Here is a 57,671-nt window from a genome sequence, read left to right as displayed (position 1 = left end):
TCCCCGCGATACCAAAGGTTTGCAGATCGGACGCCGTCACCATCCGATCGGTAGCCCCTTCATGAATGGCCCGATTCGCGGCAAGGACGTGTTCATCCCGCTAGACTACCTGATCGGCGGGCTCGACATGGCTGGCCAGGGCTGGCGCATGCTGGTCGAATGTCTGTCGGTCGGGCGTTGCATCACGCTGCCTTCTGGCGCTGCGGGCATCGGCCGGTACGCGGTGGGCTGGAGTGGCGGATTCACCCGAATTCGGCGCCAGTTCAATATCGCCGTGGCGGATATGGAAGGCGTGCAGGAACCGCTGGCACGCATCGCCGCCAAGTCATACATATCCCAGGCGGCGGTAATGCAGACCGCCAATACCATCGATCATGGCGTCAAGCCGGCGGTGCCCTCGGCGATCCTCAAGAGCCAGCTGACCGAGTTCCAGCGCGATATCCTGGCCGACGCCATGGATGTCCACGGTGGCCGCACTGTCACCCTCGGGCCGCGCAACTATCTCGGTATCGGCTACAGCGCAAACCCGGTGTCGATCACCGTCGAAGGCGCCAACATCATGACCCGCAACCTGATGATCTTCGGTCAGGGCGCGATCCGCTGTCACCCTTACGTTCTCAAGGAGCTGGCGGCCAAGGATGCCGATGATTTCGACGCTTTCGATCGGCTGTTCTTCCGCCATATCGGGCTGATCTTCGGCAATGGTGCCCGCGCCTTCACACAGGCGCTCGGGCTGGGCAGGCAAAGCGTGCCGTTCGACGCCATCGCCGCGCCCTACGCGCAGGACGCCGCACGGCTCTCGTCCGCCTTCAGCCTTTGCGCCGATGCCGCCATGGCCAGCCTGGGCTCCAAACTCAAGCAGCGCGAGATGATCTCGGCGCGTCTCGGCGACGTGCTGTCGAATCTCTACCTGCTGTCGATGGTGCTCAAGCAGTGGCACGAGACGGATCGGGTCGACAACGAAGCCGCCCTGTTCCACTACAGCTGCCGGCTGCTGTTGAATCGCGCCGAACAGGCCATGACCGATCTGTTCGACAACCTGCCCAACCGGGTTCTGGGCAACACGTTGTCGTTCGTGACCCAGCCGCTGGGGCGCCGCTGGCACAAGCCGCAGGACACGCTGACCCGCGAAATCGCCAAGGCGATCTCGACCGACAGCGCGCTGCGTCACAAGCTGACCCGCAACACCTGGGATACCTGGGAAGAGGGCCAGAAAGAGAATGCGCTGGCGCGATACAACGCCCTGCTGGCCAACGCCGAGCGCGCCGAGGCGATCTATCGCACGCTCAACAAGGCGCGAAGCCAGAAAACGCTGCCGGAAACCGCGCTGCATCCCGAGCAGTGGATCGATGCCGGGCTGACGGCCGGTGTGATCAGCGCAGAGGATGCGGCCTTCATGCAGGCGCATGAAGCCGAGGTGCTGGACATGCTGACGGTCGATGACTTCGCCTTCGATGCGTTCGTCACCCGCCGTGAAGTGACGGAATCCGCCACCACCGAGGATGAGACCACCGCCTGACGCAGCCTGAAGGATGGCTCACGCTCCACACCGAAGCCCCCCTCTCGACGACGGGGGCTTCGGTCGTTCAGATCACTGCCCCAGCACCTGGAGCTGCACCTCGGCGGCACCGTCGTGAACCATGCCGAGCTGTTCCGCCGCCTTCCGCGAGAGATCGATGATCCGCCCGTCGACGAACGGGCCACGATCATTGATGCGCACCACCGCACTCTCTCCGGTATCCAGCGCGGTCACCTTGACCTTGGTGCCGAACGGCAGCGTCTTGTGAGCCGCCGTCATCGCCCGGCTATCGTAGGGCTCGCCACTGGCTGTCGGTCGTCCTTCGAAATAGGCCGCATAATAGGTCGCTTCGCCCAGACGCTTCTTCTGCGCCGACGTCTGCGCCTGCGCGCCCTCGGACGTCAGGGCCTTGTCGATGTCGGCGTTGGCGCCTGACGCCTTGCGCCTGGCAGCGGAATCTTTCTTGCCCGACTTGGCCCCTGACTGGGCCGCGGCCTGCTGCTGCTGGGGCGAAGTCGACTCCCAACCCTGCGGGTGATAGGGCGAAGCACAGCCCGTCAACAGGATCGAGATAACGGCGGTCGCGAACAGGTTCTTTCGAAATCGGCCTGACTGGCAAGGCACTGGCCTTGACGGCACGAGCCTGTCGTCGAGGGAGTCTGATGTCATCTTGGCTGACCTAACATTCATTGATAGCCAGGCATCGGTGACCCGGCATCAGGGACCTGAATGGATGCGCCTGAAGGGATCAAACCCGGGGTTCAGACGCCGATATCGAGATTCGACAATGATAACCGATGATCGGCTCACGATAGCGGCCAAATAAGTAAAATCAGTGGAATGGCCGTTGCCATCACGACGAGCGACAGCGGCAGCCCCAGTTTCCAGTAATCGCGAAAATGATAGCCGCCCGGTCCCATCACCAGAGTGTTCGACTGATGGCCGATCGGCGTCAGAAAGGCACACGACGCACTCACGGCCACGGCCATCAGAAACGGATCGAGGGAGACATCCAGACCGCTGGCGAGACTGGCGGCGATCGGCGCCATCAGCAGCGCCGCGGCGGCATTGTTGATCACGTTGGAGAGCAGCAGCGTGATCACGAACAGGGCCACGAGCGTGATGACCGGTGGCCAGCCGCTGCCCAGTGTCATCATCCCATCGGCGACCATCTGCGCCCCGCCGCTGGTTTCCAGCGCGGTGCCTATCGGTAACATTGCCGCCAGCAGCACGATCACCGGCCCTTCGATGGCGTCGTAACCTTCGCGCAGAGGCAGCACACCCAGCGCCAGCGTGACCAGGGCCGCCAGCGACAGCGCGATCGCCGCCGGCAACAGATCGAACATCATCACGCCGATGGCTACGGCGAAAATCGCCACCGACAGCAGCAGTTGACGCGGCTGCCCCAGCGACAGCTTGCGGCTGGCCAGCGGCAGGCAGCCCAATGTTGCCAGGCTATCGCTGAGCCCGTTCTCATCGCCCTGGAGCAACAACACGTCGCCAGGCTGGAAGCGTACCTCGCGCAGGCGCTGCTTGAGCCGGGCGCCATCGCGGGAAACCGCGACCAGGTGCAGTCCATGCTGGTTGAGCAGGCGTAGCTGGGTCACGGTTCGCCGAATCATCATCGAGTCGGTGCGTACCACGGCTTCCACCAGTTGGAGGTCTTCCGTGTCCAGCTTGGGCGCCTTGGCAGACGAGGCCTTGGCGTCATTCTCGCGCGCGCCGGGGTTGTCCACCGCATCCTTGGACGCTTCACCGCCCCTGGCCTCGTCATCCTCCCTGGCCGGGGCGCCGAGGGTCAGCCCGCCCTTGTCCTCGAGCTGCTTGAGCTCCTCGGGACCGGCCTCGAGCAGCAAGATATCCCCCGCCTGCAAAGGCCCGAAGAAGCGGTGCCCGGAGTGCTGCCGTTCACCTCTGACGATTCCCAGAATGGGCACCGGTTCGTCGCAGACCTCGCGAAGCTCGCGAAGCGTCCAGCCCACCGCCTTGGACGACTCGACGACCGTCAGCTCGCTGAGATAGGCGGAGGTCTCGAACAGCTCGTCGGCGGAGGCCCGACCCTGTCGCTGCGGTGTCAGGCGCCAGCCCACCAGCACCATGAATACCAGTCCGGCAAAGGCGACGCCCGCACCGACGGGGGCGAAGTCGAACATCCGAAACGCACCCTCGCCCTGGCTGGCCCGAAAGGCGCTGATGATGATATTTGGCGGTGTGCCGATCAGCGTGATCAAACCGCCCAGCAGCGAGCCGAACGCCAGCGGCATCAGCAGAAGCGACGGTGACGTGCCGTGCTCGCGCGCGACGCGAACCGCCACCGGCAGCAGCAGCGCCAGGGCGCCGACGTTATTCATGATCGCCGACAGCAGGATCACCGTCGTGGTCAGCACCAGCAGCTGCCAGAGGGGTTGGCTACCCGCCTTGAGCGTCTTTTCGGCAATCCAGTCGACGACTCCCGCGTGCTCGAAACCGCGACTGAGCACGAGCACCGCCGCCACCGTGATCACCGCCGGATGGCCGAACCCGGAAAATGCCTCGTCCGCCGGCACCACCCCCACCAGCACACCGCTCAGCAGAGCAGCCATGGCGACCAGGTCGTAGCGAAATCGTCCCCAGATGAAAGCCGCCAGGGTCAATGCCAATATGAGGTAGACCCAATATGCATCCTGCATCGACACGCTCCTTGTGCGAATGACGACTGACCTTCGAACGACGCCTGGCGGCCTCGAAAAAGCCGGCGCCGCAATATCGCGGCACCGGCTTTCGTATCATACGGTAAAGATCCGATCGGGTTACGGAATGAGAATCGTCGATCCCGTGGTCCGACGCGATGCCAGGGCTTCCTGCGCCTTGCCGGCCTCCTCCAGCTTGAAGCGCTGGGCGATGTCGACCTTGACCTTGCCGCTTTCGAGCATATCGAACAGATCGAGGCACATCTCCTCGAAGCGCCCGCGCGTGTCGGCGTAACCGTTGAGGCTGGGACGCGTCAGATAGAGCGAGCCCTTCTGGTTGAGAATGCCCACATTGACGCCTTCGACGGCGCCGGAGGCGTTGCCGAAACTGACCATCAGCCCCCGCGGCGCCAGGCAGTCCAGCGAAGTGAGCCAAGTGTCCTTGCCGACGGAATCATAGACCACCGGAACCATCGCACCGTCGGTCAACTCGCGCACGCGTTCGACCACGTTCTCCTCGCGATAGTTGATCGTCGCCCAGGCACCGTTCTTTTTCGCCAGCTCGGCCTTTTCGGCGGAACCCACGGTACCGATCACCTTGACCCCCAGCGCATTGGCCCACTGGCAGGCGATCGAGCCGACGCCGCCGGCGGCGGCGTGGAACAGAATGGTTTCACCACCTTCCAGCGGGAACGTCTGACGCAGCAGGTACTGCGTGGTCAGGCCCTTGAGCATGGCCGCAGCCGCCGTCTCGAAGGGGATATCCTCCGGCAGCTCGACGACCTTGTCCGCCGGCAACACGTGGAATTCGGCGTAGGAACCGAGCGGGCCCTGGGCATAAGCGACACGGTCTCCCACTTCGAGATGGGTCACGCCCTCGCCGACGGCATCGATCACCCCGGCCCCCTCGGTACCCAGTCCGGACGGCATCGACGGTGCCGGATAGAGCCCGCTGCGAAAATAGACATCGATGAAGTTGAGCCCGATGGCGTGGTTCTTGACCCTGACTTCCCCGGCCTTGGGCGTGGCGGGATCGAAGTCGACGGTCTCGAGAACCTCCGGGCCGCCGGTGCGGGCGAACTGAATGCGCTTGGCCATGACGTTTTCCTTATTGGGCTAATGACGCTCGGTCTGCCATCCAAGCGCCATTCTCGAGGTGGGTCAAGTGGACAGCGGTCGCGGTGCCGAGCGGTGAGTACGCAGCCACCCTGGCAGGCGTCCGCGGGAGCGTGCGGTCGCCGGCGTCAGCAGATATTCGAGTAGCGTTCCAGCGCGGCGACGAAACGCGTCTTGTAATCCTCGAACGTCTCCGGCTCCTGCTTGAAGGTGCGCACGATGCCGTCGGCGTTGAAACGCACCATGCTGGGCAATACGCCCTTCACCGGCGCCGGATGCAGCGGCCCCAGACCGATACGCAGTCCATCCTCGCCTTCGACCCAGCGCTCGATGCCGCAACGCCGGAAGAATGCCTCGCCGTCGTCGTCGCTGGCCGTCACTCGCAGGGGCGCCTTCTCCGCCAGCGTTTTGATGAGATGGCGGCTATGGCGGGTATTGCCCTTCCCTTCCGGCGTCGACAGCATGCCCACTTCCATGGTCGCGCCGTCCACGTCGGACGAGATCAGCGCAAGACATAGCACCGTACCGTCGTCCTCGGTCAGCGCGAAAAGTCGTGCCGCCTCTTGCTCGAACAGCACGCTCTGTGTGCCGGCGAAAGTCACCAGCGGCGCCAGGCCGGCTTCCTGTCCGTAGACGCTGGCGCACAGCTTGGCGAGACACGCTTCACGGGTCTCGGGATTCTTGACGTGGACGACCTTCATCATGCTTCTCCTGACTGGTTGCCATTTGGCGCACTGCCGGCGGCTTCGGGCCGGTGTCATAAGCCGCGCTGCCGGCGGCTTCGGGCCGGTGTCATAAGCCGCGCTGCCGGCGGCTTCGGCCCGGTGCAATAAGCCGCGCAGCCTAGCATAATCTCCCCCGGTGGGCCCGCCGCGGCCCAGGCGAGATTCGAGTCAGCGGTTCATGCGGGGTTTCGCGGCTTGATCAGCGGGCACGCCTGACAGTACTCCCGTGGACAGGTCGCCTTGAAATAGAGACAACAAGTCCGCCGAAAACGGACCGAATCGTTGTCTTCCGGTCGGGTGCGCGCGTGGAAGAATCGCGCCAGGGGATTGAAATCTAGTCCGAAAAGCGAGGGGTCAGCCGCTAGCAAAAAACGATAGTCCTCATCGCGACGCTGGATGGCATGGGTACAGGCAAGTCCGGTCAGCCGGCGTTCGTAGAGCGAATAGACCCTGACCGCCAGATTTTCCCACAGGATGCGTTCCGGCACGCCCCCCACTTCGCGAAGCCTCTGCCACAGCGGGACGATCGTCTGCGCGAACAGCACATGCAGGGTCTCCCTGCGGGCGCTGTGGCGTCGCGAGGCCGCCAACGCCTCGCTCTCCAGCGTCCACAGCGGCAACGAAGAGGTCCATACGCCGTCGTCGTAGGCGTATTCGATGACGCAATTGGAGGCGGAAAGATCGAGTCTGCGATCGCATATCGACAGCGCGTATAGCGGTGCGCCGGTAAGCAGAAAGCCCAGGCGTTTCGACAGCAACGATGCCGTCGTGCGCCGCTCGGGGGACCCTATCACCGGCCCCAGATGATCGAGCAGTTCGCGACAGCGCCTGGGATCGAGGAAATCGGCGACGTTCAGCGAGCGCGAGTCCGCCCTTTCGGCCGACTTCAAGCGCAGCGTGCCTGCCAGGTAGTGCCAGTGCGAAGGATCGAAACCATGGGTGCGGGACGCTTCGCTCATGCATCCTCCCGCCTGGCAAACGGAATACACAGCGGCGTATGGAAATAGGGATCGTCGATGACCTGACAGTCGAGGTGGAAGATCTCCTTGACCCGCTCACGGGTGATCACCTCATGGGGTGTACCCTGCGCGAGTATACGGCCCTCGCGCATCGCCACGATATGATCGGCGTAGCGACACGCCAGATTGAGATCGTGAAGCACCATGACGATGGTCTTTCCCGACTCTCGGTTGAGACTGGCCAACAACTCCAGCACTTCCATCTGGTGAGCCAAGTCGAGGAAAGATGTCGGCTCGTCGAGCAGCATCAAGGGAGTATCCTGGGCCACCGCCATGGCGATCCAGGCGCGCTGGCGCTGTCCGCCGGAGAGAGTCTCGACACGACGCTCCGCAAACGCGTTCAGTTCGGTGCGCGTCAGCGCTTCTTCGACCTTGCGCTCGTCCTGCTCCGACCATTGCGCCAGCCAGCCTTGATGCGGATGACGGCCCAGCCGCACCAGCTGACGCACGGTAATTCCTTCCGGTGCCACCGGATGCTGCGGCAACAGCGACAGTAACCTCGCCACGGCCTTGGTCGGCTGCTGCTGGATGTCGTATCCCTCGAGAATCACGTTGCCCTGCCACGGCGTCAACAGGCGCGCCAGCGCCTTCAGCAGCGTACTCTTGCCGCAGCCGTTGCTGCCAACGAGCACGGATACCCGGCCTTCCGGCAACACCAGAGACAGCTCGTGTAGAATCTTTTGTCGCTGATAACCCAAGCTGAGTTCATGCGCGGCGATCGTCGTCATGGGTCAGCGTACCTGCCAAATCAGAAGACCAAGAAAAAACGGCGCCCCGACGGCCGCCACGAAAATGCCGGCGGGTAGATCCAGCGGTAGAAAAAGCGTACGTCCCAGCAGGTCCGCCAAGATGACCATCACGCTACCGATCATGCTCGCCATGACGATCTGTGCAGCCCCCGGTCCCGGCACCAGACGCCTCGCCAGATGTGGCGCCACCAGGCCGACGAAAGCGATGGCGCCCCCCCAGGCGACCGCGATGCCTGCCAGCCCCGCCGCGAGCAACGTTAACGTTCCCCGCGACAACTGCACTCGCACGCCGATGCCGACTGCCAACGCGTCGTCCAGCGACGCCAGCAACGCGAAGCGCATCAACGGCACCATCATCAGCAAGGCACCGGCGAACCACGAAGCCAGTCGCAAAACCTCGGTCCAGTTGCTGCCATAGACACTGCCGGTCAACCAGACGTAGGCCGACAGCGTGGTAGACAAGGGGCTGGATAGCAGCACGAACGTCGTCACCGCCGCCAGCATGGCGGAGAGACCGATGCCCATCAGCACCAAGCGTAACGGTGTCACACCCTGCTGCCATGCCATTGCGTATACCAATCCCACCGCGGTGAGCGCACCGGTCGCAGCCGCCAACGGCAGCCAGGTGCTGCCGAGCGTACTGGCCAGAAAGGCCAGATAACAGACCGCCCCGGCGCTGGCCCCGCCGGTCACGCCCAGCGTATCGGGTGAGGCCAGAGGATTGCGAACGACTTGCTGCAGCAACCATCCGGAGAGCGCCAGCGCGCCGCCCGCCATGACACCCAGCAGCGTTCGCGGCAGACGCAGCTGCCATACGATCAAACCGATGTCGCTGCCGGGCGCCATCAGCGCTGCCCTCAACTCGTGAGGTGGCAACGGCACCTTGCCGAGCGACAGGCATGCCACAAGGGCGAGCCCCAACAGCATGGCGACGATAGCCACGCGACGCCACGATCGCCAGACGACCGCGCGGGAAAATGCGCCTATCCGTAACGCGCCGATCTCAGACATTGACGTCCCCCTGACGTCTGACGAGCCCCATGAACAGCGGCGCCCCGACCAGCGCGGTCATCACACCGATCGGCACTTCGCCGGGCAGGATCAGCGTGCGCGCGGCGATGTCCGCAAGCAGCAGTAGCGTCGCGCCCACCAGCGCGGCGGCGGGCAACCAGTGACGATGATCCGATCCCGCCAGCCGACGTGCCACATGCGGGACGATCAACCCGACGAAGGCGATGTTTCCCGCCATGGCCACCGCTGCGCCAGCCAGTATGACGATCAGTACCACCGACGCGCCCTGTAACCTGCCTATCGCCACGCCAGCACCCACGGCAACCGATTCTCCGGCAGCCAGCACGTTCCACTGCCTCGACAACGGCCAGCAAGCCGACAGCGCCACCATGGACAACAGCATCAATGGCCAGATGTCCGACAACGGCCGCGCGGATACCGATCCAGCCAGCCAGAACAGGACCGAATCCAGCCCCTGCTGATCAATCACCAGAAGTGCCTGGCTAAAGGCATGGAACAGTGCGGTCAGCGCCGCCCCGGCCAGAATCAGGCGCAACGGCCCCGCCTGACTGGAGCGACGCATGGCGATCCACCACACCATTGCCGCGGCCAACCCGGCACCGACGAAGGCACCGGCGCCAGCCGCCCAGATCGGCAAGGTGGAACCCAGCGTGACGAGTAACACCACCACGAACAGCGCACCGGCGTTGATACCCAGCAAGCCGGGAGACGCCAGTGGATTGCGCGTCAGCGTCTGCATGATGCCTCCCGCCACGCCGAGACCCGCGCCGACGACCAGCGCCACCAGCGTTCGCGTCAGGCGCGTCGTCCGAATCAGCAGATCGTCGATGTCTGTCGCCGAAGGCGACCACAGGGCATGCCACACCTTGATTGGGCTCAGCCAGTGCGCGCCGGCCATCAGGCTCAGCACAAGCGCCGCCAGCAGACCCAGCACCAGCGCCACCAGTCGCAGACTCATGAGCGCCCAGCGCCTGATGCCAGCCAGGCATCCAGGTCGTCGAGAATGCCGAAGATTCCCAGAACGCCCCCGGACAGGCTCCAGGCGACCGGATCGACCTCCCATACACGATTCTGGCGAACCGCCGACAGGCGCTGCCAAAGCGGATGTTCACGCAAGCGACGATAGTGCGTCTCCGCGGATTGGCTCCTGCGATGCAGAATGAAAAAGACATCGGCATCAATCGCCGGCAAGCTCTCGACGCCACCCAACTGCAGCATCACCCCGGATGACTCCCTGGAAGCCAGGTTCCACACGAAACCGAGCTCGGCCAGTACCGATCCTCCGAAGCTCGACGCCAGATAACTACGGATTTCGCCAGGGCGAACGTCTAGCAACGACACCGTCAATGGCCAGCAGTCGCCGAAGCGGCTATCCAACCGCCGACGCAGCGTCGTCATGCGTTGCATCAACGTATGCGACAGCGCCGCCGCTTGTCCCTCCCGATGAAGCGCACGAGCCATGGTATGCAATGTACGCCGGTATCGGTGGATATCGTCGAGCATCAGCACCGGCGCCAGCGCCGACAGCAGCGGCGCAATGCGCTGATGCCGGAACCGCGAGGCGACAATCAGATCAGGAGCCAGCAGCGCGATATCCTCGAGACTGGGCTGGGTCTCGAGCCCTACCAGAGTGACGCCGGACAGCGCCTGTCGCAGATAGGGATAGATCGGCTTGTCCTGCCACGACTCCACCACCCCGACCGGCGTCACGCCGAGCGCCACCGCGGTATCGGTAGCGCCCTGAAACAGCGTCACGATGCGTGGCGAGGAAGCGTCGTGCTTGTCGCCAGCGGCGAATGCCGCACCCGGCGCCGCCCCCAGGGCCAGCGCCATGACCAATAGCTCGCGTCGCGTCATTGCGCCCTTGCCTGCCACAGGTCCCCAGGATCAGCTCGCTTGCCGGGCCGTTTAGAAGTCGACACTGTAGCCCACGGACAGCGTCCGTCCGCGACCGGCGAAATAGCGGTCGTTCATGTAATCGGCACTGGGGCTGTCGAGCGCACTCTGGGAGTAGTAGGTGATGTACTGCTTATCGAACAGGTTGGCGATGCCGACGTTCAGTTCGCCCACCGGCAACTGGTAGCCGACGGCGGCGTCGACCAGCGTGTAACCGTCGAAGTCGGTATCCCAGCCATTGGCGCTGTCGTCGAAGCTCTTGTCGAACGCGTGGTTGACCTGCAGGAACGAGGTCCATTTCGGCGACCATCGAGCGGACCAGCTCGCGATCAAACGGTCGGGGGCGACATTGAGTCCGTTGAGCCTGGAATCGAGCGTGCCGTTGTTATCGCTGTCGTAGCGCCCCCGGGTATGGGAATAGGCCACTCTTCCCGAGTGCCTGTCGGTAAACTCGTAGCCCACGGAAGCTTCGATACCCTCGATTTCGGTTTTTTCGCGTTGCATCACGAAGGCGTCGTCCCGTGTCGTCAGGCGCGTGCCGAAGTCGGACGATGAAACGTAGTACGACAATTCGGCATTCAGACGACCGTTGTCGAAGCGCACACCGGTTTCGACATTGTCCGTGACGATGGGGCGCAGATTCTCGAAGCTGTCGACTGACTGCCCCGGCGTATTGATGCCACGCAGCACGCGGCCGACGTCGGGAATCGCAAACCCCTCCGAATAGTTGGCGAACAGGCTCCAGTCATCGACGGGACGCCATACCACACCCGCGTTATAGAGCGTCTCGTCGAAGTCGGGCGAGCCACCATCGACATCGACCCCGTTATTGGCGGCCACTGTCCGGTAGCTGTCGATATCGAGCTTGGCATATTCATAGCGCGCGCCGGCCGAGAAGGTCAGCGACTCGATCGGGCTGAAGTCCATTTGCACGAAAGGCGAAATATCGGTGTACCGGATCTCGGGCACGTAGGTTCGATCCGTGCTCCACAGATACTGCTCGGTATCGTCGCGCATGACGTCCAGGCCCAACGTGAGCTTGATGCGATCGTCCCACAGCCCGTCCTTGATCAACGACGTCTTGAGGCCGTACTTGCTGGTTTCCGCCATGGTCTGGTCGTAGAGCGTACCGACCGGTGCGATATCGGGATCCTGAAACGTACCCGAATCGGTCGCCCCGAACAGCGATTCGTAGTCCTGGTAGAACGCCAGCACGTTCAGGTGCATGCCGGCCAGGTCGTAGTCGTCCCAGGTAACGCCGGTGGTCCAGACCCTGTTGTAGGGAGCACTCCCTTCCGGCTCGTCACGCTTCGAGGTGGTGGGTACCCCGTTTTCACGATCGCCCGCGACGCTGACGTAGTGATTCTGCCCCTCGAGACGATAGTGATTGATGCTGAGCTGCAGCCGGCGGTCATCGTCTAACCAGTAGGCGACCTTGCCGAACACGTCATAGGCGCGTGAATCCATCAGATCGCCCTGGGTATTATCGACGCCAATGGCGTCGTCATCGCCATCCAGATACAGCCCCTGATCTTCGTAGCTCAGCGAGAACAGATAATCGATTGCATCCCTGTTGCCACTGACGCCGTAGTTGGTGCGATAACTGGTGGTGTCTGAATTCAGCTCCGACGTCGGCGTGGTGAGCTGGGCTTCGAAATGCTGGTTGAGCGAGCCCGGCTCGGGGCGCCTGGTGACGAGGTTGATGACGCCACCGGCGGCGCCCAGGCCGTTGGTGGCGTTAGCGCCCTTGATCACCTCGATGTGATCGATCATCGAGAAATCGATGGTGTGCAATTCCCGCCCGGTAGGACGCAGGGGATTGGATTGAGGAATGCCATCGATCATCACCAGCGGGGTTCGCCCGCGAAGAGTCTCGCCGCTGCCGCTCATTTTCTGGCGCGGCGGCGAATAGTCCGGTAGCAGGTTGCTCAGTATTTCGGAAGAGTCCGAGGTAATGCGTCGCTGCTGATCCAGTTCCTCCCGCGTGATCACCCGGACCACCTGGGGAGAATTCTGTTTCTCGGTACCCGAGCGCGTCGCGGTGACAATCAACGGCTCCTGACCGTTCGAGTCGAGTGCGACGGCCGGTGTCACCACCAGCATCGACAGTGTCCCCCACGCAACGACCGTAACCTTTGATCGCATGTTCCCCCCCTTGCTTCGCTATTTTTTTAGTGATCTCGGGCGCCGCCTCAGGAGGCTTACGTCCAATGGCGGGGGATTATTGCAAACAATATGCAAAAACATCAACAAATGAGAATCATTTGCTTTAATGCGGCGATCGTTTTGTCGATCCCCGGCTGCCCGTCTCTGCTGCCCACGACGCATCGACAATCTGTCAAAATATTGTGGTCGACTTGTCTTGACGACGGCATCGCCGTAGATGAAGGTCGAACGTGGTTGTGGGGAACCCCCGCCTCGACCACCGAATTTCTCTATCCGCCCCGTGGCGACCACCTTCTCGTAGGCCATCGCCGGAGATAACAGACGCATGACACAGAGTTCGCCTCCCCCAAGCAGCGGCGACACACCCCGCTACATCGCCCATCGCGGTCTCTCGGCGCGAGCGCCCGAGAATACCCTGTCTGCGGTCCAGGCCGCGCATGACGCCGGTTGCGCGTGGGTCGAGCTCGACGTCCAACTGCTCGGCGACGGGACGCCGGTAATCTGGCACGATGCCGGCTTGAAGCGCTGTTCCAACGGCCGAGGCAAGCTGTTCAAGCTCAATGCCGAAAGCGCCGCCAAACTGGATGCCGGCAGCTGGTTCGGCGCCCAGTATCGTGGCGAGCCGATCGCCACGCTGGAGGCGATGCTGACGCTGATCCAGCGTCTGGGCATGGGGCTCAACCTGGAACTCAAGGTGTGCCGCGGCCGTAATGCCATCGAACTGGTCAAGGCTGCCCTGCCACCGACGCTGGCAGTGCTGCCGGCCGACAGGCTGATCGTCTCCTCGTTCGACCGCCATGCGTTGACCGCCGCGAGAGCGTTGGAAACCGATCCCGACCGTCTACGCCTTGGCGTGCTCGACGACAAGGCGCCCAAGCGCTGGTGGCAGGAAACCGAACGGCTGTCGGCCTACAGCCTTCACCTGGATTGGCGCAAGCTGAAGATCAAGCGTGCCCAGGAGATCGCCGACGAGGAGATCAAGCTGTTCTGCTATACCGCCAACGACCCGGTCACTTTCGAGAAGCTCTGGGATTGGGGCGTCGACGGCGTGATCAGCGACGATCCCACGCGCTTCGTCACTCATGCCGAGGAGACCGCGGCGCGCCGAGGGAGTGAAGAGAAGTCGCTCGACCCGGCTGCGGCCATGAACCACCGCCAACGATAAGCGCCTGATACACTCGCCAATTAGCGCCTTTGACGGCACGCTCCTGCGCTTAAGATGGGCACCATGCCCGTTTTCCAGGTTGCGAGCCGTTCATGAATCCCTCCACGCTTATCGGCATCATCGCCAGTGCGCTGCTATTGGCGACCGTCGTGCTGTTCACCGCTCAGGCCCCGAGCAGTTTCTTCAATCTGCCGGGGTTGGCGATCGTGCTCACCGGCACGCTGGCGGCCAGCTTCATCAGCTACCCCCTTCAGGAGATGCAGCGGCTATGCCGCCAGATCGCCGTGGTGTTCCGCCGTGAACCCCAGGCGAGCGAACTGGAGAGCGACCTCGAGCAGCTGATCGACATGTCGCGCCACTGGAGCCGCGGCAATATCCGCGCCATCGAAGGCGCCCTCGAGAGCACCACCAACCCGTTCCTGCGCACCGGCATGCAGATGGTGATCGCCAACACCCGCGAGGAAGAGATCCGCGAGATGCTTCGCTGGCGCATGGTGCGGGTCAAGGCCAAGGAGCGTACCGAGGCGCAGATACTGCGTACGATGGCCGTCTATGCGCCGGCCTTCGGCATGCTGGGCACGCTGGTCGGGCTGATCAACATGCTCGAGGTGATCCAGGCCGGCGATCTTGCGGTCATCGGGCCCCGCCTGGCCGTGGCGCTGATGTCGACCTTCTACGGCATTCTGCTGGCCAACCTGCTGTTCAAGCCGATCGCGGTCAAGCTCGAACGCCGCACCGAGGCCCGGCTGATGGCGATGACGCTGATCCTGGAAGGTATCGCGATGGTCAGCAAGCGTCGGCTGCCGGCGTTCATCGAGGAAGCACTGAATACCTACCGTGCCGAGCATCGCGACGAAATGCGCGATCCCCGCCGGCCTCAACCCGCCGATGCGTCGGCCGAGACCGCATGAGTCAGGCCGCAATCTCTCCCGGCGGCCCCTTCGCCGACCTGCTGTTCGATGATGGCCCTTTCGACGACGCCGGGCACGGCAGCGAGAGCGATTCGTGGCTGATGAGCTATCTCGACATGCTGATGCTGCTGATCACGTTCTTCGTGCTGATGCTGGCGCTCTACGGCGGCCAGCTCGTCGACCGCAACGTCGACGACACCCCGGCGATCACGGCACTGCCGCTGCACATTCCGGCGATGGCACCGCCGCTCAGGCTCCCCCAGGCGACCGTCGGCGAGTTCTATCGGCCGCCGCGTCAGCTCTCCCCGGCACCGCTGGCGAGCGACGTCGGCTTTTACTCTCCAGACTCGACGCCGCCCCCCGTCGAGCCATTTCAATCGTCGCCAGCCCTCGCCGAGGTCACGACTGGCGCTCCGATGGCGTTCAGCGTGCCGCTGTTCGATCTGCCCGATGCGGAACCGGCGCCGGTGCTGCCGCAGATCGACGGCGTCGAGGTCACGGCGATTCCCCACGGCTTCAACCTGCGCATTCAGGATCATCTGCTGTTCGACAGCAGTGCCGTCGGGCTCAGCGATAACGGACGACAGCTGGTCGAGAAGCTGATCCCGATGCTGGAGGAGTTCAAGGGCACCATCTCGGTCGAAGGCCACACCGACAGCGTCCCCATCTCGACCTCCCGCTTCCCCTCCAACTGGGAACTGTCGGCCGCGCGCGCCTCCGCCGTCGTGCGGGTTCTGCGTCTGGCCGGTATCGATGGCGATCGGCTGCGAGCGATCGGCTACGCCTCGACGCATCCCCTGGCCGACAACCACACCCCGGCCGGCCGAGCCAGCAACCGCCGCGTGGAACTGGTACTCCAGGAGCCCGATTCGCCAGCCCCGTGACGGTTAGCACCGTCGCGGGGTTGCTGGGGCCGATCCGGAATTCACTTGTCGCGTGGAAGCTGCGACAATCCGGCGCGTCGAGAGACGTGTGCACGGGAAGCGGGTGAGAACCCCGCACTGCCCCCGCAACGGTAATCGCGTTAGGAAACACTGCATAAATGACTGCGCAGGCGAATCGCTGCATTGCGCGGTGCTCGGAATCCTCACCTATACCCCATAGGCTCCGGTTCCCGTGCTCCGTGCGTCTTGCGACGGAGTGCCGCCCACTTCATCCTGCTCGCCGATTTATTCGGCATTTCCTTGGACACCACGAGGATGCGCCGCCAGGCCATCCAGCCACTGTGATCGAATGGACAACGCGTCAAGGGAACGTCCATCGACATGGGAAGGCGTGCGTGTCGGATGACCCAGCGTCATCGCGCAAGAGTCCGGAGACCGGCACGTTTCTCTTCACTGGTTGATGCGGAGGGCTCATCCAGTGGCGGCTTCCCCTGCCCGGACTCCATGACGTCCGAGGCGGGCATCGTCACGTCCGTCCTCCCATTGCGTATTCGTCAGAATTTCGCACCATCGTGCTCGGCCGACCGGTCGGCGATCTTCGATGGTGCCACGCAGTTGGGGATCACATCGCATGCGTTACAAGAAGAAAGTCGCCGTATCCAGCGTCGCACTCGCCGTGGCGATGACCACGGTATCGGCTCACGCCCAGCAGGTTCAGCAGTCGCTCGACGACGTCCAGGTCACGGCCAATCGTCTGCCGCAATCGCAGGCCGACGTGCTGGCCAGCACCACCATCATCGATCGCGCCGAGATCGAACGAAGCCAGGCGGGCAGTCTCGTCGAACTGCTGCAGGGGCGTGCCGGGATCGAACTGGCGCGCAACGGGAGTCGCGGCAATACCACCAGCCTGTTCATGCGCGGCACCAATTCCGACCACACGCTCGTTCTCGTCGATGGGCTGCGCATCGCATCACCCACCGACGGCAGCATCAACTGGGAGTTCCTGCCGGTCGCCGCCATCCAGCGCATCGAGATCGTGCGCGGACCGCGGGCGGCTGCTTACGGCGCCGATGCCATCGGTGGCGTCATCAACATCCTCACCCGGACCGCAGATCAGGATGGCCAGCACGCGACCCTCGACCTGCGCGTCGGCGAGGACAGCAGCCAGCAGCAAAGCGGCTGGTTCTCGTCGGTTCAGGGCGATACGCGGCTCTCGGCGCTAATCGACCACCAGAAAAGCGACGGCTATTCGGCTCGCGATAACAGCACCGATGACGATGGCTTCGAACAGGCCACCGGCCAGCTCTCGCTGAACCACGCTTTTGCCGACAAGGCCGATCTGGACGTCTCGTTGTTGCGCTCGACGACCGATTACGACTACGACGATTGCGGCTTCCCCTACTCCGAGGACTGTCGTGGTAAAGGAGAGCAGTTTCTCGCCCAGGCCGCGCTGACCAGCCACCTGACGCGGAGCTGGGACATGGTGCTATCCGCTGGGCAGGCCCGGGAATCCCGGGAGAATCGAATCACCGGCGACGACCAGGGCAAGACCGCCACACGCCGCAACGACTTTGGCATCGCTCATCGGTTCCGGCTCGATAACGGTAGCGCCGGTCTCGGCGTCGACTATCGTCAGGAAGAACTGACCGACGGCGACGATGGCTATGCTCGAGATTCCCGCGAGAACTACGGGCTCTACGCCAACTGGCAGGGCGACTATGGTCGCCACTCGCTTTCCGCCGGCGGTCGCTACGATGACGATCAGCTGTTCGGCGATGCCACCACCGGCAACGTCGGCTACGCCTATCAGTTGACCGAACGCCAGCAGGTCGGCGCCACCTACGGTACGGCGTTCAAGGCACCCAGCTTCCTGGAACTTTATGGACCCTTCGGCGCCAACCCGGATCTTGATGCCGAAGCGTCGGAAACCACGGAACTGTTCTGGCGTCTGCGCGCCGAATCTTGGCATATCGGTTTGACCGCGTTCGAGACCCATATCGATGACCTGATCAGCTTCAGCGGCCCCAATTTCACGCCGATCAACATCGACGATGCCCGAATTCGTGGCGTCGAGCTGAGCACCGGCTGGGAGCATGGAGGATTCGATATCAGCGCCTCGCTGACCCATCAGGACCCGGAGGATCGCTCCACTGGCGAGCGCCTGCAGCGCCGGGCGCGCACCTTTGGGCGAATCGACGCGGACTACGCTTTCTCGGAGTGGGGCGTGGGCGCAACCCTGCGTAGCGCCGCTGATCGCCGGGATGTGGACGTTGTCAGCTTCGGCGACACCACCACGGCCGGCTACGGAGTCGTCGACCTGCGCAGCGCCTGGCAGGTCACTCCGGAAATTCAGCTATCGGCCAAGCTGGAAAACGCCTTCGACAGGGACTATCAACTGGTCGACGGCTACAACACCCAGGATCGTTATCTGGAAGGTGGCGTGAAACTCAGCTTCTGACTCGGCCGCTCGCAGGCCCCGGCTCGATAGGGACCCGAAAGACGCCTCGTCACTCCATGGGTGGCGAGGCGTCGTCGGTTAGAGAGCGAAATGTCGACAAGTCACAAAAACCGTTCAACCGGAGGGCGCCACAACGCTGTATCGGCGACGCATCCGAGCGCAAACCTTCGAGAGCCACGCGAGTTGATCAGGGCCACAACCGAAAGCCCCGGACGTGAACGAGCCCCCGTCATCCGCCCGAAACCCTCCACCCGAAACCATCCGCCCGAAACATGGGTCACGGACAGTTTTCCTATCGAGCAGCCAACCAATCGTCGAAGGCTTCGGCGGTCATCGGCCTGCCCATCCAGTAACCCTGCGCTTCGTCGCAGCCCAGTGCTTGCAGTATCCGATAGCTTTCCTGGGTCTCCACGCCTTCGGCGACCACATGATAGCCCAGCTCCTGGGCCATGGAGATCATCGCTTTGATCAACGTCTGGCTGCGGGCTTGCTGATCTATCTGGGCGACGAAAGAGCGGTCGATCTTTACCACATCGGCCGGCACCTCCTGCAAATAAGCCAGGCTGCTATAGCCGGTACCGAAGTCATCGATAGCGAGTCTGATACCAGCGTTGACCAGCACATCGAGTGCTTCGCGAGCGGTCCGGGTGTTGCTGATCAGAGCACTCTCCGTCAGTTCAAGTTCGAGGGCACCCACCGGTAAAGCCTGCTCGGCCAGATACCTCTCGAGTCGAGCACTGAAATCCGGCTCACCGAGGTTGGCAGCGGAAATATTGACCGACATCTGCAACACTCGGCCGCGCCGGTGCCAGACGGCGGCCTGACGGATAGCGTGGCGCAGCACCCAGTCAGTCAGCGGCCGCACCATGGCCGTGTGCTCGATCAAAGAAATAAACTCGTCAGGGGAGATCGAACCCAGCGTCGGATGTTGCCAGCGAATGAGCGCTTCCGCGCCCACACAGCGGCCGGTGGCCAAGGACACTCGCGGTTGATAGACAAGCTGTAGCTGTCCGACGTCCTCGAGGGCATGACGAAAACCGTTGATCAGCTCAAAACGCCGAAAATGCTGCTCGTCTAAAGACGAAGAGAAGAGGCTGACCCCGATTTCGCTGTCACGGGCCGCCTGGCAAGCACTGTGCGAGGTTCGAAGGATATCGGCAGGCACGTTTTCGCCCAAGCGGAAAGGCGCTACCCCCACCATCGGACACAGTACGAAAAGCACGGCATCCCCAAGCGGCATGCTCGACAACACTTGCCTGAGGCGTAGGGCCATAGCCAGCGCTTCACTCTCCTCCAGACAGCGCTCGGCGCTTTCCAGAATGTAGGCATACTGGCAGGGCCCTACCTGATAGAGAACGTTGCCGACACCCAGTTCCAGCTGGAGGCGCATCGCCGCCTCGCGCGCCACATCGTCGAGACAAGCCGGCCCCAGGACACGCTGCAACGAGTGCATTTCGGCGATGTCGATCAGCTCGATATAGAGCGCAAAACAGCTTACGCCGGCCCTATCTCGGGCCCGGTCTTCCAGATCCTCGATGAACTTGCTGCTGTTGGATAGCCCGGTGAGCGGGTCGAGCCTGCCAAAGGCATGCTGCAGTTCGATTTGGGCCATGACCATCGCCGCCAAATCCTTCAGCATGCTTATCTCATGTTCTGTAACGCTCCGCGGCTCGTTGCCCAGAACGCACATCGCCCCCAGGAGATAGCCGTCGTATGTTTGCAACGGCGCCCCGGCATAAAAGCGGATGCCCGATTGCGCCAGAGGACTATCGCGGTAGTGCGGCGATTCGAGCAGATCGGGGATCACCACCACCCGAGACAAATCGGCAACTTCCCCGCAGCACGCCTTGGAACGCGGTATCTCCCAATGATCGATCCCCACTCGCGACTTGAACCATTGACGATTCTCGTCAGTGAGCGAAACGGCGGCGATAGGCAGGTTGAAAAGCTCACTGGCGATACGCGTGATGCGATCGAAACTCTCGCTGGGAGGCGTATCGAGCAGATTGAGCTGTCGCAGCTTCGATAATCGCTTGCGCTCGTGCTCTTCGACAGACGAGATATGGGAACCATTGATCATCCTGCAGCTTCCTCTGTGTCTCCCGCACGCTTTCGGCGCCTAGCCAGAAAGCTCTGAACGGCTATCGGCAATCTGGCCCCTGATCTTCAGCGATCCTCATCACGAGATTCGACAATATTTTCGAAGGTCCGATGAACGTCGTTGCCGGTCGTGGTCTTGACCCGGATAGGGTGTGACCCGATTCGCGACTTGTCGAACTGGCAAGGCTGGCCCAAGATACTGTATATATAGCCAGTCATCATGCCCAACCACAGGAGTCGCTGGAATGACGTCTCCCTATCGATTTACCGGCCCGCTGAAAGGCCGCGGCGCGACCTACAATCCCGACAACCGTTTCCAGCCGACGCATGGCACCGTGGAAGACGACGGCTGGTGGCAGCAAGAACTGCCGGCGCGTATCGCCACCCAGGTCCAGCTCGAAGCACCCCGCTCCGCGCTTTCCTGGAATCAATCGCCGGATCTGGGCTTCGATCGTTCGCTCAACCCCTATCGCGGCTGCGAGCACGGCTGTATCTACTGCTATGCCCGCCCCAGCCACGCCTACTGGGATCTCTCTCCCGGGATCGATTTCGAGACGCGCCTGATCGCCAAGACCGGCATGGCGGATCGATTGCGCGAGGAGCTGTGCAAACCCGGCTACGTCTGCCGGCCGATCAACCTCTCCGGCAATACCGACTGCTACCAGCCGATCGAGGCGCAGCACGGTACGACGCGCTCGCTGCTGGAACTGCTGCTGGAGTGCCGCCACCCGGTCACGCTGGTGACCAAGAGCGCGTTGATCCTGCGCGACCGGGAACTGCTCGCCGAAATGGCCCGCGAGCGGCTGGTCCGTGTCTTCGTCAGCCTGACCTCCCTCGACAACGAACTGAAGCGCACCCTGGAACCGCGTACCGCTTCGCCGGCGGCGCGCCTCAAGGTCATCCGGGATCTGCATGAAGCCGGGGTCCCGGTGGGCGTGCTGGTGGCGCCGGTGATCCCCGCCATCAACGACAGCGAGATCGAGACGCTGCTGGCGCGGGCGGCTGAGGCCGGGGCCCGAACCGCCAGCTGGACGCTGTTGCGACTGCCACGCGAGGTGTCGCCGCTGTTCGAAGCCTGGCTCGAGGAGCACTATCCGGAGCGCGCGGGCAAGGTCATGAGCCTGCTCCGCCAGTCCCGCGGCGGGCAGAACAACGACAGCCGTTTCGGCCACCGGATGCGTGGCGAGGGGCTGTTCGTGGACATGATTGACCAGCGTTTTCGCCGTGCCGCCGCTCGTCTGCAGATGGGCCAACGGGCGGAGATGGGTCTCGATACCACGCGCTTTCGCGCGCCTCACGCGCAGCAGGATCTGTTTGGCTGATTTTCGACAATCGGCAGGCACCCTTTGACCCTGCCCTGAGCAGGAACGTCGTTTTCCTGCTTGTCGCTTAAGATTTCTTTAAGCCTGGAACACGACCATGAACGGATCGCCCTCGCGCTTATCGTCCACGATTGCCCTGGCCTGACCGACGCGGTTGGGCCCGCGGCCCTTCGTCAAACCGATCCGTGATCTCTCAGGTTGCCCGTTCACATGGCCAGGATATCGTCACCAATGCGTTCAAGCCTCCATTCTCCCTTGATTTCGATTCTGATACCGGCCAAGGATGAAGTCGGCAATCTCCCCTGCCTGCTCGATGAAATCAGCCTGGCGCTTGCCGATGTCGAGCATGAAGTCATCGTCGTCGACGATGCCTCGACGGATGGCAGCTGGGAGCTGTTGACCCGGCGCGCGGCGCAGGATTCTCGCCTGCGCCCGATGCGTCACGCTTGCAGTGCCGGACAAAGCACCTCTGTCTGGCAGGCCGCGTGGGCGGCCCGCGGAACCTGGCTCGGCACGCTGGATGGCGACGGCCAGAACGATCCGGCGGACCTGCCGGCGCTACTCGCGCGCGCGCGACAGGGAGATGTCACGCTGGTGGCGGGTCATCGGGTTCAGCGCAACGACGATTGGCTAAAACGGGTGTCGTCGAAGATCGCCAATCGCGTCCGCGCGGCGTTGCTCAACGACGCCACGCCGGACACCGGATGCGGTCTCAAGCTGATCCGCCGCGACGCCTTTGTCTCGCTGCCCTACTTCGATCATATGCACCGGTTTCTCCCCGCCCTGGTTCGCGCTCAGGGGGGCGAGTGCGTTTCCGTTCCAGTCAATCACCGCCCGCGCGGCAGCGGTCGGTCGCATTACGGTCTCAACAATCGGCTGTGGGCAGGGATCGTGGATATGGTCGGGGTGATGTGGCTGCGACGCCGTAGCCGACTGCCTGCGGCCATCGTCGACACGATGACGCCGGCCGGCAGCCCCGCTGAGAATCCGAAAATTTCGACGCACGCGGAGCCGATGCCATGAATCAGGAATGGCTGTGGGTGACCATCGGCTTCATCGGCCAGGCGCTGTTCTCGGCACGCTTCATCATCCAGTGGCTCGCCAGCGAGCGCGCCAGGCGTAGCATCATTCCGGTCGCCTTCTGGTTTTTCAGCCTCGGCGGCGGCGCCACGCTGCTCGCCTACGCCATCTATCGCCGCGACCCGGTGTTCATCGCCGGCCAGGGCACAGGCCTGATCATCTACGTTCGCAACCTGATGCTGATCCGCCGGGAGACGCGTCAGACGGATTCCACCAGAACCGCACTTTCCGACGACGTCTCGAACTCCTGAACGGAACCCTTGCCATGCGACGCTTCTGGACCGACCCATCACAGGCGCAATATCGTCGTACCTGGTTGCTGTTGCTGCTGTTCACCATCGTGCTATTGGGAATCGGCATCGGCCTACGTGATCCGTGGCCCGCCGATGAACCACGTTTCGCGCTGAATGCCCTGGAGATGCTGCGTACCGGCCAGTTCTGGTTCCCGCACCGGGGCGGCGAGCTCTATCCCGACAAACCGCCCCTGTTCATGTGGGCATCGGCCCTGAGCATCTGGCTCACCGGCTCCGTGCGCTGGGGGTTTCTGATACCCACCACGCTGGCCGGTGTCGGTACCCTGTTGCTGACGGTAGATCTTTGCCGTCGCCTGTACGGACGGCGCATCGCGCTGATGTCGGGGGTGGCGCTACTGACCGCATTCCAGTTCGTGCTGCAGGCCAAGACGGCCCAGCTCGACATGATGCTGACGTTCTTTACCACCCTTGCCAGCTATGGTTTTCTGCGTCACGCACTGCTCGGCCCTGCCAAGAAGTGGTGGCTGGCAGGCTGGGCCGCAATGGGCCTCGGCATCATCACCAAGGGTGTCGGCATCCTGCCTCTGACACTGCTGCCGGCCTGGTGGTGGATGGCCTACCGCGGACAGGCCACACGCTTTCGTCTGAAGGATTTGGCGCAGGGGATCGGCGTCATGCTGCTGTGTGTGGCCACCTGGGCGGTGCCGATGATTGTCATGGCGACATGGGGAGATGACCCGTCATTGGCCGCCTATCGGGACAATATCCTGTTCAAGCAGACCGGCCAGCGCTACGCCGATTCCTGGGCGCACCTCGAACCCTGGTACTACTATCTGCTCAACGTTCTGCCGTGGGCGTGGATGCCGCTGATCCTGGCCTTCCCGTGGGCGCTCCCCGCCTGGTGGCGTCGTCTGTGTCGCGCCGATGCACGCATTCTGCTGCCGCTCAGTTCCGTCATTCTGATCGTCACTTTCTTTTCCCTGTCCCCCGGTAAACGTGGCGTTTACATGCTGCCGACGTTACCGCTGCTGGTCATGGCGATGGCACCGCTGCTGCCCGGACTGATCACTAAAAAGCGCCTGCATTGGCTGGGGTTCGGCCTGCTGGCCTTGCTCGGCGGCATACTGTTGATCGCAGGTATTCTGGGTTTCGTCGGTCTGCCGGCACTGACCAAAGTCGCCTCACGTCATGCGGTATCGCCCTGGGCATGGTGGATCGTCATCGCCGTCATAGCGCTTGGATTGCTGGCATGGGCGCGCCCGCGCCGCGGATTGTGGGCACTCTGCGGCTGGTTGATCGTTTTCTGGGTCAGTTGGTCGAGCTGGGGTTATACGCTGCAGGATCACGCTCGCTCTCCGCGGGACATGATGGCCGATGTCGAGTCGATCACCGGCACCGGCATCTGGTTGGCGATGCCGGATTACGATGAAGAGTTTCTTCTGCAGTCTCGCCAACCCAGCATTCAGTTCGGCGACAAGACGCCGGCAAGCGATCAGTTCCAGCGTGCCTTCGCCTGGCTCCAGCAGGATGACAGCCGCTGGATGTTCGCGATGAAGCGTCAAGCCGAAGATTACGACTGCATCGACCGCGGCCAGGTTCACGACATGGGGATTCAGAATGGCGACGACTGGTGGCTCGTTCCGGCGACGGCCGTGGGCCAGTGCCAGGGCGACGTGACCGCAGCGCCGATCTTCGTGGCACCGACCACCTTGCCGGACAGTACCGGCAGCGCACCGAGGGTTTAAAAGCCCGGGACTGCAGCATGAACCCGATGCGCTTCGAGACGGCGGCCAACGTCCCGGCGGGGTGAGTCAGACGACAGCATCGAGCCAGTCCAGCCTGACCACCAGGCCGCCTTCCGCGCGGTTGGCGAGCGTCATCGTCAACCGCTGGCGCTCGGCGATCTCGGCCGCAATGGAGAGGCCCAGGCCGCTGCCGCTAATACGCTGGTCGGACGCGCGTTGGAAGCGCTGTTTCACCGACTCCAGCAGCGCTTCTGGAATGCCGGGGCCGGAGTCCGCGATGGTCAGCCAGGGGTGCCGGTCATCGCTGCCCACCGCCACGACCACCGTCCCTTCCGGTGGGGTATAGCGCAGCGCGTTGTCCATCAGATTGCGGATCAGTATTCCCAGTTCGGTGGCATTGCCGGTAACGCTCACCGGCTCGCCTTCGACGATCTCCAGCGTCTGCTGCCGGGACTCGGCCAACGGCCACAGATCGGCGGCCAGATCCATGACCAAGGCCGGCAGCGGGATCGACTCAGGAGCCGGCCGTTCACGATGAATATCCAGACGAGCCAGCAGCAGCAACTGCTCGACCACGCGCTGCAGACGCTCGATGCCTTTATAGGCCTTGTCCAGTGCACTGGGCTCGCCGTAGCGGGCGTTGTCGAGATGGATCTTCATGGCCGCCAGCGGAGTTCTCAACTCGTGGGCCGCATCGGCCGTGAAACGCCGTTCACGTTCGAGCGTCTTGCCCAGACGGTCGATGAAATCGTTGAGCGCACCACGCAGGGTCTGCAATTCTCGCGGCACGCCCACGCGAATCGGACTCAAGTCTTTCTCGTCTCGCGCCTGAACTTGTCGGGAAAGATGATCGATCGGCTTCAAGCCTCGCCGAATCAGCCGGGCAATCAGCCAGATAAGGATCGGCAGCGCCAGCAGCAGCGGCACGAAATTTCCGATGGCGACCTTGTTGGAGAGTTCGTCCTGAAACGCTTCCCGCAACCCGACGCTCAGCCAGCGCCCGCCCTCGATCGGCATGCTGAAGACCCGCCAGCGATGACCGCCGAAACGCTGCCAGCGATACCCGGCGTCTTTCGGCGCCGGGAAGGCGTCGTCCTTCCCGTGCCAGCGCGGTCCCATCAGAATCGGTCGCTGTCCGGCATCCCAGAAGCCGAGCGACAGCATGCCCTCTTCATGGATGTAGCGCTTGGGATGGCCGATCTTGTCGAGGAGGCTGCCGGTTTGGCCATACCAGCGTGCGAAGTGCCCGGGTTGCGACAGCTTTTCGGCGACCGCCTGATACTCCCGTGATGTCGTGTCGGTATCGACGAGCGCCGACACCACGCGCGCCTGAAGGCTCAACTGCGCATCGAAGATCTCTTCCATTTCGTGGCGCGTGATCAGATAGGCGGCGGTGACTGCCAGCCCCATGACGATCAGCAGTACGCCAACGAGCGTAAAATTGAGATAGCGGCGGATCGATGTCATGCCACGCGGCTGTCCAGTCGATAGCCGATGCCTCTGACCGTAGCGATCAGATGCTTGTCGAGCTTGCGGCGCAGGTGGTGGACATGAACTTCCAGTGCGTTGGAACCGACCTCTTCTCCCCAGCCGTAGAGCAGACTTTCCAGTTTGGGGCGCGACATGACTTTATCGCGGTTTCTGGCCAGCTCGAGCAGCAGCGCAAACTCCCGTCGAGCGAGCGGGACAGACGCCCCCTTCCAACTGACTTCATGCTCGGCTTCGTTGATGGTCAACTGGCCGATCGCCAGCAGCTGGGTCGCCCTGCCTTCGGCACGACGCGTCACCACGCGCATCCGTGCCAGCAGCTCCTGCAGATCGAACGGCTTGAGCACGTAGTCGTCGGCGCCGGCATCCAGCCCCATGATGCGCTGATCGACCGCATCCCGGGCGGTCAGGATCAGAACCGGCAGCGGATAGTGGCGCCGAATGCCTTTGAGCACCTCGAGTCCGTCGATGTCCGGTAGACCCAGATCGAGCACGACCAACGAAAATGGCTCGACGCGCACCGCTTCCAGTGCATCCCGGCCTTTCATCAACCAGTCCACCACGTAGCCTTCCCGGATCAGGGCAGTCCGAATGCCGTCCCCCAGCAGGGGGTCATCTTCCACCAACAATACGCGCATTGCGGTTTCCGTCTTCGTTGCGTGTCTCTCGTTGTGTGTCTCGATCGTGCGCGTGCATCATCCGGCTTCGTCGTTCGTCTGCGTCACGCCGCCGAGGATCCCGACGGGATCTCGCCCGTCTAACCCATTGAGACACACCCACCTTAACGCTTTCTTATCGTGCGATTCGCTTCTCGGAATTCCGCCCCCAACCCCGTTCTTGCACGATCTGGAGACCGTCCTGTCTCGATAATATTTCGTTAAGCCAGCGCCATCACAGTAGCGTCTCTCCACTTCGTCGAGGCGCGATCGCGTGATCATCACCCGCCAGTTTCCGCACTCTCTCACTCTGTTGCGTTGGGAAACCAGACATCGCGACGCCGCGGTCATCGTGCTGCTCTGGTCGATGGCGCTCGCCGGCGCACTGGCCAAGCCGTTGATGCCGATCGACGAAACCCGCTACGTCTCGGTCGCCTGGGAGATGTGGCACGCCCACTCTTTCTGGCTTCCGCTCATGAACGGCGTCCCTTACGCCGACAAGCCGCCGCTGCTGTTCTGGCTGATCCATTCCGGCTGGTCGCTGTTCGGGGTCAGCGAATGGTGGCCCAGGTTGATCTCGCCGCTGGCGTCGCTGATTGCCATGGCGCATCTCTATCGCATCGCCCGCCGTCTGGGTTACGCCGGCAGTCAGGCGCGACTCGCGCCCATGGCATTGATGGCCATGTTGATGTGGAACCTCTACAGCGGCGCGCTGATGTTCGACATCCTGCTCAGCGCCTGCCTGCTGGGCGCCATCGCGCCGCTGGTAGCGGGCCAACTGACGATATCCAAGGCCACCGTCAGCGGGCTCTGGCTGGGGCTGGCACTGCTCGCCAAGGGCCCGGCCGTGTTCGTGACGCTCGGGCCGATTCTGCTGACGATCCCGCTTTGGCGAGCCTCAGCGCTGGGTCCATCCGGTCGGCGTCATCTCGTCCTGGCGCTGACACTGGGACTCGCCATGCTGCTGGCCTGGGCATTGCCCGCCGCGTGGCTGGGCGGTCGCGACTACGCCCAGGATCTACTCTGGGGCCAGAGCGTCGATCGCCTGCAACAGGCAATGGACCACGCGCGCCCCGTGTGGTGGTACCTCCCGTGGCTACCATTGCTCGCCTTCCCCTGGACGCTGTGGCCAAGCGCATGGCCTCGGCTGCCGCGCCACCGCCATCAGCGCCTGGCCTGGATCTGGCTAGGCTGCCCGCTGGTCATTTTTTCACTCATCAGCGGCAAGCAGATTCACTACCTGATGCCACTGCTGCCGGCGTTGGCGCTGCTGATCATGGACCGTCTCGGCAGCATCGATCGCCGTGCACGCCTGCGTGGCCGCCTGCCCGCCATGGCCATCGGCCTGCTAGGCGCGGCAGCTCCGGTTCTGATGCTCCTTGGCACTGGCGCCGTGAGTCGCGCGATGCTTTCCCCCTTCGGGGCTATTGCCCTGATCGCTTGGGCGGCTTTTCTCTGGTATCGGCATTGGCTGGGCGCCGCTCAAGCGATTCGCAATCTGGCACTCGGCACCGGTATCGCTGTGCTGATCGCCACCCAACTGATGCTGTCGCCCCTCTGGAGCCGCTACGACGTCACCGCTCCCGCCAGGCTGATGGCACGACTGCAGCATGAGGGGGTTCCCGTTGCCTTCAACGGCGATGGCTACCAGGCGACCTTTCAGTTCGCGGGACGACTGAGCAAGCCCCTAATCACGCTGAACGGTACATCCACAGATCTGTGTCGCTTTGAACACCAGATGCCGGAGGGCTGGGTCGTCGGCCGTGATCGCGATCTCCGTCCGTTGATGGATGACGCCACCGCCGCTCACACCTTCCCTTACCGCGGCGGGCAACTGGATGTGCTACCCGTCGCCGCCCTGTCATTCGGCAGGCAGGCGGTCGCCTGTGGCAATCAGAGCCCAGCACCCGTTCGCCGGCTCGATCAGTCATGGATTCATCAAGGACAGAAATCTGCATGAAAATCCTCGTTACCGGTGCCGCCGGATTCATCGGCTTTCATCTTGCCGATCGTCTTGCCCGCGATGGTCACAGTGTCGTCGCCCTCGACAACCTCAACGATTACTACGCCGTCTCCCTCAAGCAGGCGCGAGTCGCACAGCTGTCCGGGGTGCCGTTCCATCGCATCGATATCGCCGATCTAGCGTCGCTGGAGGCGTTGTTTGTCCGCGAACGTTTCACTCACGTGGTCAATCTCGCCGCCCAGGCCGGCGTGCGCCATTCCGTCGATCACCCGCACGAGTACGGGCGCAGCAACCTGACCGGGTTTCTCAATCTGCTCGACGTGTGCAAGCGTCACGATGTCGAGCATCTGCTCTACGCCTCCTCCAGTTCGGTCTACGGGCGCCAGAAAACCCTGCCATTTCGGGAGACCGATGCCGTGAATCAGCCGGCCTCGATCTACGCCGCAACCAAACGCGCCAATGAGATGATGGCCTACAGCTATGCCGACCTGCATCGGCTGCCTTCCACCGGAATGCGTTTCTTCACCGTCTATGGCCCGTGGGGACGACCGGACATGGCGCCATGCCTGTTTGCCGCCAACCTGTTACGCGCAGAGCCGATCGATATCTTCAACCACGGCCGCATGGCCAGAGACTTTACCTATATCGACGATGTCATCGAGTGCATCGTGCGGTTGCTGCCCCTCGCTCCAGAATCGGCGCCCGCCCCGACTACCGAGCGCAGCGCGCCGCACGACATCTACAATCTGGGGCGCGGCAAGCCGATCGCCCTGCTAGACTTCGTCGCCACGCTGGAAGCCCGGCTGGGCGTCACCGCCACCAAGCACTTCAGACAAATGCAGCCGGGCGATATGGAGCGCACCTGGGCGGACACCCGCAAGCTGCAGTCGGCCATCCATTACACGCCTCAGATTTCGCTGGAACGGGGCATCGATCGCTTCGTGGATTGGCTTCTCGATTACCGCGAGCTGCTGCTGGAATCCATGGCCGCCTGACTCGCGTGCTGCCCTACGGTGCCAACGGTCGTCGAACGCAAGGCGTTGGCGTAGCATCGGAGCCATGCCATCCCGAACCACGAGCCCGTCCATGACTCTCAGCAAGACCCGCACCAGCTTCTATCGTCGCCTCTACGTCGCCCACCTGATCGATGCCGGACTTGCCGCGAGCGTGCCGGCCATCGTCGAGGTCAGCGGCATGCCCCGGCGTACCGCGCAGGATACGCTGGCCGCACTGGGCGAGCTCGACATTCGCTGCGAGTTCGAGCAGTCCGCGGGCGAACGTCACCAGATCGGGCGCTACGTGATCCGCGACTGGGGCCCGATCTCATCGACATGGGTCGAGCATCATGCCGCCGAGATCGCCGGCGCGCTGGGCTATCCGCTTCCCGCACCGTGATCCCGATCCGCCTTTCCTTTGCCGACCCGATCGCCCTTCCATCCAAGACCGGAGCCCAGCCATGAGTGACCGCCAGCAGCGTCACCAGCAAGCGATGCAGAAACTCAAATCCCACGTCGACGAGAAGGTCGCCGCCGCCACAGAACAGCGCGGTCTACTGCTGGTCTTCACCGGCAACGGCAAGGGCAAGACCACGGCGGCCTGGGGCACCGTCACCCGTGCGCTGGGCTACGGCTATCGCGTCGGCGTGATCCAGTTCATCAAGGGGCTGTGGGAATGCGGCGAACGCGACCGGCTGATCGACGATCCCCACCTCGAGGTCCACGTGATGGCGACGGGATTCACCTGGGACACCCAGAATCGCGACAGCGACACCGTCGCCTGTCTCGAGGTGTGGCTGGAGGCCGAGCGCCTGCTCGCCGATCCCGACGTCTATCTGGTGGTGCTCGACGAGATCACCTACATGCTCAAGTTCGGCTATCTCGAGTTCGAGACGGTCAGGCGCGCCATTGCCAATCGGCCGCGGGAACAGAGCGTGATCGTGACCGGGCGCAATGCCCACCGCGAGCTGGTGGAAATGGCGGATACGGTGACCGAAATGCACGACACCAAACACGCGTTCAATGCGGGGGTGCAGGCGCGTCGAGGCATCGACTACTAACGCCAAGAGCAATGAGCCACGGGCCAAGAGCCAAGATCCCCGGGTTGAGCGCCAAGAGCGACGAGACGCGGCCAGGAATTCCCTTTCCGCTATCGACTCGCTGGCTATCGGGTCGTCGGCTATCGGATCGTCTGGGCAAGCGCCCGACACACTTGGCGCACGGCGTGGATCATGCGTGGGCCGGGGCGGCTGATCGCGTCCGGGTCCAGCGTGTACATCGCCCCGTTGCGCACCGCCGGTAATTCATCGTGCTTGGCCCAGAACGACTGCCAGCGATCATCGTTACCGGCTGCCAGAATGACCTCTGGCTGCGCTTCGATCAGTGACTCCCAGCCGATCTGGGGCACCAGCACCGGCGCATCGTCGAACAGCGGCACGCCGCCACAGTGGCGAATCACCTGGGTCACGATCTGACCGCCGGCCAGGGTGGTCAAGGGTGACTGCCCCAACTGATAGAACACCCGTGGTGCCGGGGAAAGCTGCTGCGTTGTCCCTTCCAGCGCTTGTTCGAAATCGGAAGCGGCCTGCTCTCCCGCCGAGGCATGTCCCGAGAGCCGGCCGATATCCCGCAGGTCGCCCGCGATCTCGCCGAGCTGGCGCGGCTCGCTGCGATAGACGGGGATATCCAGGCGCTCGAGCTGCTCGACCAGCGAAGCCGGCGTACCGCTACCCCAGACCAGCACCAGATCCGGCTGCCTGGCAACGACCAGTTCGAGTGGAATCCCTCGGTAGCTGCCGACACGGGCGATCTGCCGCGCCGCCGGCGGGTAGTCGCTGCCGTCGATGACGCCGACCAGCTGTCTGCCGGCGCCGACGGCGTAACTCAATTCCACCAGGTGCGGTGCCAGCGCAATGATGCGCTCGGCCGGCCGCGCCAGCGTCACCCGACGGCCGCTATCGTCTTCCACACTGACCGCAGTCACACCCACGTCGGATTCGGCTGCTGAAACCCTGGTCGCCGGCCAGCCGACAACGGCCACCATCAGCGCCAGTGCGAACGGCGACACAGCCGCCAATGGCCAGCGGATTGTCTGGCGCCAGCGGCTCGGCAATGGGGAAAGACAGCGCATCATCGACTCGAAGGGTTGGGATATAGAAGCGGGCGAGCATAGCATGGGAACCGAACGACGCTGGAAGCGTCCATGCAGCGCTCGGTTCTCGCACGAACGACGTTTCAACGCCGGTTTTCGGTACCGCCGTTTTTTCGACAAAGGAAATGCCATGTTTCTCGACACGCCTATCGACCTTCGCCACGCATTGTGCGACTCATCCCCCCGCAAGGCCCACCCGCAGACACTGGGGCGGACCCTCGGCCTGGGCGTCGCCGCGGTGCTGGCGACCCTGACGCTGGCCACGCCGGCGCTCGCCGACAAGACACCCCACCAGATCCACGTGCAGGCCAATGCCAAGATCGATATCGCGCCCGATCAGGCAACGCTGAACGCCACGCTTTGGGAGCGCACGCCCGCTCAGGTTCAGGGCGAGGAGTCCTCGGGCGATAGCGACGCCATCAAGAAGGCGCGGGAACGGCTCGAATCCCGCACCGGCGAATTGATCCGCACGTTGGAAAATGCGGGTATCGACAGCAGGAACATTCGCGCCGGTTCGCTCAGCGTGCGACCCGACTTCGTGCAGACCGCCAATCGGGGCGACGACAACACGCCTCCCAAGGTACGCACCCAGGTCGAACGTTCGGTGTCGTTGACGCTCGATGAGCTCGACCGTCTGCCGCGCGTTCTCGACGCCTTGACCAGCGCCGGGGTCGATTCACTCGACGGTGTCAGCTACGGCCTCAAGGACAGCGACGCCGCCGACGATCGGGCGCTCAAGCAGGCACTCGAACGCGCCCGCCAGAAGGCCGAGATGATGGCGGACACGCTGGGCGTCGATCTGGGCGATGTCGTCACCATCGAGGAGACCACCGCTCCGCGCTACCAGCCGCAGATGGTGATGATGCGCGCCGCGGAGGCCGACAGCAGTGGCAGCGCCGCGGAGTACCGCAGTGGCGAGATCAGCATCGACGCAGGTGTCAGCGTCAGCTGGGAAATCGATGACTGATGCCTCTCGGGCGGGCGTCGGCGCCCGCCCGACAACAAAACTCGGTGGCCACGTCACCAATTCGATGAGAACTCGCTGACGACTGACCGCCTCTCACCCACCCTGGCGTCCATGACGACGAAGGATAGCGACTTCGGCAATCAGCGCGAGAACCAGGACTGCCGCCAGCCAGCGCCAGTCGAATGCCGCCCCCAGCGCGCCGAGGGCGTCCAGGAACACCATCACGATCGCCAGCGGACAGACATAACGGATCGCGAATCGCCACAGTGCGTGAACCGCCGAAGGTAGCCCCAACTCCTCTTTCAGACTCTCTCCGCGCAGCACGAATCCTGCCAGCAGCGCCGTTCCCAGCCCCCCCAGCGGCATCAAAAAGCGCGAGGTCAGAAAGTCGAGCCAGTCGAAGAAATGTCGCCCCGCCAGCTTCCAGTCCGCACCGACGTTGAACGACAGCATCGCCAGCGTGCTCACTACCCACAGCAGAATACCGACACCCCAGGCCGCCCTGACGCGGGACAGGCCGTGACTCTCGTTCAACCATGCGACCGTCGCTTCGATCATCGAGATGGCCGATGTCAGTGCAGCCACGGTGAGCATCAGAAAGAAGATCGTCTCGACTGCGCCACCCAGCGGCATCTGCTGGAAGGCCAGCGGCAGACTCATGAAGATCAGGCCAGGGCCGGATGCCGGGTCCATCCCGTTGGCGAAGATCACCGGGAAGATCGCCAACCCCGCCATCAGTGCGACCAGGGTGTCGCAGATGGCGACCATCAGCGTGGTGCGGCCGATGGATTGATCTGCCGGCAGGTAAGCGCCATAGGTGAGGATGGCACCTGAAGCCAAGGACAAGGTAAAGAAGGCGTGGCCCATCGCGGCCAACACCGCCTGTCCGGTGAGCTTGCCGGGGTCGAAGGCAAACAGGAAGTGCACTCCGGCGCCGAAACTGCCGGAGAAGAGCGCATAGACGATCATCACGACCAGCATGACCACCAGACCCGGCATCATCCAGCGCACGCTTCGCTCGATGCCCGCCTGTACGCCCAGCCCCACGATCGCCATCGTTGCCAGCGTGACCAGCGTGCTCCAGAACCCCAGATTCCAGGGGTTGGCATTGTTGGCGCTGAAGATGGCGGCCATGCCCTCGACGCTATGGGCGGCGAGACCACCCGTCACCGATTTCCACAGATAGGAGACCGCCCACCCGGCGACCACCACGTAGAACGACAGAATCATGAAGCCGCACAGCATCGCCATCCATCCCAGCCCCGACCACCATCGGCTGCGCCCGGACTCCCTCGTCACCCGCCGGATGGCGTCGATCGGACTGCCTCTCCCTCGGCGCCCGAGTGCGATCTCCGCCATCATCACCGGCACGCCGATGGCGGCAATGCAAAGGAGATAGACCAGCACGAAAGCGCCGCCGCCATATTCGCCGGTCATGTAGGGGAACTTCCAGATGTTGCCCAGGCCTACCGACGAGCCGGTGGCCGCGAGGACAAAGCCCCAGCGTCCCAGCCACAGATTCTTGGGTGATGCGATTGCGGTCATGCGTCCTCGTCGTTCCAGTAGCTGGCTGGGTCGAGCCGTGCCGTGCCCGAACCGGGCCTCGAGCACCGATCCGGTGCCGGGAATCGCCCATAACGGTGTCGCTCCTGATGAGAAAAACGACCCATGGCGGGAGATGCGGCGGGGGATTGTAGCGTCGACGCGAGACATGCGCGACCGCATCATGGTTGGTACGATGCCGGGGCTTGTGCAAAGCTCGGCGCACAGCGATGATCCGGGCGGTTTATCAGGGCCTCTGACGACTCATGTCAAGCTCGTGACGATTTCATGTCAGGCTCAGGTGTTTCGTTTCGGTCTCTGTCAGACGAGACCTCACAAGGAGATTTCGATGTCCCGGCACTTCGCCATTCTGGGGTTGGGCTATTTCGGCAGTACCGTCGCGCGTGAATTGAAACGCCACCAGAATCAGGTGCTAGGCGTCGATGCCGACGAAACCCGTGTCGACGCGCTGTCGGACATTCTCGACCATGCGGTAATTGCCGATCTCACCGACGAGAAGGCGCTGGGTGAGCTGTCGCTCGATGCCTACGACGTGGTGGTGATCGACGTCGACGACAACGTCGAGGCCAGCGTGACCTGCACGCTCCACGTCAAGGAGCTCGGCGCCAAGGAGATCTGGGCCAAGGCGCACTCCGACTCTCACTACAAGCTGCTCAAGCGCCTCGGCGCCGATCGCGTGGTCTATCCGGAATACGATGTCGGCGTGCGCGTGGCAGAAAGCCTCAACTATCACGCCATGGTCGATTTCATCCGGCTGGGCGAGCGCCAGTTCATCGTCGAGATCGAAACCACCGAGCGCCTGATCGAGAACTGCGCCAGTGTCGCCAATCTCTCGATCGATCGTGATGCGCTGTTTCTGGTCGCCATCAAACGCGGCCAGGAAGTGATCCGCAATCCGGCCGACGACACCCCGCTCCAGACCGGCGACAGCCTGATCCTGATGGGCGACCTGCAGGCGCTGCGCGAAATCGGCAAGCAGATATGAATCTCCCGATAGCTCATGCCTCCGAGCCGGCGTCGGGGATGCGCCCGTGAGACGCTGGCAACGCTTGAAACAGCCGTTTCGTCGTGCCCCCCATGGCGGCGTCATCCGGCTATCGCCGCCGGAAGTGCTGTTGCTCGGTTTCGCCCTGCTCTGCGCCATCGGCGCCCTGCTGCTGTGGCTGCCCGGTAGCGGTACACGTCCGCTGGCCTGGCACGAGGCACTGTTCACCGCGACATCGGCGGTCACGGTCACCGGCCTCAGCGTGATCGATGTCGGCGAGGATCTGACCTTCGTCGGCCAGTTGGTGGTGCTGGTGATGATCCAGCTGGGCGGCCTGGGTTTCATGACGTTCGCCGCCCTTACCGTGCTGCTGCTGGGGGCGCGGCTGCCGCTGAGCCAGCAGAACCTGGTCCGCGAGGCGTTGGGCGAGATCGCCTTCAGCGACATCCGCGATCTGGTCAAGCTGGTGATCGCCTTCGCATTCATTACCGAAGGCATCGGCACCTTGCTGCTGGCGTGGCACTGGGTGCCGGAGTACGGCCTGAAAATGGGGTTGTGGCATAGCCTCTTTCATGCCGTTTCCGCGTTCAACAACGCCGGATTCTCGACCTTCTCCGATAGTCTGATACAGGAAGTCGGCGACCCGCTGGTCAACGGCACGGTGACACTGATGTTCATCGTCGGCGGGCTCGGCTTCGTGGTGGTAAGCGACCTGTATCGCCATCGCCGCTGGTCGCGTCTGTCGATGCAGACCAAGGTCGTGCTGCTGGCCACGTTCTGGCTCAACGTGATCGCCACCGCGATTCTGCTTGGCCTGGAGTGGTCCAATCCGGACACGCTGGGCGGTCTGGGCGATATCTTCGCCAGGATACAGGCTGCCTGGTTCCAGGCTGTCACCCCGCGTACGGCCGGGTTCAACACGCTGGAGATCGGTTCGCTGACCGACGCCTCGACGCTGCTGGTGATGCTGCTGATGTTCATTGGCGCGGGCTCCAGTTCCACTGCCAGCGGTATCAAGATCACCACTTTCGTGGTGCTGCTGCTGACGGCTCGGGCGTTCTACCGCAACACCGAACACCCCACCGCGTTCGGCCGTTCGATCACCCAGGAGACCGTGATCAAGGCGATCACGGTCGCGCTCGCCGGGGTTCTGCTGGTCTTTCTGACGCTGTTCGGGCTCACCATCACCGACGGCGACCATTCGTTTCTCGATCTGGCGTTCGAGACGGTTTCCGCCTTCGGTACCGTCGGGCTGTCCCGCGGCATCACCAGCGATCTCTCGCTGCCCGGCCAGTTCCTGCTGGGGCTGACGATGTTGCTGGGTCGTGTCGGGCCACTCTCGGTAGGCTATTTTCTCGCCACCCGCCAGGCGCGAGGCGTGCGCTATGCCAAGGGCGAGATACAGATCGGCTAGCGATCTGTCGCGTTCGTTGTGGTGCTGGCGACGCGTTCACAGCGGACGCATCGCGAGCTGCCAGGCGATCGCCAGCATGATCAACCCCACCGCAATATCGATCCCCTGCCACCAGCGGGGATCGCGCAGCCGTGGTGCCAGCCAGTGGGCCAACCCGACCAGACCGAAGAACCAGACCAGCGAGGCCGCCGAGGCCCCGATCACGAATCCGGCAGGGCTGGACTGCTGACCGCCGATGATCCCGAGCATCACCACCGTATCCAGATAGACGTGTGGATTGAGCAGTGTGACGCCCAGCGTCGCGACCACCACGGATCTGGCATCTGGCGAACTCACGCCGATCGACGCTCCGTTCTCCTTGTCTTGCAGGTTGATGGCTTGAGCACGGAAGGCACGCCTGAACGCCAATGCGGCCTGCCACAGCAGCCAGATCACCCCGCCCCATCGAGCCAGCTGCAGCCCGGTGGAACTCGACGTGATCAGCGGCGCAAGACCCGCCACACCAGCGGCGACCAGCAACAGATCGCAAACCGCACAGATGCCGGCCACCAGCCAGCCGTGTTCGCGTCGCAGACCCTGACGCAACACGAACGCGTTCTGCGCGCCGATGGCTACGATCAGGCTGGCGCCGATCAACAGGCCGTGAACGATGGAAGTTCCCACGATAGCGATCTCGAATGAAGGGATTCGCATCATGCCGGGAATTCGACTATTAATAAAAATGAACAAGCTGAATGAGGCATTAGCGAATTTGATGCTGGATTACAAACTTCTGGAGGCGCTTTCCGCCATTGTCGATCAAGGCGGATTCGATCGCGGTGCGCAGCAACTCAACCTGACCCAGTCGGCCGTCTCGCAACGCATCAAGCTACTGGAAGCGAGACTCGGCCAGCCCGTAGTCGTTCGCACCCCTCGGCTGGTGCCGACACCCTTGGGGCAACGGCTGTTGAATCATGCCCAGCAGGTGCGTCTGCTGGAACACGACCTGCTGGACAGGATTCCGGCGCTCGGCGAGAGAACGCAACGCCTGCGACTGGCGATCAACGCCGATAGCCTGGCGACCTGGTGGGCACCGACCCTCGGTGATTTCTGTCATCGCAGAGGCGTCCTGCTGGACCTGGTGGTGGACGATCAGGAGGTGGCGCTGCGGCGCATGCGCGACGGTGAGGTGGCCGGTTGCATCTGCGCCACCGCTCGCCCGGTCCAAGGCGCCCGCGCCCGCGCGCTCGGCACCATGCGTTATCGCGTCATGGCCAGCCCCACCTTTGCCGAACGTCATTTCGCGGAGGGCGTGACCCATCGAACGCTGGAGCAAGCGCCGGCGATTCTCTATGGACCGGATGACCGCCTGCATCAACGCTATCTCGATGTCCATGGCATCAGGACGCCATTCCCCTATCACCTGTGCCCCTCGTCAGAAGGGGTACTGCACATGACCCTTGCCGGTATCGGCTACGCCATGATCCCCGAGACGCAGGCGGCGGCCGGGCTAGCCGCCGGCGATCTCGTCGATCTCGATCCGCAGCAGCCGCTGGACGTACCACTGTATTGGCACTTCTGGCGCCATGGCGGTGAACTGCTCGATGCGCTTACCGCCCACCTGCTTTCCGCCGGCGACCATTGGCTGATCCCACCGAAAACGCCATCGACTGCGATCATCTGACAACGCCGTTGTCGCGATGGAGCGACATTTTTCCCTACGTTAGAATGACTTACGATAACTGGTGACTTGAAGATCGAAACGTACGGTCTAGACTGAAGCCTGATAGCCACAGCGTCGTCAAAGGATCTTGCCGACGCTGGTTCAAGAACCGTGACACAAGGAGTGAGTGACATGATGCAGACGACAACCAGAACCCCGGCATGGATGGCCCTGGCTGGCGTGCTGACACTGGGCGTCCTTTCCGGCTGCGCCAGCGACAGCAGCTCGATCGAGAAAGATTCCTCCGATTACGTCGTGACCGGATTGGGTGACGACCAGGATGAAGCGATGAGCAACGCCAAGGAACGTTCTCTCGAGCAGTGCGAGAGCCAGGATCGCGATGCCTTCGTCATCGTCGAGCAACAGATGATGGGACCGAACGACAGCGCCAACAAAGCGGCAAGCGCCAACGATCAGCTCGAAGGCGCGACCGTCGACGAGGACACCGAGCTACAGGCTGCCACTCAGGAAGGAGATGGCTACAAGGCGACCTGGACGATCCGCTGTCGCTGAACCGACGGACCGTTATCGAAACCACCCCATCAGCCCCGTCGACCGCATTGCCGGCGGGGCTGATTGTCCCGATTTATCGGCGATTCAGGCCCGCCGGGGGCTCTTTCGAAACCCGCCGAGGGCTCTTTCAATCCCGCGGAGGGCTCTCTCAGACCCGCCGAGGGCTCTTTCAATTCCGCCGAAGGCTCTCTCAGACCCGCCGAAGGCGCTTTCAATCCCGCCGAAGGCTCTCCACGCTCTCGACCTTGTCATTCATGCGCTGCTCCCGATCCGTACGGGTCCCCATCTTCAGTGTCGTGGTGATCCTTGGCGCTCCCATCGCGTGCACCGCTTCATGGCAAGCCTTGACCACCGCCATCACCTCATCCCAGGGACCTTCGATATTGGTGCCGTAGGCATGCATTCGATGATGCAGGCCGGAGGCCTCGATCACGCGCTGGCACTCCGCCACGTGCGATGACACGGAAACGCCTACCCCCAACGGCACGACACAGAGATCGATGATCACGTGCATGGTCTGCCTCCTTGAATGGCTGCTGGATTGCTGAGATCGGCCCTCATTCAGCCTCATTCGAATCAGGCTTGTCGATTTCCCGGCGTAAAAAGCCGTGCATGGCTGGACTATTGAGAGAATAGCGCTAGGATTATTGACGGGAAAGCCGTTAGCACGCAATGTAAATAAAGCCAACATGGCATTTGCGGCTAGCATCTCCACAAGGCTAACCAGTAGGAAACAGGGACCGTGGCGCACCACGTCACCGCCGCCATAGCTTGATCCTCCGTACCGATCCAAGCGAGTGGAAAATGACCGAACCAACGCGTCATCGCGGTCAAACCCGCAAGTCAACAGGTTATTTTCTGCCGCTCGAGCGGAGCGATGCGATCGGGCGGCCGGGGAACGGGCTGCGCCCTTCGCCAGGAAAAACCATGACCAGTAATACGCCTATCGCTCCCGTCGCGCTGCCCGACACCCGAGCTCGTCAAACCCTGGAAAAACTGCTGCAAGGCTCCGGCGTTACCCTCAATGGTAACCAGCCGTGGGATATTCGCGTTCATCATCCCGATCTGTTCTCGCGAGTCATCCGCCAAGGCTCCATCGGTTTTGGCGAAGCCTATATGGACGGATGGTGGGAGTGCGATCGCATCGACGAGATGATCCATCGCCTGTTGCGTCACGGCCTCGGCGGCGTGGCACACACCACCACCGAACGCGTGGTCTACAAACTGCAGTCGAGCTTCGTCAACCTGCAGAGCAAGGCGCGAGCCTACATCGTCGGCAAAGAGCACTACGATTTCGGCAACGACCTTTTCACCCGGATGCTCGACGAGACGCTGTGCTACTCCTGCGGCTACTGGAAGGAGGCGCAGACGCTCCATGAAGCGCAGATCGCCAAGCTCGATCTGGCCTGCCGCAAGCTCGATCTCGAGCCAGGCATGAAGGTGCTGGATATCGGCTGTGGCTGGGCCAGTTTTGCCGAACATGCGGCTCGCCAGTACGGCGTCGAAGTGACCGGCATCACCATCTCCGAAGAGCAGGCGAAACTGGGCCGCGAGCGCTGCGCCGGCCTGCCGGTCGAGATCCTGCTCGAGGACTATCGCGAGCTCACCGGCGAGTTCGACCGTATCGTCTCGATCGGCATGTTCGAGCACGTCGGCCAGCGCAACTACGCCACCTACTTCGATACCATCAAGCGCCTGTTGAAACCCGGCGGCCTGTTCGTGCTGCACACCATCGGTTCCAATACCAACGAAGTCAGCATCGACCCCTGGATCAACAAGTACATCTTCCCCAACGGCATTCTGCCGTCGATCCAGCAGATCGGCGATGCCAGCGAGGGCAAGCTGGTGATGGAAGACTGGCAGAACTTCGGTGCCGACTACGACACCACGCTGATGGCGTGGCAGGACAATCTGCTCGCCCGTTGGCACGAAATCGCCGACCGCTACGATAAACGCATCAAGCGGATGTTCCTCTACTATCTCGGCTCTTGCGCGGGGGCCTTCCGGGCAAGAGATCTCCAGCTGTGGCAGGTGGTCTATTCCAACGGCCGGGGTGGCCGTTACGATTCGCCGCGCTAGCCCGAGCCACGAGCCGAAACCAGTGTCGCAGAGGGCCACTCGAGTGGAAAAGAAAGGGGCCTGCCATCATGGCAGGCCCCTTCTTCGTTGCCTCACGCCTTCACCGACTCACGCCACCGGCGCGGGCGTCACGTGAATGCCGAACAGGCTCGCCTCCCCGCTACCGCGGCCGGTCTCTTCCGGCGCGACGGCCTGCCCTTCGCGTACGATGACATGCCCCCCTTGGCCCTGCTGGCCACCGATCACGCTGCCGACCAGATAGGTCGGGAATATGCTCGGATCGTTCTCGTAGTTGGGGTTGTGGATCAGGCCGATCATCTGGAAACGCCCGCGCGTGTTGCGCAGCGATTCCAGCGAGTCCTGGATCAACCGCCGGTGCGATAGCTTCGAGAACAGGCCGTCGAGCAGGATGACGCTCTCGCGGCTGGCGCGCGCCCGGCGCTTGTGGCTGCCGGGCAGTTCCCGCAACTCGCGCTCGATGGCGAACTCGGACAGTTTCACCAGCCACATCAGCGAGACGGCTTCGCGCTGGCCTTCCGACATGTCCTCGTTGAGCGAGAACAGTCGGCCGTGCGGGCGAATCGCGTCGTGCTTGAGCCGGATGGTGACGTCGCAGAACAGGCCACGGTAGATGCGTCGACGGATCTGGCGGGTCAACTCATCGTCGTGACCTCCCTTGGGCTGACTGCCGTCGCTGGCCTGCTCGAGCCGGCGTCGCTGCACCGCGAGATGCGCATCGATATCCGCCAGCAGCTGCTGGATCAGCTCTCGCACCGACTCGTCGGCGATCAGGTCGGCCTTGACCTCGAAGTATGCCCCCCCGTCGCTGGTGCGTTTTGCCACCCGCTTGAGGATCTCCAGATTGCCGGCCGCATCGATGATGATCGAGCTGAGACGCTCGACCAGCGTGTCTTCGATCTGCTCCCGCGAGGCATGCAGTCGCGCCACGCGCTGACGGTGCTCGTCGAGCTGGCCGCCCAGTTGGCGGTGTAGGCCGCGAAGCGATTCCAGGGCGGCATGACTGACGCCTTCCAGCGTACCGAGCCGAGCCCGTTCAGTCTCGTTGAACAGCCGGCTGGCGCTGGCCGATTCCAGCGAATCCGCCAGCGCCTTTTCCCGTGACGTCACGTCCCGTGCCTGGCGCTCGCGATTGCGCGCGCGCTCGCCCAGATTGAGACTGCCAAGCCCATCGAGCAGTGTCTGCTGGCAGGTCTCGAAAGCTTCCAGGTCGAAGACATCGGCGTCCCTGTTCTTGCCTGGCGTATCGCCGGCGCCATCGAGCGAGGCCAGCGCCCAGCGCCGCCACTCGTCCATCGCGGCATCGAGGTGCGCGGTTTCTTCGCCGCTCGCCGGCCAGCGAGCCTTCGCATCCGCCGTGGCCCGCTCGAACCAGCCCTCCGGCAATTGACGCAGCACCTCCAGCCACGCCACTGCCAGCTGGTCGACCACCGTCAACGCCTGCTGATGGCGCGCCAGCCGGCTCTCGAGCTCGCTCTGCTCGCGAGCGCTGGCCTTGCGCCGTTCACGCATCTCCTTGAGCGACTGTTTCAGGCGACCGATGTCCCGCTCCAGCGTACGGTTGCCGCCCTGATCGTCTCGCACCTGCAGAAACGCCCGAATCCGGTCGAAATCGAAATCGGCACGCCGGCTGGCGTGCGCCAGCGCCTCCGCCAGTGCGGCCTCGCGAGCGTCGGCATCGCGCATGAAGTGCGGTCCACCTTCGGCAACGAAAGCCGCCAGCCGCCGCAGTCGTTCACGCTCGCCGTCGGCGAATAGATGACGCAATTGATCGCGACACGTCTCGCGACGCGCGTTCAATTCCTCGATTTGAAGCAGGATCTCGGCGAAGCGCTCGTCATGTTCGGCCAGCTCCTCCGCCAGCGCGGAGAGACTGGCATCGATCTCCCCGAGCCGTTCGACACCGCCAGCCGTGGCAAATCGCTCGGCGCTCAGCCAGAGCTCGCCATGGGTTTCCAGCTCACGCGCGGCCTGCTCGCGCTGCGGACTCAGCGACTCGACGCGCTCGGCGGCGCTCTGTGCCGCCTCGGCAGCGGACTGCAGTGCCGGCTCGCCGCCCTCCTCGAGAAAGCGCTGAAAATCGTCGATCGACTTCATCGCGGCTTCGCCCAGGCGCGGCTCGAGCGCATCCCGCTCGGCTTCGGCGCTCTCGCGCTGTTCCGCCAGCGTCGCCAGCTGCAGTTCGACCTCCTGCGTCAGCGCCTCGTCCGCCTGCAGCGCTTGGCGGAAGCGCTCACCGTGAGGATCGAGACGCTCGATCTCTTCCTGGAGTGCCTGCTGGCGCTCGCGGTCCACCGCAAGACGCTGCTGGGTCTCTTCGCGAAGGGCCGTGAGGTAAGCGGGATCCAGCGCGGCCTTGACCGCCAGCGTCTCGACGCCCTGCACTGCCCCCAGCGGCAGCTCGCCCCGCGCCAGTGTCGCCCGCAGTCGGTTGGCCTCTAGCACCGGAACGCCACAGCCGGCATCGACCAGGCACTGCGAGGCCTCCCGGGCGTCGTCTTCGCCCTCGACCACGGGGGCAAACAGCTGGCCGGCGGACTGCGCCAGCCAGCCTCGACGCTGTTCATCGTCGGCTTCGAGCGCGGCGAGCACCTCATGCAACGGCCGGAAGGCGATCTCGCGCGCCTCCAGCCAATGCTGGGCTTCGGCCTCGGAGGCCAGGCGGGCCAGCGGGTCGCCACTCAAGCTGTCGAGATAGCCTTCTCGCGCCTCGATGGACCCGGCCAGGGTTTCGCGCTCCCGCAGCAGCCGCGGGTAGCGCAGTTTGGCGTCCTTGAGCCAGGCCGAGGGCGGCTGCTCGCTGGTCTCGCGAAATGCGCTCAATGCCTGCTCGAGCACCTCGAGCTGCTGGCCCTGCTGTGTGAGCTGATGAAGACGGTCCTGTGCTTCCCGGGACTGGCGGTAGAGCGTTTCGCGCAGATGCACCGGCGACGCCTCGCCGTGCCAGTGACGATAACGTTCGGCCGCATCCCTGAGCGGCGACAGTCGGTCCAGGCGCGCCTTGGCATCATTCTGCGCCCGCCGGACCTCGGCCAGCGCCTGTTCCAGCTCGGCCAGCGCGCTCTTGCGCTCGCTCCAGAAGCCCACCGCGGCATGTTCGGGCCACTGTGCGGCAAACGCTTGCCACGCTTCGCGTCCCGCGGCCAAGGGTGCCAGCTCGCCCTCCAGGCGCTGACGCTGCTCGCGGCGTGCCTGCAGCGCTTCTCTGGTCGTTTCGCGTTGACGCTCCAGCGTGCTGGCCTGGGCATCCCAGTCGCCGAGCTGGGCCTCCAGCATCTCCTGCTGCTCGCCCTTGGTCGCCAACAGCTCCTCGGGCGAGGCATCGGGATGTTCGAGGAGAAATTCGTCATACCACTGCGCGGGCTGCTTGAGCTCGCCCATCCGGCCGAGATGATCGGCATGCGCCTTGCGTGCTTCACCGAGCCGACTCTGAGCCGCCTCTCGGGTCGCTTCCGGTGCTTCGAGCTCGGCTTCGGTGAATAGCCCCTCCGCCAGCGCCTGGGTGTAGACGCTCTGGTTGTCGATGAAGTCGCGCTGGCGTGATTCGAGCTGTTCGCGCTCCTGCTCGAGACGCTCGGCTTCCTCGTCCAGCTGCTCGGCATCGAGGCGCAGCGAGCGTCGATACTCGCGATCGGCGATCACCTCTTCGCGGAATCGGTTGCCATCCAGCGCCTCGAAGGCCTCGGCACCATCATCGAGCACACCGAGCGCCCGGTAGCGCGCGGCATCGTCATTGAACGCGTGACTATCCGCCAGCCAGGCGCGGGCCTGATCGAACGACACATGACCGATATCCCGGGCGCTGACCCAGGCCGCCGCCGGTAGATGAATCAGGCGCCGATGCGTGTCGACCCGCGCGCCGCGCTCGGACAGCGCAAGACGCACATTGCGTTCGGACTGGCGCGAGAGTTTCGCCAACAGCCAGGTCGAGACCCGTGGGCGTTCGGTATCGCCGGTGACCCAGGCGAAGCCGATCACGCTGTCGGCAACCTCCTTGGCAAGCCCGCGACCCTTCTCGTCACCATCGGCGCCGGGCAAACCGGGCAGTGGCGCCAGCGCCTGCCCGCCCAGCAGACGTTCGGCCTCGAGCAGCGACGCGTCGAGCGCGGTCAGTTGGCGGCGCGCCTCGAGCAGCCCTTCTCCCTCCTCGTTCAGCGTGGCCAGCCGTTCGACTTTCTCGTCGGCGCGCTGTTGATCGCTGGCGGCTTCCGCCAGCCGGTGTCGCAGTTCGGTAATACGCGTGCCGGAGTTGAGGATCACGTCCTCGATCAGCTCTTCTTCCTCGTCGGTCTCGCCGCGCGTCGCTCCGGAGAGTATCTGCGGGGCCAGCACTTCGTAGAAAAACGCCTGATCGGCCTTCTCGCCGGCCCGCGGCTTGATGGCGTTGAAGATCTGGCTCTTGTCGGCGCCGCCCTCTTTCTGGAATGCCGCCATCTGCGCCAGTTCGCGGCGAGAGATATGCACGCCGACCGCTTCCAGCCACTCCTCGCGGTTGTGGGCACGCGTCACGCCCTGGGCCCGCATCGTGCTCTGGAAATCGGCATTGGCGTAAAGCGCCAGCTTGCCGTCGCGAGTGATGTGGTGCACCGGCACGTCGGCGAGCTTGCCCGGGTAGTGATAGAACACCAGACCGCTGCCGTCGCTGTAGCCGTACATGCCGAACACGAAGGTCTCGCCGGCGACCTCTTCGCCAGCGACCGCCAGCATGTCGTCCTGCTGGCTGGCGCTGTCCTGGGCACGGAATTCCACCCTCAGATGCGTCCAGCTGCGGCCTTCGCCGTTGACCTTGGACGGCGAACACTTGCGCCGGGTCCGGGTCAGCAGTTGGCGATCTCGCGAGAGCATGCCGATCAGGGCTTCGGCCATGGTGGTCTTGCCGAAGCCGTTCTCCATGCTGATCGCGCTCGACTGCCCGCGCAGATCGAGCAGCAGATGGCGCATCTTGGCTTCCCAGGGCGAGGCGATATCACCGTGCTTGTTGAGCAGATTGGCGATTTCGATACGGTTGATGACGCTCACCGGCGATCCCCCTCGGCATTCTCGGTCGTCGGTCGGTCGGTGTTCTCGTCCGTCGAGGTGTCGAACATGTCGGCGACGTCCGGATCGTCCTCGCGGGCAGCATCGCTGCCTTCCGCGACATCGTCCGCCGCCAAGGCAATCTCGCCCGCCTCGTCCAGGCTAGTTTCGGATTCGCCGGAGGTCAGTTCGATCAGATGCGTCAGATGGTTGACCCCGATCTGCTCGGCTTCCAGCGCCCCCAGCAGGGTCTGCTGCCAGACATCCTCGTCGGCGGCCTCGCGGACGGCCTCGAGATGGCCGGCACGCATCAGTAGATCGATGAACGCCTTGACTCGGCGGGGAATGTCCTCGCCCCGCTCATCGAGCAGCACGCGGCTATTCTGAGGCGCGCGGTCGCCCAGGCCACGCAGCGTTTCCAGCTGTTCCCGCACCAGCTCGACCAGTTCGCGGGTGGCGAACGTGGCCTCCTGGTAGCGACTGACATCGGACAGCGCCCGGTTCAGCCGGGTGTAGATCAGCGTGTGCAGCAACAGCCACAGTTGCAGATACCACAGCGCCAGTTCGGCCCGACTCTCCTGGCGCAGCTTGAGCGCCTCGAACACCGGCTCGCGGGTGTAGAGCGGCGGCTGTTCGAGCTCAGGATCCGGCAGTAGCGCGAAGAAGCGAGATCCCGGCGCGATGCCGGGATAGTCGCCGGACTCGAAGGCCTTGAGGCGCAGCCCTTGCCCGGCGAGGAAGTCTCGCAGCGCCTCGCGCTCGCTCTCCTGGGCGTCGTCGATCAGTGCGCAGACGTCACGCTCGGAGAGCTGTCCTTCTCTCGCCGAGCGGCGTTTGCGACCGCCACTGGGGACACGTTCGGCGGTGCGGTAGCGCAGCAGGTAGGCGACGACTTCGCCCATTTCCATCATGTTCATAAATCAGACTTCCTGTTCTTCTGTTGCCGTCTCACGCAGGCGCAGCGACGGCGTGACGGCGCCCTCGATGCAACGTCCATCGGGCAACTCGATCACGAATGGGGTGTCGTCGATGCCGACGCTCAGGTGGTCGTCGAGCAGTTGGGTATCGACGAAGGTGTTGAGAAGCTGGGGCAGGCAGTCCAGGGTCTCGGCGCTCTCCCCGTCCGAACCCGCCTCGAAGTGGTGCCAGCCTTCGCTGAGCGCATCGGGCAACGACAGCGGCGCCTGGCGCAGTCGCTGGCGAAGGGCCGGGCCGCGCGCCTTGAGATAGCGCGCCAGCAACGGATCGGCGTTGGGCCTGTCGCTGGCCTCGTCGAACACCAGAGCCGCACCGCTGCGCTCGGCACGCCGGGTCTCCACCAGCGGCAGCAGCGTCTCGACGCGCGGCATCGCCACGCGAGTGCCCAGCGGCATCATCCGCGCGACCACCGCGTCCTGCAGACGTCCGGGCGGCGGGGTGATGAGCAACCGATGCGCCAGCCCGGCGAAGTCGATCACCCCCATCGACTGGATTCGGCCTTCGGCGATGTCCGACAGCAGCTCGGAGAGTCGCCGCGACAGGTTCTCGATGGCGTTCAACACGCGCCCGATGGTGGCGGAGAGCATGCGCAGATCCCACTCCTCTTCCTGCCGCTCGGCCCAGCTATCGAAGTTGGCGATCAGCGCCGGTGTCGAGAGCTGCGAACGCGCGCTCAGCAGGGTGCCCTGAATGGTGCTCAGGGCGTTGTGGTAGTGGCGCTCGTTATCCAGCAGCGCGGCCAGCTTGCCTTCGTGGGTCGGGTTCTCGCGGACTCGTCGCAGCTCCTGGGTCAACGCGCGGATCGCCATCAGGATCTGCTGGGTGATATCCGGCACGCGGGCGTAATCGCCGCGGGAAAGCGCCGCGATGACCTTGGCCGCATCGTATTCGGAATAGAGCAGGTCCTCGACCTGGCTCGCCAGCGTCACCGCCTGGCGACCGCTCGGGGTGAGGCGCACCTGGCCGGTTTGGCCCTGCTTCTCGATCAGCGCCGTGCGCTTGGTACTGCGCCCGCTGCGCACGCCCGGCGACGTTTCGTCGCCATCGGGTTCCCCCGCGTCGCCGGGACTCGCCCGCCATTCGCGATAGTGAATTTCGCTGGGTGTCGCGAGCAGGTTGATGACGAAGCTCAGATCATCGGCCGGGAGGTCGGGATAGTCCCCGCGCAGGTGCGAAAGACAGCGACGCTGGGTAACGAACGCGCTGTTGGTGGCGAAATCGACCTCCAGCAGATAATCGAGCAGCAGGCAGCCCAGATCGAGCCAGTAGCCGTCACGCAGGCCGCGGCGCTGCTCCTGCGTTACCTGAACGAAGGGCGAACCCGGCTCGTGGGCGCTGTCATGCAGATCCAGCAGCCGCGACGTCGCGACCAGCAGCTTGTTCCAGGCGGTCATGTCGACTCCAGACGGGGAACAACGAAGAGAAAGCGCAGCATTATGCCAAGGATGGCCGGTCGGGTCATGACGATCCGCGTAACGATCTCGTCACGTCACGGTGTCGTCGATGCCTGCTATGGTGTGGAAGTCCCTTCACTCGGAATTCATCGGGAGCACATCATGGAATATCGTCGTCTCGGCCGTACCGGCCTCAAGGTTTCTCCACTCTGTCTCGGCACCATGACCTACGGCACGCCACAGTGGCGCGACTGGGTGCTGGACGATGCCGGGAGCCGCCCTTTCATCCAGCAGGCACTGGATGCCGGGATCAACTTTTTCGACACCGCCGACATGTATTCCGATGGCGAATCGGAGCGTGTCGTCGGCAAGGCGCTCAAGGACTTCGCACGCCGGGAAGAGGTGGTGCTGGCGACCAAGGTCTACAACCCCACCGGCAACAAGTCTCCCAACGAGCGCGGCTTGTCGCGCAAGCACATCCACCACGCCATCGACGCGTCGCTGGAGCGGCTGGGCATGGATTACGTCGATCTGTACCAGACCCACCGCTGGGATTACGACACGCCGATCGAAGAGACCATGGAAGCGCTCCACGAAGTGGTCAAAGCCGGCAAGGCACGCTACATCGGCGCTTCCAGCATGCATGCCTGGCAATTCGCCAAGGCGCAGCACGTTGCCGAGCGCAATGGCTGGACGAAGTTCGCGACCATGCAGCCGATGGTCAACCTGATCTATCGCGAGGAAGAACGCGAGATGATCCCCCAGTGCCTGGATCAGGGCGTGGGCGTGATTCCCTGGAGCCCGTTGGCCCGCGGCATTCTCGCCGGCAGCAAGGCGGTGGGCAGCGAAGGCAGCACGACTCGCGCCAGGAGCGACGAGCAGATGCGCAACTGGAAACTGGGGCTCGAGCGTGACGCACCGGTCATCGAAGCGCTGCAGCAGGTTGCCGAATCCCGCCAGGTCTCGCCCGCCCAGATCGCGCTGGCCTGGGTGCTGCAGAAACCCGGCATCACCGCACCGATCGTCGGCGCCAGCAAATCGCACCACCTGGATCAGGCGCTGGGTGCGCTGGATATCGCGCTGACGGCAGACGAAGTCGAACAACTGGAAGCGCCCTACGTGCCGCACGACGTCGTCGGGTTCGAATGACATTTCTTGCGGCTTCCCCATGACGAAGCCGCATGACGCTTGCCGTTCCCGCAGGGAGATTCGACCATGACGACGCTCGCCGAACAGCCGTGCACCGCCTGTGACGCGGGTGCAGCGACGTTGACACCGATAGAGATCGATAAGTTGCTGCCGGAACTGCCCCAGTGGCAGATCCTGGAGCACGATGGCATCATGCAGTTGCAGCGAAGCTTCACGTTTCGCGATTTTGCGCAGGCTCTGAGCTTTACCAACCGGGTGGGTGAACTTGCCGAGTCGCAAGGCCATCATCCGGCGCTCACCACCGAATGGGGCAAGACCACAGTGACCTGGTGGACGCACAAGATCAGGGGCCTGCATCGCAATGATTTCATCATGGCCGCCAGAACCGACGAGGTAGCGCACTCCTATGCTGGAGAAGACCGATGTTTGAGAAGATCGAGCGTGTCCCCGGGGACGCCATCCTCGGGCTGATCGAAGCTTACAATCAGGATGCCAACCCGCAGAAGGTCGACCTTGGCGTCGGCGTCTACCGGGATCCGAATGGCCATACCCCGATCATGCGCGCCGTGAAACAAGCCGAGGCGCGCCTGCTGGAAAGCGAACAGACCAAGAGCTACATCGGCTCTCATGGCGATCCGCGCTACGGCAAGGCGATCCTGCCGCTGGTGCTGGGGGCAGGCTCGCCGGTTCTGGCCGCCAATCGCGCCAGTGCCACCCAGTCACCGGGCGGCACCGGTGCGCTGCGTCTGGCCGCGGATTTCATCCGCACCCAGCTGCCGGGCAAGAGCGTGTGGCTTTCCAACCCGACCTGGCCCAATCATATCGGTATCTTCGAAGGTGCCGAGATTCCGATTCAGCGTTATCCGTACGTCGATGGCGACAATCGCCTCGATTTCGACGGCATGCTGGCCGCGCTCAAGCAGATCCCTCACGGTGACGTGGTGCTGCTGCATGCGTGCTGCCACAACCCGTCAGGCTTCGATCTCAATCAGGACCAGTGGCGCCAGGTGCTGGCGGTGGTCCAGGAGCGCGAGCTGTTGCCGCTGGTCGACTTCGCCTATCAGGGCTTCGGCGACGGGCTGGACGTCGACGCTTTCGGTGCCCGCCTGCTGGCCGAGAACCTCGACGAGATGCTGATCACCAGCTCCTGCTCGAAGAACTTCGGTCTCTACCGCGAGCGGACCGGCTGCCTGATCGTGATTGCCAGGACCGCGGAGCAGATGGAGAACGTGCGCTCGCAGATGGCGATCGTCGCCCGCGAGAACTACTCCACGCCTCCCTCGCACGGGGCGGCGATCGTGGTCGACATTCTCGAATCCGAGGAGCTGACCCAACTGTGGAAAAGCGAACTGACCGAGATGTGCGATCGCATCAATACGCTGCGTCGTGACCTGGTCGACTCGCTCAAACCCTACGGACTGGATCAGCGTTTTGCCCATGTGGCAGAGCAGCGCGGCATGTTCTCCTACACCGGGCTATCCACGGCCCAGGTGAAGCGGCTGCGGGACGAGTTCAGCATCTATATGGTGGGTTCCGGCCGCGCCAACGTCGCCGGATTCACCAGCGAGAACCTGCCCTACGTGGCCAAGGCGATCGCCGCCGTCGTCGACTGAATCCGAGTGGAGGTCGGCCGAACGTCCTCCGGTCGGACCCGAGACACCCAGCCACGGCTGGGTGTCTTGCCATCGGCGACTCCTGGCGCTGAAGGCCCACGCCCTTGAAAGCCCACGCCTTTAAGCACTCAGTACCAAGCGCTCAGGCCGACCACCAGAGAGAGCCGGTCAGCCTCTTCTCGCGTCCGCATATCCCGCGTTTCTCCATGGACGTTTTCCCAGCTCATCCCGACATAGGGCGAGAATTGGCGGGTCACGTCATAGCTCAGACGCAATCCGGCCTCGGTGCTGGTGATGCCCTTGCCGAGCTCGTAATCGGCTACACGATCCGCGGAGGCGTTGATCTCGAAGCGCGGTGAAAGCATCCACCGCTGCGTGAGCAGCCACTCATGCTCGAACTCGAGCCGCGCGCTGGTATCGCCGCGCTCGCTGACGAACAGCGACGCCTCGGTGTCGATGCCGTAGGGCGCGAGCCCCTGAAGGCCAATAACCCCGTAGGTGCGCGAGGGATGGGGGTCGGCATCATGCCGCAAGCCCACCTGTAGATCCCAGAAATCGTCCAGCATGCGGTCGTAGAGGCCTTGGAATTCGGCACTCTCCGTCTGCCCGGTGCGCCAGTCACCCTCCCCTTCGGTCTTCCACCAGAACTTGTCGCGATCGTTGCCGTACCAGCCTTCGGCCTCCCATAGATAGCCTTCGCCACCGTCGTAGCCACGATGCTCCAGTCGATCCAGAGTGAAGTTGGCGTAGTTGGCATCGTCCACAACCGGCCGCGCCCAGCTGGCCGGCGCCCCGCTGTGCGCGTCGGGATCCGCCGGCACGACCGACTCCAGAGACGCCTTGCCGGGCGGGGTCGCCTGCGCCGAGACGGGCATCAAAATCATGGCGGCCAGCAATAGGGGTTGGAGCGCGCATTGAGAGTTATTCATGCGCGTGCTCCTTGTCCAGGACGCGAACGACCCGAAACATGCCCATCTCCATGTGGTAAAGCAGGTGGCAGTGGAAGGCCCAGCGTCCCGGCTCGTCGGCGGTCACCAGCAGCGATACCCGCGCCGCCGGTCGCACGCTGATGGTGTGCTTGAGCGGCAGGTGTGCACCTTGTCCGTTCTCGAGTGCCATGAACATGCCATGCAGGTGGATCGGATGCTCCATCATGGTGTTGTTGATCAACACCAACCGCAATCGCTCGCCATAGTGGAAGTCGATAGGCCCGGATTCGCTGTAGGCCTTGCCATCGAACGACCACATGTAGCGCTCCATGTTGCCGGTAAGATGCAAGGTCACGGTACGGGTCGGCGACCGCTGATCCTCGATCGCCACGGGGCGTCTGAGCTGTGTGTAGCGCAGTACACGGTGATCGATACTCTCGAGACCTAGGCCGGGCTCGTCGAGCCGGTCGCGCATGGCCGCGTGCATCATCCCCTGGCTCCGCTCGCCGTGGCTTTGGTGTCCCATGGGGGTCGCCATGGAGCCTCCTTGCATGGCGTCATCGTCCATGGCGCCTTCCTTCATGCCGATGCCGGCATCCCACGCGCCATGAGGCACCCTGTGGTCGACCATGCCACCATCGTGCATTTGGCCCATATCGCTCGCCCCCATCGTCATGTCCGCACCCTGGGTGCCGCTCATGCGAGCCATGGAACCCGTGTCCATACCGGCCATCGCTCCCATGCTCATGTCGGCCATGGTTCGACGAGGCGGCTTGCGCAACGACGGCACCGGCGCGAATTCGCCAAGACTTGGTGTCAGGCTGCCGAGTGCGAATCCCGTTCGATCCATGCTTTCGCACATCAGCGTGTAGGGGCGGGCCTCCGGCGCCACTATCACGTCGAAGGTTTCGGCCACGCCGATCTGGAATTCGTCGATCTCGACCGGCTCGACCGGTTGTCCGTCGGCGGCCACCACTGTCATGGCCAACCCTGGAATCCGGACGTTGAAATAGGTCATGGCGGAAGCGTTGATGAACCGCAGCCGAACCCGCTCCCCCGGCGCGAAGAGCCCTTCCCATGGCGTGGCCGAATGGTGACCGTTGAGCAGGTAGTCGTAGGTGAGCCCGGAGATATCGGCGATATCCCGCGGGCTCATGCGCATGTCGCCCCACATCCGGCGCTCCTGCAGCGTCGCTGACCAGCCGTTGGCCTCCACTTCCTCGAAGAAATCACCGACGGTCCGCTCGTCCAGGTTGTAGTAATCGCTCTGTGCCTTGAGCTTGGTCATGATCCGATGAGGATCGTCGAAGGTCCAGTCGTTGAGCATGACGACGAAATCACACGCCACCGGATGTGGATCCGGTTCGGCGGAATGCACGACGAGCGGTCCCGTCAGGCCTTTCTGTTCCTGCACGCCCGAATGGCTGTGATACCAGTAGGTGCCGCTCTGGCGCACCGGAAAATAGGCCTCGAACGTCTCGCCCGGAGAAACACCGGGGAACGAGACGCCGGGAACGCCATCCATCGTGAAGGGAAGCAGGAGGCCGTGCCAGTGCAGGGACGTGGGGACATCCAGGTGGTTGTGAACGCGCAGACGCGCGGTGTGCCCTTCCCACAACTCGATGAGCGGCGACGGCACGCTGTCGTTGACGCTGTACGCCGCGCCGCCACGACCGGCGACATGGAAGCGATCGGTACGCACGTGTGCATCGAAGGTCACGTCTCGGGGAGGGCCTTTCTGCAGACGCCCGATGTGGCCGGGGGTTGCCAAGCGGCTCCCCGCTGCCGCGAAGGCGGCCGGCGGCATCAAGGCATTCCAGCCGCCCAGCACGCCGAGTGCACCCAGCGCGCGTATCAGCGTTCGACGCCGAGGACAGAATTCATTCATTTCAGGCTCTCCGACATACAGCGGTAGTCGCAGACCTTAACCCCCGAAGCTGACACCAAGCTGAGAAACGGTCACGAATCGCCCGACGGCAGGATCAGCTCGATCCTTAGCCCGCCGCCGCTCGCTTGCCCGAAGTGCACATCACCGCGATAGCGTTCGACCAGTTGACGCAGGATGGATAGCCCCAGACCGTGCCCGGGGCGCTGTTCGTCGAGACGCCAGCCTCGCTCTCCCAGCCGGTGTCGCTGCCCTTCCGGTACCCCCGGTCCATCGTCCTCGACGACGAGCCGATAGGCCGAGACACAGTCGACCGTCACCGAACGCGCGGCCCACTTGCCGCCGTTGTCGAGCACGATCCCCAGCACTTCCATCGCATCGTGACGCTCGAGCGGGAGTCGGGTCAGCGCCAATCGATCCGGCAGGAAGCGATAGTCGATGTCGGGATAGAGCGTTGCCATCATGCCCAGCATCGTATCGACATCATCCTCGCTCAGACGGCGCTGCCCGGTAGCCTGGCCCGCGATACGCGAGCGCCGCAGCGCTTCGGTCAGCTTCTCGTCGATGACGTAAAGACGATGCAGAATCTGCTCGCGACGCTTGTCGGTCAGTGGTTTACGCTGGCCCAGCGCCTGAATGATGGCGGCCAGCGGCGTCTTGATGGCATGCGACAGGTTGGCCAGCGATTGCCGGGAACGTAGCTGACGAAAGCGCTGCTCATCGACGAACTCGTTGATCTGGGCGACGACATCCTCCAGCTCGGAGACCGTGGAGACATCGAGGCAATCGCGCTCGCCCCGGCGCAGGGCCCAGAGCTGGCGCTTGAGCCCAGCCAGCGGCCGAAGCGCACGCTGTACGACGACCCAGCTCAACAGCAGCAACAGCAGCGAGATCAATGCCGCCGTGGCGCCGATCCAAAGATGCAGACGTGCAAGCCCTCGGTCGACCTGAGCGAAGTCCTCCCCGACCAGCACGGTGACCATTTCGTCTCGGATTTCCGCCTGCTCGCGCCAAGCCAGGAGAGGGTGCCCCTGCCACTCGATATCCAGAACCTGGCGGTCCGGCCCCTTCAGGAAGCTCTCCAGTTCACGGACCCCCTCGGAAGGCGAGACGAACACCTGCCCCCCGCGACGTACCAGATAGACATGGTGAAAAACGGAAGTGTCGGGCCACAGGTCCCGCTCGACCGGTGCCAGCGGCATGTCGCCCAGCGCCAGGCGGGAAATGATGTACTCGGCTTCCTGCTGCAGACGGCCGGCCAGAAAGTCTCGGGCCAAGTTCGTCAGCAACATGCCATGAAGGAACCAGGTCACTCCCATGATGAAGACCGCGACCAGCGCCAGCCGGCTCAGCAACCGTATCCGCAGGCTACGACTGGCGAACGGCATGGAGCACGTAACCTTCACCCCTGCGGGTTTCGATGCGAGAGCGCCCGAAGCGTTGACGCAGACGCGCGACGTAGACCTCGATCATATTGGGTGTGGATATGTCCTGGGACAGCGTATAGAGCTGGTCCAGTAGCCGTTGCTTGGAGTGGACACGATCGGGGTTGTGCATCATGAAACGCAGTAACCGGTACTCGGTAGCCGTCAGCGTCTGCCAGTCCGACTCGCCGATGCGACAGCGCTTGAGCGCTTCGTCCAGTTGCAGGTCGTCCAGTGTCAGCAGCGCCTTGACCTGCCCGTGGGAGCGGCGAATCAAGGCTTGCAAGCGGGCCAACAGCTCCGCCTCGTGAAAAGGCTTGGTGACGTAGTCGTCGGCGCCGCCCTGCAGCCCCTTGACCTTGTCCTCCCAACTGTCGCGGGCCGTCAGCGCCAGCACCGGAACGAGATTTCCCGCATCCCGGCAGCGCTCCAGTATGCCCAGACCCGATCCGTCCGGCAGTCCGAGATCGAGGAGGATGGCGGCGTAGTCCTCGCTCGCGATCAAGGCTTCGGCATCACGGCACTGCGTCGCGACGTCCACCCGATAGCCCTCTTCGTCCAGCCGCTCGGCCAGACTGTCGCCGAGCAGCTCGTCATCCTCGACCAGCAACAGTTTCATGATTCGACTCGCTGACAAACGCATTCAGCATCCTATATCGACAATCTGAATGCCGGCTGAATGACCACGTGAGGGCACCCAGCCCAGCGGAGTGACACGCCAGGGCTCACTCCGACAACTTGTCCGACCCCATTGCCTGCTCGAAGCTTTCCCGTGTCACGCCACTGGGCTTTCCCTCGCTTCCTGGCGTGCTGAGCTGCTCGAACATCGTCCGCTGCTTGGCGCTGACCGCTTCGTCCTGATCGATAACGCCATCGCCATCCACATCCAGTTGCTCGAAGCTCAAGGCATTGGGCCGCTGATCGACCGGGGTCTGTGCGCCGCCGTCGGTGAACCCGGCATTCTCACGCCCCACGCCGCCGGATTTCTCGATCGAGTCATGATCGACCTGGGACGCGTTGGCAGGCGCCTGAGGCTCGTCGCTGTCCTGCTTGACGTTCAACCCCGAACTCCCCGGCGACATCGAATCCTGGTCCGCCGCCGCATCCTGGGCCCACACCGGCAACGCCAGACCGCCGGCCAGCAAACCAACACACAGGCAAGACGCCATCCGTCTTCCCAACGTCCGCGTAAGCATCGCTATTCCTCTTGAAACGGTAACGTTCCTGAGACCCGCGATTACGACAAAAATTCAGCCACTACTCATCCCATCGGGGAGCGAATGACGGGTTGGCCTGGCGGTCACCACGATCGAGACGATCGATCTGCTCGATCTCGTCGGCGCCAAGACGAATGTCCACCGCCTCCAGGTTCGATTTCTGGTTGGCCGGCTTGGTCGAGGAGGGAATCACGATGATATCGCGTGCCGCGATCCAGGCCAGTGCGATCTGCGCAGCCGAGGCATCATGGGCGTCAGCGATGCGCTTGAGCACCGGGTCATCCATCACCTTGCCCACCGCCAGCGGCATGTAGGCGGTGACATCGAGCCCCTTGGCCTGACAGTGTTCGACCAGCTTGCGGTTGGCGAGGAACGGGTGCACCTCGATCTGGTTGGTGACGATGTTCTCGCCGCCCGGCAAGCCGAGGGCCTCGTCGATCTGGGCGATGGTGAAGTTGGAAACGCCGATATGCCGGGTGAGACCGCGAGCGCGTGCGGCATCCAGCGCGGCGATGGTGTCGGCCATCGGTACCTCGCCCTTGGGTGATGGCCAGTGAATCAGCACCAGGTCCAGCTGCTCGAGTCCGAAGTTCTCCAGACTCTGTTCGATGGCGGCGGTCAATGGCTTCGGTTCGAGCTTGTCCCACCAGATCTTGGTGGTCACGAACAGCTCGTCACGCGCGATACCGCTGTGGCGAATGGCCTTGCCCACCGCGACTTCGTTCTCGTACATCTGGGCGCTGTCGAGATGGCGATAGCCG

The 57,671-nt window shown here is 63.6% G+C and carries 48 protein-coding genes and 1 riboswitch (2 of these 49 only partly in view); of the genes, 22 read left to right on the top strand and 26 right to left on the bottom strand.

Going from position 1 to position 57,671, the window contains the following annotated elements; all coding sequences use genetic code 11:
• Positions 1 to 1,519 carry the 3' portion of an acyl-CoA dehydrogenase gene (locus DOM36_RS11535; RefSeq protein ID WP_110643158.1) on the top strand. 950 nt of this gene lie to the left of the window's left edge, so 1,519 of the gene's 2,469 nt are visible here — the last part of the coding sequence; its start codon lies off the left edge, out of view; it ends in the stop codon at positions 1,517 to 1,519.
• A gap of 72 nt (positions 1,520 to 1,591) precedes the next feature.
• Here DOM36_RS11535 and DOM36_RS11530 read toward each other — a convergent pair whose 3' ends face one another.
• From DOM36_RS11530 to DOM36_RS11485, 10 genes are all read right to left on the bottom strand, one after another.
• On the bottom strand, positions 1,592 to 2,080 hold the full coding sequence (locus DOM36_RS11530) for a septal ring lytic transglycosylase RlpA family protein (RefSeq protein ID WP_075570780.1): 489 nt from the start codon (positions 2,078 to 2,080) through the stop codon (positions 1,592 to 1,594).
• Between the two features lie 245 nt (positions 2,081 to 2,325).
• Positions 2,326 to 4,188, bottom strand: coding sequence for an SLC13 family permease (locus tag DOM36_RS11525; protein ID WP_110643157.1), 1,863 nt, complete (start codon positions 4,186 to 4,188; stop codon positions 2,326 to 2,328).
• 120 nt (positions 4,189 to 4,308) lie between these two features.
• The gene (locus tag DOM36_RS11520) at positions 4,309 to 5,286 is read right to left on the bottom strand and encodes an NADPH:quinone reductase (RefSeq protein ID WP_075570782.1); all 978 of its coding nucleotides are present in this window, start codon (positions 5,284 to 5,286) and stop codon (positions 4,309 to 4,311) included.
• A 146-nt stretch (positions 5,287 to 5,432) separates the two neighbouring features.
• Positions 5,433 to 6,008 (bottom strand): hypothetical protein, encoded by a 576-nt coding sequence (locus DOM36_RS11515; RefSeq protein ID WP_232823803.1) that lies wholly within the window; start codon positions 6,006 to 6,008, stop codon positions 5,433 to 5,435.
• A 197-nt stretch (positions 6,009 to 6,205) separates the two neighbouring features.
• A complete protein-coding gene (locus DOM36_RS11510; RefSeq protein ID WP_075569113.1) occupies positions 6,206 to 6,988 on the bottom strand; it encodes an IucA/IucC family C-terminal-domain containing protein in 783 nt (260 codons plus the stop codon).
• On the bottom strand, positions 6,985 to 7,776 hold the full coding sequence (locus DOM36_RS11505; protein ID WP_075569112.1) for an ABC transporter ATP-binding protein: 792 nt from the start codon (positions 7,774 to 7,776) through the stop codon (positions 6,985 to 6,987). Before DOM36_RS11505 ends, DOM36_RS11510 begins: the two co-directional genes overlap by 4 nt.
• A gap of 3 nt (positions 7,777 to 7,779) precedes the next feature.
• Complete coding sequence (locus DOM36_RS11500) at positions 7,780 to 8,808, bottom strand: iron ABC transporter permease (RefSeq protein ID WP_075569111.1); 1,029 nt, start codon at positions 8,806 to 8,808, stop codon at positions 7,780 to 7,782.
• Entirely contained in the window at positions 8,801 to 9,787 is a 987-nt protein-coding gene (locus DOM36_RS11495) for an iron ABC transporter permease (RefSeq protein ID WP_075569110.1), read from the bottom strand. Before DOM36_RS11495 ends, DOM36_RS11500 begins: the two co-directional genes overlap by 8 nt.
• Positions 9,784 to 10,686 (bottom strand): iron-siderophore ABC transporter substrate-binding protein, encoded by a 903-nt coding sequence (locus DOM36_RS11490; protein WP_198651266.1) that lies wholly within the window; start codon positions 10,684 to 10,686, stop codon positions 9,784 to 9,786. The genes DOM36_RS11495 and DOM36_RS11490 overlap by 4 nt, the downstream gene beginning before the upstream one ends.
• A gap of 51 nt (positions 10,687 to 10,737) precedes the next feature.
• Positions 10,738 to 12,870 carry a TonB-dependent receptor gene (locus DOM36_RS11485; protein WP_198651265.1) on the bottom strand — a complete coding sequence of 711 codons (2,133 nt, stop codon included), beginning with the start codon at positions 12,868 to 12,870 and terminating at the stop codon, positions 10,738 to 10,740.
• Positions 12,871 to 13,216: 346 nt separating this feature from the next.
• On the opposite strand from DOM36_RS11485, the gene DOM36_RS11480 reads away from it, so the two are divergent.
• The 4 genes from DOM36_RS11480 (at position 13,217) to DOM36_RS11465 (ending at position 18,309) form a co-directional block, all read left to right on the top strand.
• Complete coding sequence (locus DOM36_RS11480) at positions 13,217 to 14,056, top strand: glycerophosphodiester phosphodiesterase family protein (RefSeq protein WP_110643156.1); 840 nt, start codon at positions 13,217 to 13,219, stop codon at positions 14,054 to 14,056.
• 92 nt (positions 14,057 to 14,148) lie between these two features.
• Complete coding sequence (locus DOM36_RS11475) at positions 14,149 to 14,967, top strand: MotA/TolQ/ExbB proton channel family protein (RefSeq protein WP_075569106.1); 819 nt, start codon at positions 14,149 to 14,151, stop codon at positions 14,965 to 14,967.
• Positions 14,964 to 15,851, top strand: coding sequence for an OmpA family protein (locus DOM36_RS11470; protein WP_110643155.1), 888 nt, complete (start codon positions 14,964 to 14,966; stop codon positions 15,849 to 15,851). Before DOM36_RS11475 ends, DOM36_RS11470 begins: the two co-directional genes overlap by 4 nt.
• Positions 15,852 to 15,945: 94 nt before the next feature.
• Positions 15,946 to 16,054, top strand: a riboswitch (cobalamin riboswitch).
• A gap of 428 nt (positions 16,055 to 16,482) precedes the next feature.
• On the top strand, positions 16,483 to 18,309 hold the full coding sequence (locus DOM36_RS11465; protein ID WP_198651264.1) for a TonB-dependent receptor: 1,827 nt from the start codon (positions 16,483 to 16,485) through the stop codon (positions 18,307 to 18,309).
• 292 nt (positions 18,310 to 18,601) lie between these two features.
• Here DOM36_RS11465 and DOM36_RS11460 read toward each other — a convergent pair whose 3' ends face one another.
• Positions 18,602 to 20,389 carry a GGDEF and EAL domain-containing protein gene (locus DOM36_RS11460; protein WP_110643153.1) on the bottom strand — a complete coding sequence of 596 codons (1,788 nt, stop codon included), beginning with the start codon at positions 20,387 to 20,389 and terminating at the stop codon, positions 18,602 to 18,604.
• Between the two features lie 265 nt (positions 20,390 to 20,654).
• On the opposite strand from DOM36_RS11460, the gene DOM36_RS11455 reads away from it, so the two are divergent.
• The 4 genes from DOM36_RS11455 (at position 20,655) to DOM36_RS11440 (ending at position 24,810) form a co-directional block, all read left to right on the top strand.
• Entirely contained in the window at positions 20,655 to 21,731 is a 1,077-nt protein-coding gene (locus DOM36_RS11455; protein ID WP_110643152.1) for a PA0069 family radical SAM protein, read from the top strand.
• A 231-nt stretch (positions 21,732 to 21,962) separates the two neighbouring features.
• A complete protein-coding gene (locus DOM36_RS11450) occupies positions 21,963 to 22,754 on the top strand; it encodes a glycosyltransferase family 2 protein (protein ID WP_110643151.1) in 792 nt (263 codons plus the stop codon).
• The gene (locus DOM36_RS11445) at positions 22,751 to 23,062 is read left to right on the top strand and encodes a lipid-A-disaccharide synthase N-terminal domain-containing protein (protein ID WP_075569102.1); all 312 of its coding nucleotides are present in this window, start codon (positions 22,751 to 22,753) and stop codon (positions 23,060 to 23,062) included. Before DOM36_RS11450 ends, DOM36_RS11445 begins: the two co-directional genes overlap by 4 nt.
• Positions 23,063 to 23,076: 14 nt before the next feature.
• A complete protein-coding gene (locus DOM36_RS11440) occupies positions 23,077 to 24,810 on the top strand; it encodes a glycosyltransferase family 39 protein (RefSeq protein WP_110643150.1) in 1,734 nt (577 codons plus the stop codon).
• 66 nt (positions 24,811 to 24,876) lie between these two features.
• On the opposite strand, the gene DOM36_RS11435 is transcribed toward DOM36_RS11440, so the two are convergent.
• Complete coding sequence (locus DOM36_RS11435) at positions 24,877 to 26,277, bottom strand: ATP-binding protein (RefSeq protein ID WP_075569100.1); 1,401 nt, start codon at positions 26,275 to 26,277, stop codon at positions 24,877 to 24,879.
• Complete coding sequence (locus DOM36_RS11430) at positions 26,274 to 26,936, bottom strand: response regulator transcription factor (protein WP_110643149.1); 663 nt, start codon at positions 26,934 to 26,936, stop codon at positions 26,274 to 26,276. Before DOM36_RS11430 ends, DOM36_RS11435 begins: the two co-directional genes overlap by 4 nt.
• 292 nt (positions 26,937 to 27,228) lie before the next feature.
• Between DOM36_RS11430 and DOM36_RS11425 the strand changes: the two genes are divergently transcribed.
• From DOM36_RS11425 to cobO, 4 genes are all read left to right on the top strand, one after another.
• A complete protein-coding gene (locus tag DOM36_RS11425) occupies positions 27,229 to 28,914 on the top strand; it encodes a glycosyltransferase family 39 protein (protein WP_110643148.1) in 1,686 nt (561 codons plus the stop codon).
• A complete protein-coding gene (locus DOM36_RS11420) occupies positions 28,911 to 29,912 on the top strand; it encodes an SDR family NAD(P)-dependent oxidoreductase (RefSeq protein WP_075569097.1) in 1,002 nt (333 codons plus the stop codon). The genes DOM36_RS11425 and DOM36_RS11420 overlap by 4 nt, the downstream gene beginning before the upstream one ends.
• A gap of 91 nt (positions 29,913 to 30,003) precedes the next feature.
• Entirely contained in the window at positions 30,004 to 30,312 is a 309-nt protein-coding gene (locus tag DOM36_RS11415; RefSeq protein WP_110643147.1) for a winged helix-turn-helix domain-containing protein, read from the top strand.
• Positions 30,313 to 30,373: 61 nt separating this feature from the next.
• On the top strand, positions 30,374 to 30,973 hold the full coding sequence (gene cobO / locus DOM36_RS11410) for a cob(I)yrinic acid a,c-diamide adenosyltransferase (RefSeq protein WP_075569095.1): 600 nt from the start codon (positions 30,374 to 30,376) through the stop codon (positions 30,971 to 30,973).
• Between the two features lie 119 nt (positions 30,974 to 31,092).
• Here cobO and DOM36_RS11405 read toward each other — a convergent pair whose 3' ends face one another.
• Positions 31,093 to 32,043, bottom strand: a complete 951-nt coding sequence (locus tag DOM36_RS11405; RefSeq protein WP_157958630.1) for a cobalamin-binding protein — start codon at positions 32,041 to 32,043, stop codon at positions 31,093 to 31,095.
• Positions 32,044 to 32,194: 151 nt separating this feature from the next.
• Here DOM36_RS11405 and DOM36_RS11400 point away from each other — a divergent pair, with 151 nt between their 5' ends.
• A complete protein-coding gene (locus tag DOM36_RS11400; RefSeq protein ID WP_110643145.1) occupies positions 32,195 to 33,031 on the top strand; it encodes an SIMPL domain-containing protein in 837 nt (278 codons plus the stop codon).
• A gap of 93 nt (positions 33,032 to 33,124) precedes the next feature.
• Here the strand turns inward: DOM36_RS11400 and DOM36_RS11395 are convergent, their stop codons facing one another.
• The gene (locus tag DOM36_RS11395) at positions 33,125 to 34,576 is read right to left on the bottom strand and encodes a sodium-dependent transporter (RefSeq protein WP_110643144.1); all 1,452 of its coding nucleotides are present in this window, start codon (positions 34,574 to 34,576) and stop codon (positions 33,125 to 33,127) included.
• Positions 34,577 to 34,922: 346 nt separating this feature from the next.
• On the opposite strand from DOM36_RS11395, the gene DOM36_RS20090 reads away from it, so the two are divergent.
• Positions 34,923 to 35,579, top strand: coding sequence for a TrkA family potassium uptake protein (locus DOM36_RS20090; RefSeq protein WP_075569129.1), 657 nt, complete (start codon positions 34,923 to 34,925; stop codon positions 35,577 to 35,579).
• A gap of 46 nt (positions 35,580 to 35,625) precedes the next feature.
• The gene (locus tag DOM36_RS11385; protein WP_075569093.1) at positions 35,626 to 36,993 is read left to right on the top strand and encodes a TrkH family potassium uptake protein; all 1,368 of its coding nucleotides are present in this window, start codon (positions 35,626 to 35,628) and stop codon (positions 36,991 to 36,993) included.
• Between the two features lie 36 nt (positions 36,994 to 37,029).
• Here the strand turns inward: DOM36_RS11385 and DOM36_RS11380 are convergent, their stop codons facing one another.
• The gene (locus DOM36_RS11380; protein WP_232823802.1) at positions 37,030 to 37,689 is read right to left on the bottom strand and encodes a LysE/ArgO family amino acid transporter; all 660 of its coding nucleotides are present in this window, start codon (positions 37,687 to 37,689) and stop codon (positions 37,030 to 37,032) included.
• A 58-nt stretch (positions 37,690 to 37,747) separates the two neighbouring features.
• Between DOM36_RS11380 and DOM36_RS11375 the strand changes: the two genes are divergently transcribed.
• Both DOM36_RS11375 and DOM36_RS11370 read left to right on the top strand, forming a co-directional pair.
• Positions 37,748 to 38,656, top strand: a complete 909-nt coding sequence (locus DOM36_RS11375) for a LysR family transcriptional regulator ArgP (RefSeq protein ID WP_110643173.1) — start codon at positions 37,748 to 37,750, stop codon at positions 38,654 to 38,656.
• A gap of 171 nt (positions 38,657 to 38,827) precedes the next feature.
• Complete coding sequence (locus DOM36_RS11370) at positions 38,828 to 39,208, top strand: hypothetical protein (protein ID WP_075569092.1); 381 nt, start codon at positions 38,828 to 38,830, stop codon at positions 39,206 to 39,208.
• Between the two features lie 211 nt (positions 39,209 to 39,419).
• On the opposite strand, the gene DOM36_RS11365 is transcribed toward DOM36_RS11370, so the two are convergent.
• The gene (locus tag DOM36_RS11365) at positions 39,420 to 39,722 is read right to left on the bottom strand and encodes an MTH1187 family thiamine-binding protein (RefSeq protein ID WP_110643143.1); all 303 of its coding nucleotides are present in this window, start codon (positions 39,720 to 39,722) and stop codon (positions 39,420 to 39,422) included.
• A 413-nt stretch (positions 39,723 to 40,135) separates the two neighbouring features.
• Between DOM36_RS11365 and cfa the strand changes: the two genes are divergently transcribed.
• The gene (cfa, locus tag DOM36_RS11360) at positions 40,136 to 41,287 is read left to right on the top strand and encodes a cyclopropane fatty acyl phospholipid synthase (RefSeq protein WP_110643142.1); all 1,152 of its coding nucleotides are present in this window, start codon (positions 40,136 to 40,138) and stop codon (positions 41,285 to 41,287) included.
• A gap of 108 nt (positions 41,288 to 41,395) precedes the next feature.
• Here cfa and DOM36_RS11355 read toward each other — a convergent pair whose 3' ends face one another.
• From DOM36_RS11355 to DOM36_RS11345, 3 genes are read right to left on the bottom strand one after another with little or no spacing between them, the layout of a single operon-like run.
• Positions 41,396 to 46,324 carry a hypothetical protein gene (locus tag DOM36_RS11355; RefSeq protein WP_110643141.1) on the bottom strand — a complete coding sequence of 1,643 codons (4,929 nt, stop codon included), beginning with the start codon at positions 46,322 to 46,324 and terminating at the stop codon, positions 41,396 to 41,398.
• Positions 46,321 to 47,238 carry a hypothetical protein gene (locus DOM36_RS11350; RefSeq protein ID WP_232823801.1) on the bottom strand — a complete coding sequence of 306 codons (918 nt, stop codon included), beginning with the start codon at positions 47,236 to 47,238 and terminating at the stop codon, positions 46,321 to 46,323. The genes DOM36_RS11355 and DOM36_RS11350 overlap by 4 nt, the downstream gene beginning before the upstream one ends.
• 3 nt (positions 47,239 to 47,241) lie before the next feature.
• Positions 47,242 to 48,693, bottom strand: a complete 1,452-nt coding sequence (locus DOM36_RS11345; protein WP_110643140.1) for a hypothetical protein — start codon at positions 48,691 to 48,693, stop codon at positions 47,242 to 47,244.
• Between the two features lie 66 nt (positions 48,694 to 48,759).
• Between DOM36_RS11345 and DOM36_RS11340 the strand changes: the two genes are divergently transcribed.
• From DOM36_RS11340 to DOM36_RS11330, 3 genes are all read left to right on the top strand, one after another.
• The gene (locus DOM36_RS11340) at positions 48,760 to 49,842 is read left to right on the top strand and encodes an aldo/keto reductase (protein WP_280952801.1); all 1,083 of its coding nucleotides are present in this window, start codon (positions 48,760 to 48,762) and stop codon (positions 49,840 to 49,842) included.
• Positions 49,843 to 49,908: 66 nt separating this feature from the next.
• A complete protein-coding gene (locus DOM36_RS11335; protein WP_075569087.1) occupies positions 49,909 to 50,313 on the top strand; it encodes a 4a-hydroxytetrahydrobiopterin dehydratase in 405 nt (134 codons plus the stop codon).
• Complete coding sequence (locus DOM36_RS11330; protein ID WP_075569086.1) at positions 50,265 to 51,455, top strand: amino acid aminotransferase; 1,191 nt, start codon at positions 50,265 to 50,267, stop codon at positions 51,453 to 51,455. The genes DOM36_RS11335 and DOM36_RS11330 overlap by 49 nt, the downstream gene beginning before the upstream one ends.
• Before the next feature lie 128 nt (positions 51,456 to 51,583).
• Here the strand turns inward: DOM36_RS11330 and DOM36_RS11325 are convergent, their stop codons facing one another.
• From DOM36_RS11325 to dkgB, 6 genes are all read right to left on the bottom strand, one after another.
• Positions 51,584 to 52,384 carry a copper resistance protein B gene (locus tag DOM36_RS11325; protein ID WP_110643139.1) on the bottom strand — a complete coding sequence of 267 codons (801 nt, stop codon included), beginning with the start codon at positions 52,382 to 52,384 and terminating at the stop codon, positions 51,584 to 51,586.
• Positions 52,377 to 54,272, bottom strand: coding sequence for a copper resistance system multicopper oxidase (locus DOM36_RS11320; RefSeq protein ID WP_110643138.1), 1,896 nt, complete (start codon positions 54,270 to 54,272; stop codon positions 52,377 to 52,379). Before DOM36_RS11320 ends, DOM36_RS11325 begins: the two co-directional genes overlap by 8 nt.
• Positions 54,273 to 54,343: 71 nt before the next feature.
• A complete protein-coding gene (locus DOM36_RS11315) occupies positions 54,344 to 55,657 on the bottom strand; it encodes a sensor histidine kinase (RefSeq protein ID WP_110643137.1) in 1,314 nt (437 codons plus the stop codon).
• On the bottom strand, positions 55,638 to 56,312 hold the full coding sequence (locus DOM36_RS11310; protein WP_110643136.1) for a response regulator transcription factor: 675 nt from the start codon (positions 56,310 to 56,312) through the stop codon (positions 55,638 to 55,640). Before DOM36_RS11310 ends, DOM36_RS11315 begins: the two co-directional genes overlap by 20 nt.
• Positions 56,313 to 56,418: 106 nt before the next feature.
• Complete coding sequence (locus DOM36_RS11305; RefSeq protein ID WP_157958629.1) at positions 56,419 to 56,862, bottom strand: hypothetical protein; 444 nt, start codon at positions 56,860 to 56,862, stop codon at positions 56,419 to 56,421.
• A gap of 88 nt (positions 56,863 to 56,950) precedes the next feature.
• Positions 56,951 to 57,671, bottom strand: the 3' portion of a protein-coding gene (gene dkgB / locus DOM36_RS11300) for a 2,5-didehydrogluconate reductase DkgB (RefSeq protein ID WP_110643134.1). 92 nt of this gene lie beyond the right edge of the window; 721 of the gene's 813 nt are visible here — the last part of the coding sequence; the start codon falls outside the window, past its right edge; the stop codon is at positions 56,951 to 56,953.

The sequence above is a fragment of the Salinicola sp. CPA57 genome (assembly GCF_003206035.1).
In the GTDB taxonomy this organism is placed as follows: Bacteria; Pseudomonadota; Gammaproteobacteria; order Pseudomonadales; family Halomonadaceae; genus Salinicola; species Salinicola socius.
Note: the sequence above shows the minus strand (reverse complement) of the source record. Positions and strands in the feature narration are given on the sequence as shown.

Excerpts from the sequence above, each read along its gene's own strand:
- DOM36_RS11525 (WP_110643157.1), bottom strand. The coding sequence starts at position 4,188 with ATGCAGGATGCATATTGGGTCTACCTCATATTGGCATTGACCCTGGCG.
- DOM36_RS11520 (WP_075570782.1), bottom strand. The coding sequence starts at position 5,286 with ATGGCCAAGCGCATTCAGTTCGCCCGCACCGGCGGCCCGGAGGTTCTC.
- DOM36_RS11515 (WP_232823803.1), bottom strand. The coding sequence starts at position 6,008 with ATGATGAAGGTCGTCCACGTCAAGAATCCCGAGACCCGTGAAGCGTGT.
- DOM36_RS11510 (WP_075569113.1), bottom strand. The coding sequence starts at position 6,988 with ATGAGCGAAGCGTCCCGCACCCATGGTTTCGATCCTTCGCACTGGCAC.
- DOM36_RS11505 (WP_075569112.1), bottom strand. The coding sequence starts at position 7,776 with ATGACGACGATCGCCGCGCATGAACTCAGCTTGGGTTATCAGCGACAA.
- DOM36_RS11500 (WP_075569111.1), bottom strand. The coding sequence starts at position 8,808 with ATGTCTGAGATCGGCGCGTTACGGATAGGCGCATTTTCCCGCGCGGTC.
- DOM36_RS11495 (WP_075569110.1), bottom strand. The coding sequence starts at position 9,787 with ATGAGTCTGCGACTGGTGGCGCTGGTGCTGGGTCTGCTGGCGGCGCTT.
- DOM36_RS11490 (WP_198651266.1), bottom strand. The coding sequence starts at position 10,686 with ATGACGCGACGCGAGCTATTGGTCATGGCGCTGGCCCTGGGGGCGGCG.
- DOM36_RS11485 (WP_198651265.1), bottom strand. The coding sequence starts at position 12,870 with ATGCGATCAAAGGTTACGGTCGTTGCGTGGGGGACACTGTCGATGCTG.
- DOM36_RS11480 (WP_110643156.1), top strand. The coding sequence starts at position 13,217 with ATGACACAGAGTTCGCCTCCCCCAAGCAGCGGCGACACACCCCGCTAC.
- DOM36_RS11475 (WP_075569106.1), top strand. The coding sequence starts at position 14,149 with ATGAATCCCTCCACGCTTATCGGCATCATCGCCAGTGCGCTGCTATTG.
- DOM36_RS11470 (WP_110643155.1), top strand. The coding sequence starts at position 14,964 with ATGAGTCAGGCCGCAATCTCTCCCGGCGGCCCCTTCGCCGACCTGCTG.
- DOM36_RS11465 (WP_198651264.1), top strand. The coding sequence starts at position 16,483 with ATGCGTTACAAGAAGAAAGTCGCCGTATCCAGCGTCGCACTCGCCGTG.
- DOM36_RS11460 (WP_110643153.1), bottom strand. The coding sequence starts at position 20,389 with ATGATCAATGGTTCCCATATCTCGTCTGTCGAAGAGCACGAGCGCAAG.
- DOM36_RS11455 (WP_110643152.1), top strand. The coding sequence starts at position 20,655 with ATGACGTCTCCCTATCGATTTACCGGCCCGCTGAAAGGCCGCGGCGCG.
- DOM36_RS11450 (WP_110643151.1), top strand. The coding sequence starts at position 21,963 with ATGCGTTCAAGCCTCCATTCTCCCTTGATTTCGATTCTGATACCGGCC.
- DOM36_RS11445 (WP_075569102.1), top strand. The coding sequence starts at position 22,751 with ATGAATCAGGAATGGCTGTGGGTGACCATCGGCTTCATCGGCCAGGCG.
- DOM36_RS11440 (WP_110643150.1), top strand. The coding sequence starts at position 23,077 with ATGCGACGCTTCTGGACCGACCCATCACAGGCGCAATATCGTCGTACC.
- DOM36_RS11435 (WP_075569100.1), bottom strand. The coding sequence starts at position 26,277 with ATGACATCGATCCGCCGCTATCTCAATTTTACGCTCGTTGGCGTACTG.
- DOM36_RS11430 (WP_110643149.1), bottom strand. The coding sequence starts at position 26,936 with ATGCGCGTATTGTTGGTGGAAGATGACCCCCTGCTGGGGGACGGCATT.
- DOM36_RS11420 (WP_075569097.1), top strand. The coding sequence starts at position 28,911 with ATGAAAATCCTCGTTACCGGTGCCGCCGGATTCATCGGCTTTCATCTT.
- DOM36_RS11415 (WP_110643147.1), top strand. The coding sequence starts at position 30,004 with ATGACTCTCAGCAAGACCCGCACCAGCTTCTATCGTCGCCTCTACGTC.
- cobO (WP_075569095.1), top strand. The coding sequence starts at position 30,374 with ATGAGTGACCGCCAGCAGCGTCACCAGCAAGCGATGCAGAAACTCAAA.
- DOM36_RS11405 (WP_157958630.1), bottom strand. The coding sequence starts at position 32,043 with ATGCGCTGTCTTTCCCCATTGCCGAGCCGCTGGCGCCAGACAATCCGC.
- DOM36_RS11400 (WP_110643145.1), top strand. The coding sequence starts at position 32,195 with ATGTTTCTCGACACGCCTATCGACCTTCGCCACGCATTGTGCGACTCA.
- DOM36_RS11395 (WP_110643144.1), bottom strand. The coding sequence starts at position 34,576 with ATGACCGCAATCGCATCACCCAAGAATCTGTGGCTGGGACGCTGGGGC.
- DOM36_RS20090 (WP_075569129.1), top strand. The coding sequence starts at position 34,923 with ATGTCCCGGCACTTCGCCATTCTGGGGTTGGGCTATTTCGGCAGTACC.
- DOM36_RS11380 (WP_232823802.1), bottom strand. The coding sequence starts at position 37,689 with ATGATGCGAATCCCTTCATTCGAGATCGCTATCGTGGGAACTTCCATC.
- DOM36_RS11375 (WP_110643173.1), top strand. The coding sequence starts at position 37,748 with ATGCTGGATTACAAACTTCTGGAGGCGCTTTCCGCCATTGTCGATCAA.
- DOM36_RS11370 (WP_075569092.1), top strand. The coding sequence starts at position 38,828 with ATGATGCAGACGACAACCAGAACCCCGGCATGGATGGCCCTGGCTGGC.
- DOM36_RS11365 (WP_110643143.1), bottom strand. The coding sequence starts at position 39,722 with ATGCACGTGATCATCGATCTCTGTGTCGTGCCGTTGGGGGTAGGCGTT.
- cfa (WP_110643142.1), top strand. The coding sequence starts at position 40,136 with ATGACCAGTAATACGCCTATCGCTCCCGTCGCGCTGCCCGACACCCGA.
- DOM36_RS11350 (WP_232823801.1), bottom strand. The coding sequence starts at position 47,238 with ATGAACATGATGGAAATGGGCGAAGTCGTCGCCTACCTGCTGCGCTAC.
- DOM36_RS11345 (WP_110643140.1), bottom strand. The coding sequence starts at position 48,693 with ATGACCGCCTGGAACAAGCTGCTGGTCGCGACGTCGCGGCTGCTGGAT.
- DOM36_RS11340 (WP_280952801.1), top strand. The coding sequence starts at position 48,760 with ATGACGATCCGCGTAACGATCTCGTCACGTCACGGTGTCGTCGATGCC.
- DOM36_RS11335 (WP_075569087.1), top strand. The coding sequence starts at position 49,909 with ATGACGACGCTCGCCGAACAGCCGTGCACCGCCTGTGACGCGGGTGCA.
- DOM36_RS11330 (WP_075569086.1), top strand. The coding sequence starts at position 50,265 with ATGTTTGAGAAGATCGAGCGTGTCCCCGGGGACGCCATCCTCGGGCTG.
- DOM36_RS11325 (WP_110643139.1), bottom strand. The coding sequence starts at position 52,384 with ATGAATAACTCTCAATGCGCGCTCCAACCCCTATTGCTGGCCGCCATG.
- DOM36_RS11320 (WP_110643138.1), bottom strand. The coding sequence starts at position 54,272 with ATGAATGAATTCTGTCCTCGGCGTCGAACGCTGATACGCGCGCTGGGT.
- DOM36_RS11315 (WP_110643137.1), bottom strand. The coding sequence starts at position 55,657 with ATGCCGTTCGCCAGTCGTAGCCTGCGGATACGGTTGCTGAGCCGGCTG.
- DOM36_RS11310 (WP_110643136.1), bottom strand. The coding sequence starts at position 56,312 with ATGAAACTGTTGCTGGTCGAGGATGACGAGCTGCTCGGCGACAGTCTG.
- DOM36_RS11305 (WP_157958629.1), bottom strand. The coding sequence starts at position 56,862 with ATGGCGTCTTGCCTGTGTGTTGGTTTGCTGGCCGGCGGTCTGGCGTTG.